At 30.0% G+C, this 57,671-nt stretch carries 50 protein-coding genes and 11 pseudogenes (2 of these 61 cut by a window edge); 31 read left to right on the top strand and 30 right to left on the bottom strand.

Features of this window, described 5'->3' with window-relative positions:
• The 5 genes and pseudogenes from OTBS_RS13095 to OTBS_RS18535 all read right to left on the bottom strand — a co-directional run.
• On the bottom strand, positions 1-248 hold the 5' portion of the coding sequence (locus tag OTBS_RS13095; protein WP_011945047.1) for an IS630 family transposase. It extends 619 nt beyond the left edge of the window; 248 of the gene's 867 nt are visible here — the first part of the coding sequence; it begins with the start codon at positions 246-248; its stop codon lies off the left edge, out of view.
• Between the two features lie 845 nt (positions 249-1,093).
• Positions 1,094-1,315, bottom strand: coding sequence for a cold-shock protein (locus OTBS_RS08180; protein WP_011945048.1), 222 nt, complete (start codon positions 1,313-1,315; stop codon positions 1,094-1,096).
• A gap of 233 nt (positions 1,316-1,548) precedes the next feature.
• Positions 1,549-1,674, bottom strand: a pseudogene (locus OTBS_RS18020) (IS630 family transposase); the annotation flags it as partial.
• A gap of 533 nt (positions 1,675-2,207) precedes the next feature.
• Positions 2,208-2,402, bottom strand: a pseudogene (locus OTBS_RS13100) (transposase); the annotation flags it as partial.
• 193 nt (positions 2,403-2,595) lie between these two features.
• A pseudogene (locus OTBS_RS18535) lies at positions 2,596-2,715 on the bottom strand (transposase); the annotation flags it as partial.
• A gap of 347 nt (positions 2,716-3,062) precedes the next feature.
• Here OTBS_RS18535 and OTBS_RS08185 point away from each other — a divergent pair.
• Entirely contained in the window at positions 3,063-3,929 is an 867-nt protein-coding gene (locus OTBS_RS08185) for a YgfZ/GcvT domain-containing protein (RefSeq protein ID WP_011945049.1), read from the top strand.
• Between the two features lie 177 nt (positions 3,930-4,106).
• Here OTBS_RS08185 and OTBS_RS18540 read toward each other — a convergent pair whose 3' ends face one another.
• Entirely contained in the window at positions 4,107-4,373 is a 267-nt protein-coding gene (locus tag OTBS_RS18540) for a transposase (RefSeq protein WP_080571897.1), read from the bottom strand.
• A gap of 215 nt (positions 4,374-4,588) precedes the next feature.
• Between OTBS_RS18540 and OTBS_RS08195 the strand changes: the two genes are divergently transcribed.
• The 4 genes from OTBS_RS08195 to OTBS_RS08215 all read left to right on the top strand — a co-directional run bounded on the left by OTBS_RS08195 (position 4,589) and on the right by OTBS_RS08215 (position 8,185).
• Positions 4,589-4,840, top strand: a complete 252-nt coding sequence (locus OTBS_RS08195; RefSeq protein ID WP_041621340.1) for a hypothetical protein — start codon at positions 4,589-4,591, stop codon at positions 4,838-4,840.
• A gap of 30 nt (positions 4,841-4,870) precedes the next feature.
• A complete protein-coding gene (locus tag OTBS_RS10585; RefSeq protein WP_050897562.1) occupies positions 4,871-6,481 on the top strand; it encodes a hypothetical protein in 1,611 nt (536 codons plus the stop codon).
• 235 nt (positions 6,482-6,716) lie between these two features.
• Positions 6,717-7,088 (top strand): HIT domain-containing protein, encoded by a 372-nt coding sequence (locus OTBS_RS08210; RefSeq protein WP_011945050.1) that lies wholly within the window; start codon positions 6,717-6,719, stop codon positions 7,086-7,088.
• Positions 7,089-7,135: 47 nt separating this feature from the next.
• Complete coding sequence (locus OTBS_RS08215; RefSeq protein WP_011945051.1) at positions 7,136-8,185, top strand: aspartate-semialdehyde dehydrogenase; 1,050 nt, start codon at positions 7,136-7,138, stop codon at positions 8,183-8,185.
• A gap of 128 nt (positions 8,186-8,313) precedes the next feature.
• On the opposite strand, the gene cyoE is transcribed toward OTBS_RS08215, so the two are convergent.
• The 3 genes from cyoE to terL all read right to left on the bottom strand — a co-directional run bounded on the left by cyoE (position 8,314) and on the right by terL (position 12,484).
• Entirely contained in the window at positions 8,314-9,255 is a 942-nt protein-coding gene (gene cyoE, locus OTBS_RS08220) for a heme o synthase (protein ID WP_011945052.1), read from the bottom strand.
• Positions 9,256-9,266: 11 nt separating this feature from the next.
• On the bottom strand, positions 9,267-10,853 hold the full coding sequence (gene ctaD / locus OTBS_RS08225) for a cytochrome c oxidase subunit I (protein WP_011945053.1): 1,587 nt from the start codon (positions 10,851-10,853) through the stop codon (positions 9,267-9,269).
• A gap of 191 nt (positions 10,854-11,044) precedes the next feature.
• Positions 11,045-12,484 carry a phage terminase large subunit gene (gene terL / locus OTBS_RS08230; RefSeq protein WP_232488985.1) on the bottom strand — a complete coding sequence of 480 codons (1,440 nt, stop codon included), beginning with the start codon at positions 12,482-12,484 and terminating at the stop codon, positions 11,045-11,047.
• A 307-nt stretch (positions 12,485-12,791) separates the two neighbouring features.
• Between terL and OTBS_RS08235 the strand changes: the two genes are divergently transcribed.
• From OTBS_RS08235 to ychF, 3 genes are read left to right on the top strand one after another with little or no spacing between them, the layout of a single operon-like run.
• Entirely contained in the window at positions 12,792-13,415 is a 624-nt protein-coding gene (locus tag OTBS_RS08235) for a 50S ribosomal protein L25/general stress protein Ctc (protein ID WP_011945055.1), read from the top strand.
• Positions 13,415-13,975: an aminoacyl-tRNA hydrolase gene (pth, locus tag OTBS_RS08240; RefSeq protein ID WP_011945056.1), complete on the top strand. Its 561-nt coding sequence runs from the start codon at positions 13,415-13,417 to the stop codon at positions 13,973-13,975. The genes OTBS_RS08235 and pth overlap by 1 nt, the downstream gene beginning before the upstream one ends.
• Positions 13,976-13,984: 9 nt before the next feature.
• Entirely contained in the window at positions 13,985-15,085 is a 1,101-nt protein-coding gene (ychF, locus tag OTBS_RS08245; protein ID WP_011945057.1) for a redox-regulated ATPase YchF, read from the top strand.
• A gap of 311 nt (positions 15,086-15,396) precedes the next feature.
• On the opposite strand, the pseudogene OTBS_RS14640 reads toward ychF, so the two are convergent.
• A pseudogene (locus OTBS_RS14640) lies at positions 15,397-15,492 on the bottom strand (IS5/IS1182 family transposase); the annotation flags it as partial.
• 729 nt (positions 15,493-16,221) lie between these two features.
• Here OTBS_RS14640 and xth point away from each other — a divergent pair.
• The 5 genes and pseudogenes from xth to OTBS_RS08260 all read left to right on the top strand — a co-directional run bounded on the left by xth (position 16,222) and on the right by OTBS_RS08260 (position 20,346).
• The gene (xth, locus tag OTBS_RS08250; RefSeq protein WP_041621342.1) at positions 16,222-17,016 is read left to right on the top strand and encodes an exodeoxyribonuclease III; all 795 of its coding nucleotides are present in this window, start codon (positions 16,222-16,224) and stop codon (positions 17,014-17,016) included.
• Between the two features lie 893 nt (positions 17,017-17,909).
• Positions 17,910-18,150, top strand: a pseudogene (locus OTBS_RS14645) (IS110 family transposase); the annotation flags it as partial.
• A gap of 361 nt (positions 18,151-18,511) precedes the next feature.
• A complete protein-coding gene (locus tag OTBS_RS18025; RefSeq protein WP_162097312.1) occupies positions 18,512-18,715 on the top strand; it encodes a hypothetical protein in 204 nt (67 codons plus the stop codon).
• Entirely contained in the window at positions 18,681-18,815 is a 135-nt protein-coding gene (locus OTBS_RS18545) for a hypothetical protein (protein WP_410517954.1), read from the top strand. Before OTBS_RS18025 ends, OTBS_RS18545 begins: the two co-directional genes overlap by 35 nt.
• Before the next feature lie 364 nt (positions 18,816-19,179).
• The gene (locus OTBS_RS08260; protein WP_080571898.1) at positions 19,180-20,346 is read left to right on the top strand and encodes a reverse transcriptase domain-containing protein; all 1,167 of its coding nucleotides are present in this window, start codon (positions 19,180-19,182) and stop codon (positions 20,344-20,346) included.
• A 306-nt stretch (positions 20,347-20,652) separates the two neighbouring features.
• Here the strand turns inward: OTBS_RS08260 and OTBS_RS08265 are convergent, their stop codons facing one another.
• Positions 20,653-21,138, bottom strand: a complete 486-nt coding sequence (locus OTBS_RS08265; protein WP_157866445.1) for a hypothetical protein — start codon at positions 21,136-21,138, stop codon at positions 20,653-20,655.
• Positions 21,139-21,990: 852 nt separating this feature from the next.
• Positions 21,991-22,479 (bottom strand): c-type cytochrome, encoded by a 489-nt coding sequence (locus tag OTBS_RS08270; protein ID WP_232488986.1) that lies wholly within the window; start codon positions 22,477-22,479, stop codon positions 21,991-21,993.
• A gap of 308 nt (positions 22,480-22,787) precedes the next feature.
• Between OTBS_RS08270 and OTBS_RS08275 the strand changes: the two genes are divergently transcribed.
• Positions 22,788-23,738 carry an SPFH domain-containing protein gene (locus OTBS_RS08275; RefSeq protein ID WP_011945063.1) on the top strand — a complete coding sequence of 317 codons (951 nt, stop codon included), beginning with the start codon at positions 22,788-22,790 and terminating at the stop codon, positions 23,736-23,738.
• A 175-nt stretch (positions 23,739-23,913) separates the two neighbouring features.
• Here the strand turns inward: OTBS_RS08275 and OTBS_RS08280 are convergent.
• The 3 genes and pseudogenes from OTBS_RS08280 to OTBS_RS18035 form a co-directional block, all read right to left on the bottom strand.
• Positions 23,914-24,369 (bottom strand): annotated as a pseudogene (locus tag OTBS_RS08280) (DnaB-like helicase N-terminal domain-containing protein); the annotation flags it as partial.
• A 331-nt stretch (positions 24,370-24,700) separates the two neighbouring features.
• Complete coding sequence (locus tag OTBS_RS18030) at positions 24,701-25,102, bottom strand: hypothetical protein (protein ID WP_332370166.1); 402 nt, start codon at positions 25,100-25,102, stop codon at positions 24,701-24,703.
• Positions 25,103-25,458: 356 nt separating this feature from the next.
• Positions 25,459-25,983 carry a hypothetical protein gene (locus OTBS_RS18035; RefSeq protein WP_041621267.1) on the bottom strand — a complete coding sequence of 175 codons (525 nt, stop codon included), beginning with the start codon at positions 25,981-25,983 and terminating at the stop codon, positions 25,459-25,461.
• Between the two features lie 172 nt (positions 25,984-26,155).
• On the opposite strand from OTBS_RS18035, the pseudogene OTBS_RS08290 reads away from it, so the two are divergent.
• The 3 genes and pseudogenes from OTBS_RS08290 to OTBS_RS17050 all read left to right on the top strand — a co-directional run.
• Positions 26,156-26,628: pseudogene (locus tag OTBS_RS08290) on the top strand (HD domain-containing protein); the annotation flags it as partial.
• A 487-nt stretch (positions 26,629-27,115) separates the two neighbouring features.
• Positions 27,116-27,541, top strand: coding sequence for a hypothetical protein (locus tag OTBS_RS17045; protein WP_232488987.1), 426 nt, complete (start codon positions 27,116-27,118; stop codon positions 27,539-27,541).
• A complete protein-coding gene (locus OTBS_RS17050; protein ID WP_232489064.1) occupies positions 27,532-28,284 on the top strand; it encodes a reverse transcriptase domain-containing protein in 753 nt (250 codons plus the stop codon). Before OTBS_RS17045 ends, OTBS_RS17050 begins: the two co-directional genes overlap by 10 nt.
• Before the next feature lie 270 nt (positions 28,285-28,554).
• Here OTBS_RS17050 and OTBS_RS17055 read toward each other — a convergent pair whose 3' ends face one another.
• Both OTBS_RS17055 and trpS read right to left on the bottom strand, forming a co-directional pair.
• Entirely contained in the window at positions 28,555-28,689 is a 135-nt protein-coding gene (locus OTBS_RS17055; protein ID WP_011945064.1) for an ankyrin repeat-containing protein, read from the bottom strand.
• Positions 28,690-28,824: 135 nt separating this feature from the next.
• On the bottom strand, positions 28,825-29,832 hold the full coding sequence (gene trpS / locus OTBS_RS08300; protein ID WP_011944639.1) for a tryptophan--tRNA ligase: 1,008 nt from the start codon (positions 29,830-29,832) through the stop codon (positions 28,825-28,827).
• Positions 29,833-30,308: 476 nt separating this feature from the next.
• On the opposite strand from trpS, the pseudogene OTBS_RS13135 reads away from it, so the two are divergent.
• Positions 30,309-31,133 (top strand): annotated as a pseudogene (locus OTBS_RS13135) (IS5 family transposase).
• Between the two features lie 325 nt (positions 31,134-31,458).
• On the opposite strand, the gene OTBS_RS17060 reads toward OTBS_RS13135, so the two are convergent.
• The 6 genes and pseudogenes from OTBS_RS17060 to OTBS_RS08330 all read right to left on the bottom strand — a co-directional run bounded on the left by OTBS_RS17060 (position 31,459) and on the right by OTBS_RS08330 (position 32,990).
• Complete coding sequence (locus OTBS_RS17060; protein ID WP_232488898.1) at positions 31,459-31,737, bottom strand: transposase; 279 nt, start codon at positions 31,735-31,737, stop codon at positions 31,459-31,461.
• 406 nt (positions 31,738-32,143) lie between these two features.
• Positions 32,144-32,338 carry a helix-turn-helix domain-containing protein gene (locus tag OTBS_RS17065; protein ID WP_041621180.1) on the bottom strand — a complete coding sequence of 65 codons (195 nt, stop codon included), beginning with the start codon at positions 32,336-32,338 and terminating at the stop codon, positions 32,144-32,146.
• A 54-nt stretch (positions 32,339-32,392) separates the two neighbouring features.
• Positions 32,393-32,488 (bottom strand): annotated as a pseudogene (locus OTBS_RS14650) (IS5/IS1182 family transposase); the annotation flags it as partial.
• Positions 32,489-32,719, bottom strand: a complete 231-nt coding sequence (locus tag OTBS_RS08325) for a hypothetical protein (RefSeq protein WP_041621181.1) — start codon at positions 32,717-32,719, stop codon at positions 32,489-32,491. It lies immediately after the preceding pseudogene.
• A 15-nt stretch (positions 32,720-32,734) separates the two neighbouring features.
• Positions 32,735-32,791: pseudogene (locus tag OTBS_RS18550) on the bottom strand (hypothetical protein); the annotation flags it as partial.
• A gap of 16 nt (positions 32,792-32,807) precedes the next feature.
• Positions 32,808-32,990, bottom strand: coding sequence for a hypothetical protein (locus OTBS_RS08330; RefSeq protein WP_041621182.1), 183 nt, complete (start codon positions 32,988-32,990; stop codon positions 32,808-32,810).
• A 438-nt stretch (positions 32,991-33,428) separates the two neighbouring features.
• On the opposite strand from OTBS_RS08330, the gene OTBS_RS17075 reads away from it, so the two are divergent.
• The 4 genes and pseudogenes from OTBS_RS17075 to OTBS_RS18555 all read left to right on the top strand — a co-directional run.
• Positions 33,429-33,641, top strand: a complete 213-nt coding sequence (locus OTBS_RS17075) for a hypothetical protein (protein WP_041621183.1) — start codon at positions 33,429-33,431, stop codon at positions 33,639-33,641.
• Positions 33,604-33,855, top strand: coding sequence for a reverse transcriptase domain-containing protein (locus OTBS_RS17080; protein WP_232488899.1), 252 nt, complete (start codon positions 33,604-33,606; stop codon positions 33,853-33,855). Before OTBS_RS17075 ends, OTBS_RS17080 begins: the two co-directional genes overlap by 38 nt.
• 15 nt (positions 33,856-33,870) lie before the next feature.
• A complete protein-coding gene (locus tag OTBS_RS17085) occupies positions 33,871-34,419 on the top strand; it encodes a reverse transcriptase domain-containing protein (protein ID WP_050897563.1) in 549 nt (182 codons plus the stop codon).
• Positions 34,420-35,979: 1,560 nt separating this feature from the next.
• Positions 35,980-36,108, top strand: a pseudogene (locus OTBS_RS18555) (DNA helicase); the annotation flags it as partial.
• Between the two features lie 350 nt (positions 36,109-36,458).
• On the opposite strand, the gene OTBS_RS08340 reads toward OTBS_RS18555, so the two are convergent.
• Positions 36,459-37,472: a P-loop NTPase gene (locus tag OTBS_RS08340; RefSeq protein ID WP_011945066.1), complete on the bottom strand. Its 1,014-nt coding sequence runs from the start codon at positions 37,470-37,472 to the stop codon at positions 36,459-36,461.
• 183 nt (positions 37,473-37,655) lie between these two features.
• Between OTBS_RS08340 and hflK the strand changes: the two genes are divergently transcribed.
• The 4 genes from hflK (at position 37,656) to pal (ending at position 41,829) form a co-directional block, all read left to right on the top strand.
• Positions 37,656-38,705, top strand: coding sequence for an FtsH protease activity modulator HflK (gene hflK / locus OTBS_RS08345; RefSeq protein WP_011945067.1), 1,050 nt, complete (start codon positions 37,656-37,658; stop codon positions 38,703-38,705).
• 23 nt (positions 38,706-38,728) lie between these two features.
• Positions 38,729-39,595 (top strand): protease modulator HflC, encoded by an 867-nt coding sequence (hflC, locus tag OTBS_RS08350; protein ID WP_011945068.1) that lies wholly within the window; start codon positions 38,729-38,731, stop codon positions 39,593-39,595.
• A 17-nt stretch (positions 39,596-39,612) separates the two neighbouring features.
• Entirely contained in the window at positions 39,613-41,013 is a 1,401-nt protein-coding gene (locus tag OTBS_RS08355) for a DegP-like serine protease TSA47 (protein ID WP_011945069.1), read from the top strand.
• 207 nt (positions 41,014-41,220) lie between these two features.
• The gene (gene pal / locus OTBS_RS08365) at positions 41,221-41,829 is read left to right on the top strand and encodes a peptidoglycan-associated lipoprotein Pal (protein ID WP_011945071.1); all 609 of its coding nucleotides are present in this window, start codon (positions 41,221-41,223) and stop codon (positions 41,827-41,829) included.
• A 254-nt stretch (positions 41,830-42,083) separates the two neighbouring features.
• Here the strand turns inward: pal and OTBS_RS08370 are convergent, their stop codons facing one another.
• Positions 42,084-44,876: a glycoside hydrolase TIM-barrel-like domain-containing protein gene (locus tag OTBS_RS08370; RefSeq protein ID WP_011945072.1), complete on the bottom strand. Its 2,793-nt coding sequence runs from the start codon at positions 44,874-44,876 to the stop codon at positions 42,084-42,086.
• A 198-nt stretch (positions 44,877-45,074) separates the two neighbouring features.
• On the opposite strand from OTBS_RS08370, the gene OTBS_RS08375 reads away from it, so the two are divergent.
• The 3 genes from OTBS_RS08375 to OTBS_RS15220 all read left to right on the top strand — a co-directional run bounded on the left by OTBS_RS08375 (position 45,075) and on the right by OTBS_RS15220 (position 47,975).
• The gene (locus OTBS_RS08375; protein ID WP_011945073.1) at positions 45,075-46,091 is read left to right on the top strand and encodes an NAD(P)/FAD-dependent oxidoreductase; all 1,017 of its coding nucleotides are present in this window, start codon (positions 45,075-45,077) and stop codon (positions 46,089-46,091) included.
• Positions 46,088-46,993: a bifunctional 5,10-methylenetetrahydrofolate dehydrogenase/5,10-methenyltetrahydrofolate cyclohydrolase gene (locus OTBS_RS08380; RefSeq protein ID WP_011945074.1), complete on the top strand. Its 906-nt coding sequence runs from the start codon at positions 46,088-46,090 to the stop codon at positions 46,991-46,993. The genes OTBS_RS08375 and OTBS_RS08380 overlap by 4 nt, the downstream gene beginning before the upstream one ends.
• 838 nt (positions 46,994-47,831) lie before the next feature.
• Positions 47,832-47,975 carry a hypothetical protein gene (locus OTBS_RS15220; RefSeq protein WP_173361681.1) on the top strand — a complete coding sequence of 48 codons (144 nt, stop codon included), beginning with the start codon at positions 47,832-47,834 and terminating at the stop codon, positions 47,973-47,975.
• Positions 47,976-48,312: 337 nt separating this feature from the next.
• On the opposite strand, the gene topA is transcribed toward OTBS_RS15220, so the two are convergent.
• The 3 genes from topA to rimM all read right to left on the bottom strand — a co-directional run bounded on the left by topA (position 48,313) and on the right by rimM (position 52,450).
• The gene (topA, locus tag OTBS_RS08390) at positions 48,313-50,679 is read right to left on the bottom strand and encodes a type I DNA topoisomerase (protein ID WP_011945076.1); all 2,367 of its coding nucleotides are present in this window, start codon (positions 50,677-50,679) and stop codon (positions 48,313-48,315) included.
• A gap of 92 nt (positions 50,680-50,771) precedes the next feature.
• Positions 50,772-51,728: a malate dehydrogenase gene (mdh, locus tag OTBS_RS08395; protein WP_011945077.1), complete on the bottom strand. Its 957-nt coding sequence runs from the start codon at positions 51,726-51,728 to the stop codon at positions 50,772-50,774.
• Positions 51,729-51,955: 227 nt separating this feature from the next.
• Positions 51,956-52,450 (bottom strand): ribosome maturation factor RimM, encoded by a 495-nt coding sequence (gene rimM, locus OTBS_RS08400; RefSeq protein ID WP_011945078.1) that lies wholly within the window; start codon positions 52,448-52,450, stop codon positions 51,956-51,958.
• A gap of 168 nt (positions 52,451-52,618) precedes the next feature.
• Between rimM and OTBS_RS08405 the strand changes: the two genes are divergently transcribed.
• The gene (locus OTBS_RS08405) at positions 52,619-55,150 is read left to right on the top strand and encodes an AsmA family protein (protein WP_011945079.1); all 2,532 of its coding nucleotides are present in this window, start codon (positions 52,619-52,621) and stop codon (positions 55,148-55,150) included.
• 299 nt (positions 55,151-55,449) lie between these two features.
• On the opposite strand, the gene fmt is transcribed toward OTBS_RS08405, so the two are convergent.
• A complete protein-coding gene (fmt, locus tag OTBS_RS08410) occupies positions 55,450-56,373 on the bottom strand; it encodes a methionyl-tRNA formyltransferase (RefSeq protein ID WP_011945080.1) in 924 nt (307 codons plus the stop codon).
• Entirely contained in the window at positions 56,370-56,915 is a 546-nt protein-coding gene (def, locus tag OTBS_RS08415) for a peptide deformylase (protein ID WP_011945081.1), read from the bottom strand. The genes fmt and def overlap by 4 nt, the downstream gene beginning before the upstream one ends.
• A gap of 285 nt (positions 56,916-57,200) precedes the next feature.
• On the opposite strand from def, the gene OTBS_RS14655 reads away from it, so the two are divergent.
• Positions 57,201-57,671: the 5' portion of a hypothetical protein gene (locus tag OTBS_RS14655; RefSeq protein ID WP_041621267.1), read on the top strand. Its footprint extends 54 nt past the window's final position; the window shows 471 of its 525 coding nt (coding positions 1-471); the start codon lies at positions 57,201-57,203; its stop codon lies beyond the right edge, outside the window.

A 57,671-nucleotide genomic window follows, 5' to 3' on the forward strand; every position in this document is an offset into this window, starting at 1 on the left:
TTAGCTGTTTTATCATGATGATTGATAATTAACTCCTCAAATTCTTTGAGATCTATTTTTGCATTATAACCTTTTGCTGGTCCATAAGGTTTTGCTTTAATATCTCCTGTTTCCCATTTAAGATGTTTCCATCTATATATCGTATTACGACTTATATTGAATATTTTACATGCTTTAACAATTGATAGTCCATCATCTACCGCTTTGAATATCTTCATTCTTAAATCATAACTGTATCTTCTTGCCATTATTTATCTATTATTTTTTATACTCTTTTCATATTAGCATATTATGTACCTATTTCCTACGTTCGTGCTATATTACAAGAGAATTTGATGAAACTTTGAAATGAGATAAGCAAATGATGGTTGCAAATACAGCTAGTGCATCTTACTGATAACAAAATACAGCATAGTCAACAAGTGATGTAAGTACGAATGATAAAGATATCTATAGAATTACAAGGCCTAAAAATGGAGCTCAAAATGATATGAAGTTATCTGGAAAGCATAATACTGGAAATGGCGCGCGTTATGTTTGATGTCGTTAGTGATGGAAAAACGTGGATAACTAAACTACCATAACTTCACTAGATCTTCCATTAGGGAACGAGATAATAGCAATATTACTTTGTTACCAACTATATTAATAAAAAAATATAGCTCCTCTAATCCTTCACAGCATTTGTGATACTGAATTATTCAACGAATTATATAGAAAGATTTTTTTAATTTAAGAAATTAAAAACTGAACAAGTCGTAATATTAATAACAACACTACCAACAAGTCAAAAAAACTAAAGCTTTGATAGAATTTGATGATGTATACAAAAGTAATTCTTCTGTTCTTTTTACTTGTTTTTAATCTTGGTATATACTTTAACTATGCCTTGAGCTAAACTCTAATAAACAGACCTTTAAACAAAACCTTTAATATAGTTAAGACAGTTAAACTACTTTGTAATCAACTGCTTTAACTATATCGCATATTAATTTATCTATCTTGATTATTAGTTATAACACATACAACTTTATAACATGTAGAAACAACATTTATAAACTACATAAATAAATATCTAAAAAGATGATAACTTTTAGTCTAGCACTAAATTTGTAGCATAAATTCTACCTTTTTGAGATCCTATCTGAAAACTTACTCTTTGCCCTTCCTTAAGATCAGCTACTCCAGCTGCTACTACTGCAGTAGCATGCACAAAAACATCTTCCATTTTTCCGCCATCTTTAACCTTTTCTGAAGGCTGAATGAATCCATACCCCTTGACAGAATTATACCACTTTACTATACCTGTTGCCATAAAAAACCTTTAATTAATTTAGTACTTGCGAGCTACTAGAGATATTTAGTGATTAATGTAACTAGAGACTTAAAATACTAAATTACTATACATTCTATGACTTAACACTTCTAGGCGTCACGAGAGGATTATATATTATATTGTACTTTAACGCAACATTTATTATCATATTTTTTGTTATAGTGAAAGCTTAAGCATTATGAAAACGGTGAAATGTGAGGATATGTATAATCTTATAATGAAGTTTTAGCATAGAAAGAAGCAATAATAGATTCATAAGATTTAGCAAATTGAGTAATTTGATTTCTAATCCACATCTTCATATTAGCCCAAAACTTTTCTATCAGATTTAAATCTGGAGAATAAGGTAGCTAAAAAATAACTTTATAACCAACAGATTCTATTAATTTTTATCGCTTCTTTCTATCTCAAACCTCATTGTAAATGACTATATATAAATATTTGGCTATGAGAAAGTGCGACATGAGGTTTTACTCAAACAAAAACTAGAGAGATGTATCAAGGTAGCATTTAGACCTAAGTTACCGCTATTGAGATACAAGATTAGCAACGATTTTGTACTAAGAGGAATAAAATCCTACTAAAGAGTTACTGATCTAGATAGGAAATAGGGGCAGGATAAAGTTAAAATTGGTTAAACGAAAGTAAATTTTCATGTAGACAATATTGTAAAGGCAAAAGCAGATACTCCAGATAAAAGCTATTATATGGATAAAGCTGAAAAGCCTAGCTGTAAGAATAGATTTATCGCTTTCTTAAAAAAATGCAAGTTTCCTGGTATATAGAAGGTCATATCTCTGATGAATGAAATATGGCAAGCCTATTATTTGTGATATAGCTAAACTATTATAACTGTTTTATAGTAGCTTAGCTATATATGCCTATCTTTTTTTATCATGGTTTTTAAATGCTGACTTTTATGAAAACTTGCATTGTCTATTACAACTACAGAATTATTAGGTAATTTCAAAATTAAATCATGCTCTATCCAACAGTTAAAAATAGCAGTATTAACATTACAGTCAAAAACGGTTAGCAGAAAATTATCTACTAATGCTCCTATAAAGTTAGTTCTCTTTAATGTATGAAAATCATAAACTTAATAACATCTCATGTCTTTTGCTAAATATCCGTAAGTTCTAGGTGTACTATGAACAAACCTACTTTCATCCGTAAAGACAATAATTTTTCCTTTTCTTTGTACCTTTTTATCTTATCATAAAATTTTAACCTCTCTTATTTTTTTGCCTTAGGATGTTTTATAGTTTTTTTATACCTGACTTACTTACTCCTAGTCGTTTAGCTCTTTCATGTTTATACACATCACTATATTGTGACACATATTCTGTTAGTTTATCAATAGAGATTTTTATTGGGTTTCTGTTTCTGTTTTTTTACACGATATCTCTTTCAAACTGTAGACATTGCCATGATAGCTTCATACATAGGATCACTCCATTGTATGTACAACTTAGACTTCTGTTCGTAGAACAACAGGTTTGTCCTATTCTCATAGTCAAACAATCATATATATAACTTCACATCACATGTTAAATATAGTATTTCATGGCTAACATATTTCTTAATATTAACCTTTGGCTTTAAAAGTAATTATTTTGATGTTTTTTTGTCAGTTCTGACTATAATAGTTAATGTACTTTTTAGTATAAAAAAATTTATAGCATAATTGATTCTTAATATTTGAAATATCAAATCACTTAAACTTATGCATAGTTATCATTTATTAAATAACAGAGCAATTTTAGAATTATCTGGTTGCGATGCATCTAATTTTTTATTAAGAATTACCACAAATGTTATACCTGCAGCAAATGGGGAAGCTAAGTATTCTATGATTTTAAGTCCTCAAGGTAGATTTTTATTTGATTTTTTCCTTATCAATAATCATAACACTTTTTTTATTGATTGTTTAGCGAGTATCAAAAATGCTCTTCTATCAAAATTGCATATGTTCAAGCTTAGATCAAAAGTGCAAATCAATGATGTAAGTGACTTCTATGATGTAATATATAGCCAATTTTATATAAATGATAGTAACTTACATCATCTTAATCTTAATACTGCAAAATTAGTAACTCAATATCGAGATCCTAGATTTAATCAAATGGGATTTAGATTGTTAACTGAAAAACTACATTCTTGTAACTTAGTTAATTCAAATACTGATGTATATTTAGTTGATAAATATAAGTTTGCAATACCTGATGGAGAAATTGATATACCATCTAACAAAGCCATTCCTCCTGAGTATGGTGCTGATAGATTAAATGCTATAAGTTATTCTAAAGGATGTTATATAGGACAAGAATTAATATCTAGAATTAAATCTCAAGGAGTAGTACGAAAAAAAATATATCATGCTACTAGCGATGAAAATTTACTTAATGTTGCACCTCAAACTCCAATTATGCATAATAGCAATATTATAGGTTACTGGTGCTCTAGTTACTATACACAAGGTATAGCATTAATTAGAGAAAGTAGCGATCAAAATAATATTTTTACTAAACAAGAAATTACAGTAGATAGCGCTAAAATAAAACTTAGCATTCCTCAATGGCAAATAACATAAAATTAATTTTATATAGGGTGATACAAGTTATTTATGACCTAAGTTCGATATAAGATATATCTGAAGAATAAGAATTTCCATAATAGTTTAACAACAGTTTGATATAAGCAATAGAAAAAAAGATATCTGCAAAAAAGACAATGTGAGCGCAAAAATCTCAAGAATAATAAAAGAGAACTAAATATGATGCCTAAGATGTAAGTTATATATAGCTCTATTCGAAAATGTAATTACACATTGTAAAGTGTAAAAAACAGCATCAAAAAAGTTGTTAAATAAGTAAGATACTTTGTGTATGTCATCTTTAACTTTAAACTGATAATACTCAATTAGATCCAAATCTAGAGAATAAGTTGGAAGATATAATAATTTACACCATACTGATTCTATCATAGACTTAACGACAACTGTTTTATGAAAACTTATATTACCTAATATTACTATTTGTCTAAATGAGCAATAACTTTATCATTATAAAGATCAGCTATCATACTTACTCTTCGCATGTGCTAATAAGTTTCATTATAAATGACTATAATATACTACATACATACTTTCATCTTATTTTATTTTTTCTTTACTGTATTTTATTTCTAATGCAACTATCTTTTTAATTTATGCTGCATTGTAGTACAACTAATGATTGTATTTAAGGAGAATTGAATTTAATATACGTTACTGTAGATTTAAAAGAGGAAAATATGTGTATTAAAGATAGGGCAGAAGAAATATATAAAAGCTTTAGAGACTATTGTTATGAAATAAATAAAGTGCAACACTATGAATCTGTTGACCGTTCAGGTAATAAAGATCATGCAGATACACCTGGAAGCGTTTTTTGGAGTACACTATGCGGATATAAATGTCTTATTGATTGCTATCAAGTTGTATATAATAAAGATTGTGCATAACTTAAAGAATTTAGCGCTCATCTTGGTGAAATGTTTAAACAGCAACTTTTAATATCTTATACTGAATCAAAACTTGAGCGCAAATGCAGAATTAAGTTAGCAGAAAAAATAATAAATGATTTAGAAGCTAAGGGAATAGTATATGTAGCTTGCAATTGGTTTTACGGTGTTCAACATGTAGCAATTTTAAAATGCATTAAGAATAATGCAGGCAATTATTGTGGAATTATTTATAATGCTGGATTTGGATCTAATACTGATAATATGGAGATTAAAAATTTAGATGAGCTATTGAAAATGAATGGTGTTACTGATTATAACAGACAATTATATTCTGGAATCAAATATACTATAGACGATTCGTATCGGTCTAAAAAGTTAATAGAATCTATGATATTGCATCAGATGGGTACAGGTGAGCCATATCAGTCTGAAAAGCCAATAAAATCTATGATGTTAAATCAGATGGCCATTGTAGATATGGATACTATGAGTAATGATGTTAATCTATCAGTGGCCCCTGTAAATGCGAAAAAGGTAGTATCTTCACAGCAGAACTATGGTAATTGTACTACTAGATCTATTCGAGAGGCATTAAGGGATAATGTTTCTGAGGATATATTTAGAGAGTTATATGATTTTATTACTATGATTCCATACTCAAGTAAGCTAGAAATGTTAGAAAAAGTTGTAGGTAAATTGCAAAATGTAGATAATTTTGTTTTAAAAAAATATGACGCATCGCTTTCTACGAAAGAAAATTTTCTTAGCATGTTTCAATGCAATGTAAACCATATTTTAGGAGTTGACAATAGCACAGCTATTCAAAATTTACAGAATATTGAATTTTTGCCCGTAAACAATAGTAGGCTTTTATACGATGAAGAAGGTCTAAGCTTTTTAGCAGAATCACATGCTAGAAATTGTGTTAATGCTGGTTTAATAAAATTAAACTCAGAGAGGTCTAAAGCAATAATAGATTTTGAAGCTGCTATTGGTAGTAATGGGAGTGAGGAAGTAAAATTTTATCTAAGTGATGTGCAACATGGCGAAGGATACAATACTGTTACTAAAAGAGCGTTACTTGGAGATGTATTTTTAGATGGATGTAACGATACATTCTTCGAATCCAAACTTAGAGATATATCTAGGAAGGTACTGCCATTAAATTGGCAAAGTATGAATTGGCAAGATATAAGCATAGATGATAAAATATCTATAGTATATGAAGTCTTTTTTGAATCAATCAATAATTGTGATGCATATTTAACTAAACCGTTACTTTTGCCTGTTAAAGAAAAACTACTTCAGTGTGTTAAACAATATCATAAATCTGATTTCATAGAAAATTCTTCACTACCATCAAATCTACAAAATCAAATTGTTAAATCTTGGCGTGAATCTTGCTTACAAGATCCTAAAATTGATCCAGTTATTAAAGCTCATATTGCTGCTAGTGGGATCAGTTCTAGTATATCAGCTAATAATAAGTATTACTGGTGGCTAGATGATAAATCTAAAGTTCAGGATTGGAAAAAGAGCGAAAAGCTAAAACTTGATACTAAGATAATACCTAAAGGACATGTAGCAAAAATAAAGCGTGAGTTAGAATCAAGTGTGCAAATGATAAAAGGTAGGTAGCAAGTAAGATAGTTTAAGTTCTTGGTTATGTTTGGAACATTTATTGCTAGTAAAATTAAAGTATAAATAAACTACATTCTTGCTTATTCTTTATTATATTTAACTAAGGATTTTGTTAGATATTACAGTATTAAAAATAATAGCTATAGCATGTATTCTTGATTTGCTTGTATCTAATAAGTTATTTTGCTAAAATTTAAAGTACCGCTAATTAAATACAATAAGAATATAGTTTATGAGTATAGTAAATCAATTTTTTTCATACGATAGAAATAATGTTTTTGCTAAAATTCTTCGTAATGAACTAAGTGCTAATATAGTATATAAAGATAATAAGATTTTAGCTTTTCATGATATTAATCCAATTTCCTCAACCCATATACTGGTTATTCCTAATGGAGAATATATAGATTATTGCGATTTTCTTTCTAAAGCATCGCCTGATGATATTTGCCATTATTTTTCTACTATTAACTCTATGGTTAAACAATTTAAACTTGATCAAAGTGGATTTAAGTTAGTAACTCATAATGGTAAGGGAGGTGGGCAAGAAATTCCACATTTTCATACTCATATCATTTCAAATCAGAAAATTGAATTAAATTAATATATTTTAAACGTATTATTCAAAATACGCTCTAGTATGTTTGGTATATGATAAATGTGATGAATAATAAAATTAACATAGCAGTTATAGGTGCTACAGGTAATGTAGGTAGGTTATTAATTGATATTTTATATGAAAGGCAACTGCCAATAAGACATCTTTATTGTATATCTAATAATTTAATTGGACATAACATAAGTTTTGGACAACAAAATATTGTTACTCAGTCTATAAAAAATTTTGATTTTAGAGGTATTAATATAGTATTTTCTTGCGTTAATGCTCAAGTTGCAAAATCTATTGTTCCAAAGATAGTATCAGCAGGGGCAAAAGTAATTGATAAGTCATCTTATTTTAGACTGAAGAGTGATATTCCTTTAGTTATACCAGAAATAAATATTGATACTATTACAACTGATTCGCGTATTATATCTAGCCCGAATTGTTGTGTAGTCCCATTAATATTAGTTCTAAAGCCATTAGATGATGTTGCTAAAATTAAAAAATTAGTTATTGCAACATATCAATCTACTTCAGGGGCAGGGAAAGATGCAATAGAAGAATTAGATATGCAAACTAGAAATAGATATTTAGAACAATCGGAAACATTAACTCCGCAAATTTTTCCTAAGCAGATTGCTTTTAATATTATACCTCAGATAGGAATGATCATGGAGAATGGTAGGTGTGATGAAGAAGATAAAATAATTCGCGAAATACAAAAAATTATTGGTCGTCAAATTGCTATATCAATTACCTGTGTAAGAGTGCCAACATTTGTTAGCCATGCTTTTGCAGTTAATGTTGAATTTGAGTATAATTTAAGCGTGAAAGATGCAGAATCATTGCTTGTAAAACTTAATGGTATTAAATTAATCAGTAATGTCAAGAATAGTATGAGTAATATAAGCTCAGATATTGTTACTCCAGTTGATGTTACTGGGAAAAATGATGTTTTTGTTAGCAGAATAAGAAAAGAGAAAAATATAAAGAATAGTTTGAGCTTATGGATAAGTACTGATAATTTGCGAAAAGGATCAGCACTGAATGCAGTACAAATTGCTGAAAATATTCTTTTGCAGCAAAAATTAATATGATTATAAAAGTTAAGATAGTTATAAACTTTGCTATTTAAAATCATAGCAAAACAACTATAAGAGATTTATAATTAAAAATATATGAATATTAGATCAAATCTTAACTAATATATGATGCAGCTCAGTGATTAGTTAAGAAATATAAAACGCTTTATACAATATTCTATAATTAGATATAGAAAGATATTAAATAAGTAAATTATTGAATATTTAAACATTTTTCGAGCTAGTATGTTGTTTCTATCATTAAATAACATACTAGCATAACATAAAAATATAATTCCAGAGATAGTAGAGCATATTAAATATAGCAAGCCTGCTATATCAGTAAAGTATGGTAGTGAAGCAGAAATAACAGTTAAAAAAGTATATGCTAATATACTGTATTTGGTATAATTAATGCCTTTAACTAATGGTAAGATTGGTACATTAGCTAGTTTATAATCATTTGTATAATATAATGATAATGTCCAGAAGTGTGCTGGTGTCCACAAAAATATTATTAAAAATAGCATTAAACATGTAGTATCTATACTATTAGTAACAGCGCTATAACCTATTACTGGAGGCAATGCTCCTGCGGCTCCACCAATAACAATATTTTGGGCAGTCCTTCTTTTTAACCACATAGTATACACTATAATGTAAAAGCTAATAGAAATTAATAATAAAATGCTAGATATGTAATTTACGCATATAGCCATTACTAATACAGAAAAAAATGCTAAAATTATACCAAATGTAAGGGCGGTACTGGGGGAAATTTTGCCTGTAACAGTAGGGCGGTTACGTGTTCGTTTCATGATACGATCGATATCAGCATCATACCACATGTTGATAGCACCTGCTGCTCCTGCTCCTGTGCTAATGCACAAAATTGCAATTAATGATAATAAAGGACGAATTTTATTAGGTGCGATAAATAATCCAGTGATTGCAGTGAAGATAGCTAAAAGCATTACACTAGGTTTCATTAACAATAAAAAATCTTTTGGAGTAGAAGTTAATACTAGAAATTTATTTTGAAAATTTTTAACAGGAGTACTTTGTGTACTGTGTGAGTTTAGCATATTACTCTGTCTTAGTGATCGACATTCTCCATTTTTGGTGGTTCTTGAAAGCAATGATAAGGTGGAGGGGATTCTAAGCTCCATTCTAGAGTTGTAGCTCCTTGTCCCCATGGATTAGCTGGGCATTTTTTACCATAGAATATTGTGTAGATTGCTATGTAGATAAAAAAGAATGCAGCGATTATTGAAATTGTAGAACCTATGGATGATACCATATTCCAGCCAGCAAAAGCATCAGGATAATCTGGAATTCTTCTTGGCATACCAGCAAGTCCTAAAAAATGTTGAGGAAAAAAAGTAAGATTAACTCCGATAAAAGTTATCCAAAAGTGAATTTTTCCGAGTATTTCTGGATATTGTCGACCTGATATTTTTCCGATCCAGTAATAAAATCCAGCAAATGCTGAAAACAATGCTCCCAAGGACATTGTATAATGAAAGTGAGCAACTACATAATATGTATCATGTAATACTCTATCAATTGATGAGTTAGCTAATACTACTCCAGTTACTCCACCAATAGTAAATAATATAATAAATCCTATGCTAAATAGCATTGGAGTCTTAAATTCAATTGATCCGCCCCACATAGTTGCTAGCCAGCTGAAGATTTTGATTCCAGTTGGCAAAGCTATAATCATTGACCCGGCAGTAAAAAATATTAAGGCTTGCGGTGATAATCCAACCGTAAACATGTGGTGAGCCCATACTAATGTTCCGATTACTCCAATGGCAATCATTGCTCCTACCATACCTAAATAGCCAAATATTGGCTTTTTAGAAAAAGTTGATATAACATGGCTAATAACTCCAAATCCTGGCAAAATAACTATATATACTTCAGGGTGACCAAAAAACCAAAATAAGTGCTGAAATAAGACTGGATCTCCACCACCTGACGGAACAAAAAATGAAGTACTGAAGTTACGATCCATTAATAGCATGGTAATAGCTCCTCCTAGAACTGGAATTACTATAATTAATAGAAATGCAGTAATTAGTATTGACCATACAAACAATGGGATTTGTAATAATCCCATGCCTGGGGCTCTCATATTAAAAATTGTTACTATAAGGTTCATTGATCCAAGGATAGAAGATAGGCCAACTAAATGTAAGCTAAAAATTACCATGTCAACAGCAGCTCCTGGATGGCTTAAACTACTACTTAAAGGAGGATATAGAGTCCAGCCAGTACCAGCTCCTTCATCAACAAAAACTGATGCAATAAGCAAAATAAAAGCAGGTACTAATAGCCAAAAGCTAATATTATTTAATCTTGGAAAAGCAACATCTGGAGCTCCAATCATTAATGGTACGAACCAATTTCCAAAACCACCAAATAGAGCTGGCATAATCATAAAGAATACCATTATTATAGCATGAGCTGTAATTAATACATTAAAAAGCTGAAAATTACCTCCTAAAAAATTGCTTCCAGGTACTGCTAATTGCAATCTAAAAACAAATGAGAACAATCCTCCAATTAGTCCTGCTAAAATGGCAAATATTAAATACATACTGCCTATATCTTTATGGTTAGTTGATAATAACCATCTGCGCCATCCGTGAGGAGTATCACTATGTTTGCTGCTCATAGTATTTGATTTAATTATTTTAAATTAGTTACTTAGTTAATAATAAGCATATTATCTAAAATGTTATAGGATAACTATATCAAAAAAATATTTAATGTACACTCAAAATTATTAATCACCTTGAAAGCAAGTAGTATAGTTAAAGTGAAAGTGTATAAAAAATTGGTATAGCTATAAAAAAGGGCAAAATTTTAGCATATTGTTCTAATATATACTTTAGTTTTGGTATTAGTTTGTTTAATAAAATTAATGAATTGGCTAATTGAATCCACTATATCATCATGGTTTCCATATGGAAAGCTAGTAATCTCACTAAGTAATAAAGTTAGCCATGACGCACTTCCTGGTATTAATATAATACCAGATTCAAAATATGGTATTGTAACTGTAAATCTAGTTACCTTATCCAATTTAGGCTTTTGTGGCAAGATATTAGTGATCCCTTGTGATTTTAAGTCTTGTATTAGAGATTGACCGCTAGCCTTATCTTCAATAAGAATATATCTGTGATGCTTTTTAGTAATATTATCTGTTACTACAATTTTTAGTTTTGGATAACTTATACGTTCTCTAAATAGATTTAATAAGTAGTAATATTGTCCACTTATTCCCCATGTTGTACAAACTGTATAATCATTGGTATCATTGATTTTAATAGCTGTATCCCAGCTTTGTACGGTAAAATCAATGTGCGTAGGATATTGATCATAGTATTGAATCATATTTGGTTCGAGTAGCCCTGCATTTTTTTGTATAGGGGATTGAAGATATTGTGCCGCAAAGTTGTATGTTCCTAATTCATTTTGAATTATTTGTAAATTTTTAAACTTGTCTCTGTTTTTATGTAATATATCTCCTGGCTTAATAGTTATACAGCTATGAAATAGGTCATATCTATATTCTTTATCAGCTATAGCTGGTATTTTAAGTATTTCCCATACATTAGCTGTATTTTTTAATAAATATCCACTTAAATCTTCAGTATGTAATCTTTGCATTACTAATACTATTTTGCCATTGTTGTTATCGTTTAATCTAGTTAAGAAAGTTTGTTCAAACCATTCTACAGCCTTACTTCTCATTTTAGTTGAATTAATATAAGTTGGGTTATGTGGATCATCAATAATTAAAACTTCTCCTCCTTCTCCAGTTATGCTGCCTCCGACTGATGTTGCTAGACGAAATCCATGCTTAGTAGTCATGAATTTCGATTGCAAGTTTTGTTTTGTGTTTAAGAGAGTATTTGGATATAATTCTTGATACCATTTAGATGCCATCACTGCTCTAGTATCAAGCGAATGTTTTGTGCTTAGAGTTTGAGCATAGCATGCTACTATAATTCTTTTTGTTGGATCTTGGCCTAGAATCCAAGCTGGCCATGCTACACTTACACATATTGATTTTAAAGATCTAGGTGGTATATTAATAATTAATCTTTTAATTTTGCCATGGGTTACACGTTCTAAGTAACTTGCAATTAGGTCAATGTGCCAGTTTGGTTGAAAAGTTGTTCCTGGATTAATAGTATTAAAAGTTTTATTAATAAAACTTGATAAGTCTGCTCTTAATAATGAGCTCAATATTCTTGAATCAGTATATTCTGGATTAGTCATTGTTTTCTTTTTGTTCAATAGTTACATTAATGGTTATGCATGAAAATGTAAGTTGTGAAATTTTTGTTATAATTTATATCTTTTAATAATGTATATGATAGCAAGTTGAAGCTGAAGACTAAGTGATGCAGCAAAATTTTATGGAATTAAATTAGTAAAATTAATTATTTTGAAAATTAGAGAATTAGATATTCTCAAGTTGTTCAATAATGTAAGTAATATTTTAACATAAAATGAAATAAATACTGTAATAATCAAGAATTATCACTTGAATTTATTAAGTCTTAACTATATCATAATAATTTAAAAATTCTGGAGAATTATAATGAATGAAATGCTTACACTAGTGGGGCAGTTGCGCTCAGATTTTGGCACTTCTTCAGCACGAGCTTTACGGCGCCAAGGTAAGGTTCCAGGAGTAATATATAAAAAAGGAATTACTCCAATCCATGTTTGTACTTTAGAAAAAGAGGTTGCAAAATTATATCGCAAGCCTTTTTTTAGTTCGACTGTAATACAGTTACAGGTTGATGATCAAAGATTTAAAGTATTGCCTAAAGCAGTACAGTTGCATCCTGTAACTGAATTCATGAATCATATTGATTTTATATTGGTTGAGCAGAATGGCAGTATGCAAAAAGTTAAAGTTCCAATTTCTTTTGAAGGAAAGGAAAAGTCGTTAGGTATTAAGCGTGGTGGTTATTTGAACATTGTTAAGCGATATGTTGATTTATTATGCCCAGTAGATAAAATTCCTCAGTGTATTAAATGTGATATTGCTAATGTTTCAGTCGGGGCTTCTATCAAAATATCACGACTAGAATTGCCTGAAGGTTGTAATTTAGTAAAGAGTACTACAGACTATGTCATTGCATCTGTTATTGGTAAATCTAGTAAGCAGGATAAAGAGGAAGAAGGAACAGCAGAAGATGGCGCTGATAGTAAGTAGTGTTGGTAGTAGGTCTTGGTAATCCTGGCAAAGAATACGCAAACTCAAGGCATAACGCTGGCTATATTGTTCTAGAACAAATTGCATTTTATAATAATTTAAGCTTTAGTAAAAGCACTAAATATAAATCTGACATTGCCAAAATATTGCTTTTAGGGCAAAAAATTATTTTTATAAAACCATTAACCTATATGAATCTTTCTGGTACAGCAGTTTGCTTAATAAAGGATTTTTATAAGTTGCAGAATTACGACATAATTGTTATTCATGATGATATTGACCTACCTTTAGGTATTGTAAAGTTAAAGGTAGGTGGTGGTAGTGGAGGGCATAACGGGCTAAAATCTATTAGTAGTGCAATTGGTGACAGTTATTTAAGAATTAAGATCGGTATTGGCAGACCTATCTCTGAGCATTTATCAGTTGCAAGTTATGTTTTATCTGATTTTTTAGTTGAGGAATTAACAGTGTTATATTCTATAGCAAGAAAAATTGCTGAAAATGTTGAGCTAGCAGTTCAAAAACAATTCAGTGAATTTATGTTTAAGATAAAAAATTGATTGATAAAAATGGAACTTAGATATGGAATAGTTGGATTGCCTAACGTAGGAAAATCAACCTTATTTAATGCTTTAACTGCTACTCAAGCTGCTAATGTTGGAAATTATTCATTTTGTACAATTGAGTCTAATATTGGTATTGCAGCTGTTCCAGATCCCAGGCTGCCAAAATTAGCTGATATTGCTGGTTCGCAAAGCATTATTCCAACCTATGTTAAATTTGTTGATATTGCGGGCTTAGTAAAAGGTGCTAGCTCTGGAGAAGGACTAGGTAATAAATTTTTGTCTCACATTAGGGATGTAGATGCAATTATTCATGTTTTAAGATGTTTTGATATTTCAGATATTACTCATATATATAGTAGTATTGATCCAGTTCGTGATGCTGAGATAATAGAGCTAGAGCTTATTTTAGCAGATCTTGAGTCTATAGAGAAAAGATTGCCTGCCTTGGGAAAAAAATCTAGGGGTGGCGATCAAAAAGCTAAAGAAGAAATAGAACTGTTATATCATGCACAACAAATTTTGCGTAATGGTCAGCCAGTAAAAAATCTGCAATTATATCGCGAAAAAAGGCACAAATTTGATCGGTTGCATTTGCTTACTACTAAGCCAGTAATATATGTTTGTAATGTGCTAGAACATGAAGCAGTATCTGGTAACGCTTTGTGTAAAGCTGTGCAAGAAAGCGATATATTAGGTCAATCAGATATGATTATTATTTCATCAAGTATTGAATCTGAAATTGCTATTTTAAGCACTTTAGAAGAAAAAAAAGATTATCTGAATATTTTGGGACTGCAAGAAACTGGGTTGAACAAGATCATTAAATCTTGCTATAGGCTATTTGATTTAAATAGTTATTTTACAGTTGGGCCTAAAGAAGCTCGAGCTTGGACTATTGTTAAAGGTACATTAGCTCCTCAAGCTGCAGGAATAATTCATACTGATTTTGAAAGAGGATTCATTAAGGCAGAGGTTATATCTTATGAAGATTATATAAAATATAATGGTGAATCTAAAGCTAAAGAGCACGGACGTTTGCGAATTGAAGGCAAAGACTATGTGGTGCAAGATGGTGATATTATTCACTTTAGATTTAATGTTTAATCATTAATCTCTTTGCTTATAGTAAATTTTAGGTTGAATTAAGCCTTTTATATTTTACCTTTATTATATGATCTGGCGTTATTAATCTTAAGCCGTAATTTATTTTTTATGCAATTTGTTACTACCGCTTTCTTTTCAGAAAGTTCTTCGTAACATTTAGTTAACGCTTCTTTATTGCATAAATGCATCAGATTGTTATATATAGTCATTTACAATGAAGTTTGCGTATAAAATATTCTGTTGGTAAATCTTATGATGCTATTATCGCTTTTTTCTATGCTCAAACCTCATTAGACCTCTTTCGAAACTGGTTAAGGTAGTTCAAAATTATAAATGCCAAAGATCAAAATAAATCTAAGAACGAATCTTTTACGTCTATTTCGATATTTGTAAGCAATAATTTTGAACTACCTTAACCAGTTTCGAAAGAGGTCTATTGTAAATGACTATATAGCTAAGCTACTATAAAACAGTTATGTTATATACTTTTCGAAAATGGTGTATACGTCACAGTGATTCTTCATTCTGCTTAATTTAGCTTGAACCAATTTTTTCTCAATAGAATTTAAATCAGGAGAATAAGTAGGTAAATAATCTAAGTATAGCTAAACTGCTATAAAACAGTTATAATAGTTTAGCTATTACTATGACTTAGATAGGTTTTCGAAAAGTATATAACATAACTGTTTTATAGTAGCTTATAGTTATATATACCTATCTTTTTCTATAAAGATAATAACTTTTACTTTGTCTTTATACCTTTTTATCTTATTCGGAAATTCTAATCTCTCTTCTTTTTTTGCCTTCAGATGTTTTAAAGCTTTTTTTATATGTAATATTTAGTTTCTATATTTAACATTTGCTTTTTAGCAAATATGCTTTTGTAATATCTATTCTTAATAACTGATTATTCTTTGTATACCTCTTCTGTATTATACTTTTCATACTTTCACTTATCCTATTCTAGCATTTTAATATATTTTTCTTGTTCCATATAATCTACCCTTGCATTGATAAAAAGTATAAATTGCAAACGAGATAATAACCCTTTATGCAGAAATACATTATTTGTTTTACAGATGATACTAACTTACATCTTGTAAAAAGTTTTGGTTACAAATATACTAAATATTATTATGAGCCGTAAACTAAAAATTTTAACTTGGAATATTAATTCTATTAGGGCAAGAGCATATCAACTAAACCAACTTATTTATGATATACAGCCAGATATTATTTTATTACAGGAAATCAAATGCGAAAGCCATAACTTTCCTTTTCAAGAAATTAATGAGTCACATAAATATAATTTCAGTATTAATGGCCAGAAGTCATACAATGGTGTTGCAATACTATCAAAATTCCCTCTAGAAGATATAAAATTTACTTTTTTGGGCAACCCTTGCCCAGATCAAGCAAGATTCATTGAAGCAAATTGTTTAACTGAAGTAGGATATGTTAAAGTTATTTCAATTTATGTTCCAAATGGAGGAGAAGTCAATAGTGATAAATTTCAAATTAAGCTACTTTTCATTGATAAATTTATTAAGTACTTACATAGTAGTAAAAATTTAGGTGAATCAATAATATTGGGTGGAGATTTTAATGTTGCACCATACGATAATGATGTTTATTCTGCTATAGAGTTACAAAATACAACTTGTTTTACCTTGCCTGAAAAGCAATATATACGTAAGTTAATAAATCATAATTTTATAGATATTTATCGATTATTTCACCAGCGACAAAAAAAATTTACGTGGTGGGATTATCGAGCTGGAGCATTTGAGCGTAACTTAGGAATGCGTATAGATTATATACTTTGTACGATCTCTATTGCTCTAAAAGCTACAGATTGCTATATTGATTATCATACTAGAAACAATCATAGAGCTTCAGATCATGCTCCTGTCATTGCTAGTTTTGAGTGATTTCAAATTCTTGTTAGTTCTATGAAAGTTGATATTGAATCAATTATATTATTACTGCAGTTAAAAATAATAGATCTCAATTAAGCATGCTCAATACTTAAGAAGTGATAAAAATAAGGACAAGATGCTTAAGGTTTAGAACTATCAGCTAAACTTTGAGCAAATTGTTTAATAATTTCAGATTAGGACAAGAAAAAAGATGAAACGCATAAGTGGCTCCGAAAATGCGAAGACTCAAAGTCTGAGTTAGAGCGACCGTATAACGAAAGCAGAATGTTCACTGAAAACTAACTGATACACAATTGAACACTATAGCTGAGTAGTAGTGGCAGCATGATAATAAGGACATTAAGTAACTGTAGAAATCCTACTAATTCCAGAAAGAAAGATTCTAGAACAATGTAGATTCTATAACTAATAAACTATGAAATGAATTAAAAATAAGAGGATGACGGAGTGGCATGTATTAGCAATGAAGCAGAGTAACGCCTGTGGAACAAAGGCACAATACTGATAACATTATTTTAACAACAAGTAAGGTAATGACGAATGATAAAATAGAATTACAAGACCTGAAAAGGAAAATATATATCAAAGCTAAAGCTGAAAAGTAATGGCGATTTTTTGGGGATTATATGTGCATGTATGTAAGATAGAAACACTTAGGGAAGCCTTGTATGATGAAAATAAGTGAAATTGTAATAAAATAAAAATTATAGCAATAGCAAAAAGAAAGCTAGTGTACAGTAGTGAGACCAAGGCTAATAGCCTGTGTTGCAGATAAGTAACTAGCTTTTTTGAATAACTAAAAAAAATCGTACGGTATTCTTAGGCAAAAAAAACCTGTATTTACAATGTTGGTTTTGAGATATTAACATAAAATTTGGTGATATAGATTAGAAGAAGCTTCTAAAGCAATTGCAATAATATTCAAATGCATATTGAATTCCTTAAAAAACAAATTAGAAAAATTGAACAACTAATCAACGGTCATATTAAAAATAACAAAGATCTTCTCAATAAAACTGCCTTGCTTACATCAATACCATGTGTATAAGCAAAAACACAAGCTATAGTTCTTGCTTGTGTTTAGCAAAAATTGAGAAATTTAGTTTTGCTAAACAAGTTGTAGCTGTTTTGAAATCACTTTTACAACTGTGTTATGCTGTTATGTTAGCATTCGTTGTATTATCTTCACCATCGATATGTACAGCGCATAATAATGTAAACTTCAATGCTTCTAAAGTTAGTATTGATACTTCGCCATTTTATCTAAAATCTTCAGCTGGTATTGCTACTAACTACGATATATTAGACTTCTTTCGAAACTGGTTAAAGAGTTCAAAATTATAAATGCAAGAGATCAAATTAAATCTAAGACCGAATCTTTTACGTCTATTTCGATATTTGTCAGCGATAATTTTGAACTACCTTAACCAGTTTCGAAAGAAGTCTATTAGAAGCTAGCATTGGTTATAGATTAGATCGGCACAGAATGGATGTAAGATTAGGATTTATGCGTCATCGCAACAGAGGTAACTTTGTTCAAGGCAGTTATTATTATAATAGACCTCTTTCGAAACTGGTTAAGGTAGTGCAAAATATTATAAACGCCAGAGATCAAATTCAATCTAAGACCGAATCTTTAACGTCTATTTCGATATTTGTCAGCAATAATCTGTGCGTCAAGAAAAGGTGAATTAATCTTACTGGTGAAAGTCCAGTTATGGAAGGAGAAGCTAGATCCACCATATAGCGAGTCTTGTGCTGCTGAAGGTAACGACAGTAGTAAAGCGTAGACAGTGAAACATTCGAGCCGAAACCAAATGGTGAACGTGATAGCCCTGAAAGTGAGATGTAGTGGAAGCCGATATGTTCTAGCACATAGTAGGCAAAAGAAGATTGGAGGTCAAACTAGTAAAAATCCAAAAATTTTCAACCACCGGGGTCGCAGGCGTCAGCGAGTTTGTAAAGATTAATGACACAACTTGAGAAGTCCTTATAACTCTTACGTAATTAAGTAAGTATTCAAAGTACAAGTGATGAAACATAAGGCTTTGGAGATGGTGTAAGGATGACTGAGTTAGCCATAGTAGTGATGAAACCTAGTAATGTGGGTGGAGCAAAGGGTTAGCAGAAAAGTAAGAATGCAAGAGGGAAACAATGGCTGTACACAGCATAGACAGAAATACATGGTTAACGAAACTTGAGCGTATAAAGTTGCTATCATCGAAAAATCAAGACATAAAGTTTAATAATCTAAATCAAGACATAAAGTTTAATAATCTTGGACATATCATTGATTTAAAGATATTAGAAGAACAATATAAGGAACTCGATAGCAAGAAAGCGATAGGAATAGATGGTATAACCAAAGAGGATTATGGTAAGAAGTTGAAAGCAAATCTGCTCTCGCTTCTTACTAGAATTCGCAAATGGCAATATCAAGCTAAACCTGCACGAATAACAGAAATTCCAAAAGAAGATGGAGGCAAAAGACCTTTGGTAATATCATGTTTTGAAGATAAGATAATCGAGTCTACAGTAAGCAAGATACTAAACTCTGTGTTTGAGCAAATATTCTTAAAGTATTCATATGGATTTCGACCTAAATTAAATGCACACGACGCTTTAAGGGAGTTAAATAGACTTACGTATAACTTCAATAAAGGGGCTATAGTAGAGATTGATATAACAAAGTGTTTCAATACAATCAAGCATTGTGAGTTGATGGAATTTCTAAGAAAGAGAATATCTGACAAGAAATTTCTAAGACTAGTTATGAAACTGATTGAAACACCAATCATAGAAAATGGTACTATAGTTACTAACAAAGAAGGTTGTCGTCAAGGATCAATAGTTTCACCAATTCTGGCAAATGTCTTTCTGCATTATGTTATAGATAGCTGGTTTGCAAAAATCAGCAAAGAAAACTTAATGGGACAAACAGGAATGGTGAGGTACTGCGACGATATGGTATTTGTCTTTGAAAAGGAAACAGATGCGAAAAGGTTTTATGATGTTTTGCCTAAAAGGTTAAATAAGTATGGGCTAAATATCAATGAAGCTAAATCACAAATGATAAAATCTGGTAGAGACCATGCTGCAAATTTAGCCAAACAAGGCAAGAAGATCACAAGTTATAATTTTCTTGGATTTACTTGCTATTGTGGTAAATCAAGATTTGGCACAACATGGAGACTAAAATATACCTCAAGAAGAGATCGTTTTACTGAGAAACTGAAAGGACTGAGAAAATATTTGCGTGGTCAGCTAAATACGCAAGACAAAACGCAGGCATTATCACAAGTCATTAGAGTTATTAGGTGAATGGATCAACTATCATGGTATATCTGATAATAAAAGACGAGTAAGTTCATTTATCAACCAAAGTAAACGGGCAATATATAACTGGTTTAATAGAATGGGAGGAAAACGTAAGATGAATTGGAAAAGACTAACCGAGATACTTAAAAGAGTAAATTTTCCTAAAATTGGAAAGATTGTCTCAATGTTCTAGACAACAAATAAGGCATAATGCTTATCTTATTTTTGAGAGCCGGATGCGGTAATTCTGCAAGTCCGGTTCTGAGGAGGGGCCTAATTGAGCAATTGGTTAGGTCTACTCACATAGATTTAATTTGATCTCTGGCATTTATAATTTTGATCTACCTTAACCAGTTTCGAACGAGGTCTATTATAAATAGGATTTTTTTGTAACTCAAAATGTTCCTCATTTTTTTCTTTATTAGGATAATTGTGGCTGTTACTACTTCCTCCTTGATCATGCACAACATCATCATATGTATTATCGCTATCATTATCATTACTCTCAACAAAGGTAGAAAGAGCAGTAGTAGAGTTAGTACTTGCTTTGCCGTTAATACTATCTATCTGATTATCGGAAAGTTTGTTTTTCTTTTGAATTATAGCATATATAGGAGGAATCAATGATATATTAGTCTGATAAGAAGAAGTAGAAGCTAATGGTTCATCATAAATCTGATTATTAGATAAATTAGAATTCGGCAACTCATCATATTCATGATTTAGCTTAGTAGTTAGATCACGATTGAGAGCTTCTAAACCATTGTTTTTATGCTTGAGATAACATGCTATCACTGTAGGAATACTACAGCTAATATTCATAAATAATCACCTTATTATTATAAGCATAAGCTTATAATATGATTTACTGTAATTGTCAATGTATATAATAAATTCAAGAATAAACCTTCTAAGAAACGAGAGAAAATTATCCAGCATTTACAGCTTTTGCAAAAAATGTGAAAGGAGAAATTACCATAGTACAGGCTGTATATCTAAATTTGAAAACAGGATATAAGGCAGATATTTTAACTAACTGAAGATCTTTAGTAAAATCAGTAGATCGTTCATAACAATCGCAAAACAAAATGCGAACAACACTAATGTAACAATTATATCAGAAGGTGCTGAAACAGCATCAAGCCTTGTATATTACCTCTTTCTAACTTTTTCTTATCCTAAATTAGCGTTTTTAGGAAGATTTATGAAAACATCAGATTTTCAAGTAAAGACAGAAACAAAACTAAAGGTAATAGCATGGTTATCATTACAAAAATCATGTGAATTGTTTATCTCTTTAGCCAATTTCATTAATTTTTGCACTGTATGCTTCTAAATTAGAGCGTATAAAGCTAGCTCTTACTACTACACTATACTTCTTATATCGAACTCGTATTGTATTTTAATTGATTCTGATTTTTGTGCAATTTAAAGCTTCTGAAATCAGTTTCAAGGGAAGTATAATGTTTAACACTATACATATACCTTAACAATCTGCAATACTTTCGCTTCCTATATTTTGATATGTTTCTTATATCAAGCTCATGTTATTTAAACTATGTTTATGATTGATGCTATTCCTACTAAAGTATTCTATTAAGCAATAAATCTAGTACTTTTTATAATTGTTATCTTTACAAGCATTTCTTATTTATTAGTATTTTCTTTTAAAAATTTTATTACATCTGCTATATCTTTAGCATTAGGTAATCCAATAAACGACATTCTAGTACCTGGAATGTATTTAGTTGGTTTATGTAAATATAAAAACAAAGATTTCTCATCCCAGCTACCACCTTGAGAAGTCATTGCAGCAGAGTAATTATAATTTGGATAAGTAGCTTTAATTCTATTTACGACATCATATAAATTAGGTCCAACTCTGTTAACTCCATCCTTATTACTAGTATGACAAGAAGAGCATTTTTGTTTGAAAAGCTTACTACCAGATTCTAAGCTAGCATTTTTTATTAATTCAGCAATTTTTTGTTCATCAAGCTCGAATATAGCATCTTTTGCTAATGGACTAAAGTTACCCTGTTGAGCTTGATCGCTAATATCATCAACATGATAACCACGCTTAGCAGGAAGTAGAAGTGGCTTATATAAAGTATCAGTTAATATAGTTACTGACATTATTATTACACCTGTTAATAAAATAGATGCAGCTACTTTGTTTAGTTCAAAGCCGTCCATACTTAAATTTTTTACTTTTGATTAAAATTAATCATTGCTATCTAAAAATTACTTTGGTAGATACTACGATAAATCATCATTGAAACTAAGTTGATTTGCATAAAATAACTCAGTATATATTAAATATTGTACAATAACTTTTTAAGCGTATGCAATAACTATATGATATGGGACTGTATATCCTTGACAATATATCATAATTTATTAGAGTATAATAGCAAATTAATTAATTCTGGGAAATAAAAATTATGATATTAAGTATCAACATATTCGTGTTAGTTGCACTAGTTATTATACTATTTAATGTATTTAAAATTGTACCTCAGCAACAGGCTTGGATAATAGAAAGATTAGGTAAGCTACATAAAGTTTTGCCTGCAGGGTTAAATTTTATAATCCCAATGATAGATAGAGTAGCATACAAGCATACCTTAAAGGAACAAGCAATTGATGTAACTGCGCAAACAGCTATTTCTAACGATAATGTTAGCTTATCTATTGATGGAGTACTATATGTTAAAATTATAGATCCAGTAGCAGCTTCTTATGGAGTTAGTGATCCATATTATGCGATTACTCAATTAGCTCAAACTACTATGCGATCAGAGATAGGAAAGATTCCACTAGATAAAACTTTTGAGGAACGTGAAAATTTAAATATAGCTATTGTAACATCTATTAATCATGCAGCTGCAAACTGGGGAATTCAGTGTATGAGATATGAGATTAAGGATATTTACCCTCCACAATCTGTATTACGAGCTATGGAGCTTCAGGTAGCAGCAGAAAGACAAAAACGTGCTCAAATACTTGAATCAGAGGGAAAGAGGCAGTCGCAAATCAACCTAGCAGAAGCAGGAAAAGCAGAAGTGGTTTTAAATTCTGAAGCTGCAAAAACCGATCAAGTTAATAGAGCTGTAGGTGAAGCTGAAGCTATATTACTAGTTGCAAAAGCTACAGCTGAAGGAATAGAGCGACTTGCGCAAGCAATAAATAATACAGGAGGAAGTGATGCTGTCTCGCTACGTATTGCAGAACAGTATATCGATGCTTTATCCAAAATAGCTAAAGAAACTAATACAGTAATTATACCATCAAACATTAATGACAGTAGTTCAGTAGTTACTCAGGCTTTATCAATTTTTGATGCAATAAAACTTTCAAAGTCTAAAAAATCTACAAACTCAGAGAATGCATAGCATAAGTACAATATGCAAAAAGTTTATTGATAGAACAGAAGTAAGCTATGGTAAGACTGCAACTAATCTAGTAATAATTAGACTAAGAGGTATTATAGTTATTCAATGGTATATAACATAAATCAAAAAATAGTTGCATCAGAATAGAAAGAAGATATAGTAAAGAAACTCCAAGTTCGATAGAAGTTTGTAATTTTATAAATCCTTGACTTAAAGTTCCTCTTGAAGCCAAATCATATAACTGAGATTCAGCAGTTTCTACCTGGCTTATAGCTGTATCTGCTAAAGTAGAAGAATATGCATTCGTTGCTATTTTTTCTGCAATTTCAATTAAATAACGCCGCAGTGCGAGATCATATACTATTTTGCCGTACTCATTAACATTAACTATACTTAATGCTAAAGTTGTAAGTTTAGCTAGATAATCTACTCCACCTATTTCCTCAAATGCGAGTTCATTGCCTAGCATATTTTTGAGCGAAATTACAGTAGCACTAATTCCTTTACTAATAATGAGATTAATTGACTTATATATTTTACCATGTAATGGTTCATAAAAATGTTCCGGCAGTAAAAATTCGTTAATGTTATATAGCGCACGATTGTTAATCAGAATTGCCCCAAGTATCATTTGCTCTGCTTAAATATTATTTGGAGCAATCTTTGCAAGATCTTTTTCCATATCACTCTTTAAATTTTATTAAAATTATTCGAACTTAACTAACTCAAAAGAAAACCCTTGAGCTTTAAAAGCGTGCGCAAGATTTTCCATATGGTTGATTGTGATGTAACTATCAGCAAATCCTGTTTTAGCTTTAATGAATATTTTTTTATTAACATTATCTTCATTTACAACTTTTATGGACTAAACCATGATTTATCGATAGCTTGACCATAACTTTTAATCAAAGATTCTCGTACTTTGTACCAAGTTGAGTTGGAGTCCAATTGTTTACTCAGATTCAAGAGATACTCTTCTTCATTGATTTGTTTCTGTGAAACAGTTTTGAGTTGCTCAAATGGTGTAACTTGTAATTCTTGTCGTATCCATATACATCTTGTACAGCTTGTAATATCTTTGATCTATCACATTCTGTTAGTGTAATATTTTTAAGCAACTTAACAAAAAACTTAGTTCGAACTGCTGGCCCAAAACTACAAGAAGTCAAAATTTGATAAGCCATAGCTGCTTCAAAAGAACCAGCAATTTTATGCTTCAACTGGCTTTCCTTACTAAGATTTGTCCTTGTTTCAATTTGCGCAAGATATTTTTCCTTATTAAATTTTTCTACGTTATCAAATCCACAGTTGTCACTATTTGCCTGATCAGTAGTTCGTAATTCATTTGCTAACGCTTTTGCCATATAGTTTAGAACTGATGCCTTACCGCCAAAATGATAATTCGAATATTGATCTGCTAGCTTTAATAGTAATTTGTTGATAAAGTATATGTTAAAACCTCTATCAGACTTATGTTGCAGTGTAACTACATCTTCTGGTGTTAGTTGGGTAAAAGTCTTCTAGCCTGTACCTTTTGAACCATTCTTTTTTACCATTCGAAGACTTGAGAATCTTTGTTATTAGTGATTCAATGTCTTTATTGCGATTTTTAGTTGAAGTCCGTATATCATTTTCAAAATCATCAACATTTTGAAAATTTTGTTCTTCATTTTCATTTTTGTTATTCTCTACTAACTCACCTTCAGTAGATCTAGATATTTTAGATTTTTTTTATATATCTATATATGTCCCTGAAAAAAGTTTCAGGTTGACCTGAAATTTCTTTCATGTTGGGACGAAATTTTTTTTCTGGTAAGGCTATATTTTCTTCTTTTCCTTTTTCACTATAGTGCTGAAAATTTTTCAGAATTTTTATGCAAGGAACATTACGTAACTTAACATTGTCTTTAATTATTGTCCTATTTTCAACTTCAATAAAACCTGCATCTCTTAATTCTACTAAGCATTGCCTAACTCTTCTTTGACCAACATTCAGCTTATCTTCATAAAGTTGATAACTTTCCTGTAATTCATCTATATCTTTGTTGTAATAGATATGTAGTCTAAATACTATGAATGATAAAAGCTGTTTAGATGTTTTACTTAATGCTTTTCCATTATCTCCACTTAGCTTTCTCCATTCTGGTGGAATGATATTTCCAATAAAGTTATAAAATATTGTGTCATTATTGTTACTATTATTTTTAATAATATTACAACTATTACTACAGGGCGCATTTTTCATCTCCAAAAATACAGCTATAGTAGGTGTTTTAGAAAATAATTTTTTTATAAAATTACAGTCAAATTTTTGTTCAAAAGGTTGAAAATAGGTTGAAAAAAATTTTTATGCCAAACATATATAAATCTTCATACTTATACTATCTGCCTTAGAAGACCAATTTTGCTTATAGGTAATGTTCTATACTAAAAAATATCATGACAAACAACTTCGAGATACAGGAGAGCCATATTATATGCATCCATTAGAAGTAGCTTATATGATAGCAGACTACAGCTTTGAAACAGATACGATTATTACAGCAATACTACATGATACCATCGAAGACACAACACTAACTAAAGAAAAGATTGTTAAGGTATTTGGTAAAAAAATTGCAGAACAGGTTTCAGAACTCACCAGGATTAAGGATAATAAAAAAATCAGTTCTAGAGAAATGATTCAAACATTTTATAGGCAAAATAAAACAGAACTATTATTAATTAAGCTTTTCGAGCGATTCCATAATATTCAGACTGTATCAATAAAACCTTATGAAAAAGACAAAAAATCGTCATTAGAACTCAGCAAGAATTTATACCTCTTGCTAAGTACCTTAAATTACGAGAAATTGCCATAGAGCTAAATAAATACTGTGAGCTGTATGCTAGGTGCGTCAAGAGAAAAGGTGAATTAATCTCACTGGTGAAAGTCCAGTTATGGAAGGAGAAGCTAGATCCACCATATAGCGAGTCTTGTGCTGCTGAAGGTAACGACAGTAGTAAAGCGTAGACAGTGAAACATTCGAGCCGAAACCAAATGGTGAACGTGATAGCCCTGAAAGTGAGATGTAGTGGAAGCCGATATGTTCTAGCACATAGTAGGCAAAAGAAGATTGGAGGTCAAACTAGTAAAAATCCAAAAATTTTCAACCACCGGGGTCGCAGGCGTCAGCGAGTTTGTAAAGATTAATGACACAACTTGAGAAGTCCTTATAACTCTTACGTAATTAAGTAAGTATTCAAAGTACAAGTGATGAAACATAAGGCTTTGGAGATGGTGTAAGGATGGCTGAGTTAGCCATAGTAGTGATGAAACCTAGTAATGTGGGTGGAGCAAAGGGTTAGCAGAAAAGTAAGAATGCAAGAGGGAAACAATGGCTGTACACAGCATAGACAGAAATACATGGTTAACGAAACTTGAGCGTATAAAGTTGCTATCATCGAAAAATCAAGACATAAAGTTTAATAATCTAAATCAAGACATAAAGTTTAATAATCTTGGACATATCATTGATTTAAAGATATTAGAAGAACAATATAAGGAACTCGATAGCAAGAAAGCGATAGGAATAGATGGTATAACCAAAGAGGATTATGGTAAGAAGTTGAAAGCAAATCTGCTCTCGCTTCTTACTAGAATTTGCAATGGGAAATATCAGGCTAAACCTGCACGAATAACAGAAATTCCAAAAGAAGATGGAGGCAAAAGACCTTTGGTAATATCATGTTTTGAAGATAAGATAATCGAGTCTACAGTAAGCAAGATACTAAACTCTGTGTTTGAGCAAATATTCTTTTAAAGTATTCATATGGATTTCGACCTAAATTAAATGCACACGACGCTTTAAGGGAGTTAAATAGACTTACGTATAACTTCAATAAAGGGGCTATAGTAGAGATTGATATAACAAAGTGTTTCAATACAATCAAGCATTGTGAGTTGATGGAATTTCTAAGAAAGAGAATATCTGACAAGAAATTTCTAAGACTAGTTATGAAACTGATTGAAACACCAATCATAGAAAATGGTACTATAGTTACTAACAAAGAAGGTTGTCGTCAAGGATCAATAGTTTCACCAATCCTGGCAAATGTCTTTCTGCATTATGTTATAGATAGCTGGTTTGCAAAAATCAGCAAAGAAAACTTAATGGGACAAACAGGAATGGTGAGGTACTGCGACGATATGGTATTTGTCTTTGAAAGGGAAGCAGATGCGAAAAGGTTTTATGATGTTTTGCCTAAAAGGTTAAATAAGTATGGGCTAAATATCAATGAAGCTAAATCACAAATGATAAAATCTGGTAGAGACCATGCTGCAAATTTAGCCCAACAATGCAGGAAGATCGCAAGTTATAATTTTCTTGGATTTACTTGCTATTGGAGAAAATCAAGATTTGGCATAACATGGAGACTAAAATATACCTCAAGGAGAGATCGTTTTACTGAGAAACTGAAAGGACTGAGAAAATATTTGCGTAGTCAGCTAAACAAGCAAGATAAAACACAAACATTATCACAAGTCATTAGAGTTATTAGGTGAATGGATCAACTATCATGGTATATCTGATAATAAAAGACGAGTAAGTTCATTTATCAACCAAAGTAAACGGGCAATATATAACTGGTTTAATAGAATGGGAGGAAAACGTAAGATGAATTGGAAAAGACTAACCGAGATACTTAAAAGAGTAAATTTTCCTAAAATTGGAAAGATTGTCTCAATGTTCTAGACAACAAATAAGGCATAATGCTTATCTTATTTTTGAGAGCCGGATGCGGTAATTCTGCAAGTCCGGTTCTGAGGAGGGGCCTAATTGAGCAATTGGTTAGGTCTACTCACACAACAACAAGATGGTAAAGCAGTGTGCCCATCATTATTTTTTGCGTTTACGTTAGCTCCATTGTTCAGCAAAATCTTAGCAATATGTAGATTCTTATATTTCAAAGATACATGTAAAGCGGTGATACCATCTTTATATTTTGAATTTACAAAGTGTGCTATTCTTGCTGTACTTTTTCAATATCGCCTCTTTAATAGCTCGATGTAAAGCATATTTAGTTTTAGATTTAGATATCATATTTATGTTGACAAAATTTGTAGTCCAAATTTTTGTTTTACTTTTGTTATGGTTTTTTCAGCTATTATTTTAGCCTGATTAGCCCCTGTAATCAATACTTGATTAACATAATCTAAATTATTCATATAATTATTATATTCTTTCAAAATAGGGTTAAGACAATCAATAATTAACATTGCTAAGTCTTTTTTAAATTTAGTTAATTCTGCATATTCATATTCTTTTACTATATCATTAGTGGTTTTATTAGATAGTGCAGCAAATATATTAATTAGATTAGAAATCTCTGGTCTGCTTGTAGGGTCATATGTGATTTGAGTATAGCAATCAGTTTTTGCTTTTTGCAACTTTCTAAAAATAACGTCTTGTGAATCAGTTAGATTAATTCTACTAAAATCAGAGATATCTGACTTACTCATTTTTTTTCTGCCATCTTTTAGACTCATGATTTTTCCTGCTGTATGATCTATAAATAGTTCCGGTAACTTGAAAATGGTATCATCATTAAACTTATGATGGATTATTTTAACTATATCTCTTACTAGTTCTAAATGTTGCTTTTGATCAGCCCCAACTGGTACTAAATCTGCTTGATATAACAGAACATCTGCAGCCATCAGTACAGGATATGCTAGCAATCCTAAGTTGATATTATTTGAGCTGCATTTGATAGTTTTATCTTTAAATTGAGTCATTCGTTTTAATTGTCCAAGTGGAGTAACGCAATTTAGTATCCATGCAAGCTCTGAATGTTCTTTAACATCAGATTGAAGAAAAATTATTGATTGTTTGGGATTTATTCCGCATGCTAGAAGCATGCAAGCTGAACTAAATATCGACTCACTTAGTTTCAATGATTCTTGTGAAGTAGTAATTGAATGTAGATTAGCAAGAAAAAATATGGACTGAAATTTTGATTGCATTTGAACCCATTTCTGTATAGATCCTAAATAATTGCCAAGATGCTGCTTTCCTGTAACCTGTATACCAGATAATATACGTTTGGACATTAATATACCTGACTTTAAATGTTTTAAATGGTGTTTATTATAAACATATTTGAAGTTTTTAGCATTAATAATTTTTTAAATTCTAATTTTGAAGTATTAAAATAAAAAAGTAATTAGTATGACATATTCGATATATTTTGGAAAAAAGTACTGGACATAAAGGGAAGAGAGAAAATTACTTTTGAAAAAGTATCAAAATATTTTGTGATAGGAAAGAATACAGTATTTGTATTTAGTAAAAACATATTGTAGTTAAAAAACAGAAACAGAGCTCCAATAAAAGCCTTTATTGATAAACTAAAATGAAGATGTGAGCCAATATAGTGACACATATTAATACGAAAGAGCTAAAGGACTATGAGTAAGTAAGTCTGGTGTACAAAAAGCATTAAAGAGATTAAATTATTACATAAGACTTCTTTCGAAACTATACAATGATGTAAAATGGTGTTATAAAAATCTGATTTGAAGTAACAATGAAATTAGATCAGATTAAAGAGTTAAAGGATGAAAAATTTCGTCGATTAACAGTAGTAAGGAAGGGAACATTCTCAAAGATGGTGGATATTTTGAGGAAAGCTGATGGTGTTAAGAAATCAAAAGGAGGGCGTAAAAATAAGCTCAATTTGGAGGAACAGTTATTGATGGCCTTAGAATACCTTAGAGAATACCGTACTTATTTTCATATAGGTCAGAACTATGGGATTAGTGAAAGTTCAGCATATAAAGCTGTAAAATGGGTAGAAGACACCTTAGTTAAACACCCAAACTTTGCTCTTCCAGGTCGTAAAGCTCTAATGAATAGCGATATGAATTATGAAGTAGTCTTGATTGGTGCTACTGAGAGTCCTATAGAAGGACCTAAAAAAAAATAAAAATTCTATTATTCGGGAAAGAAGAAAAAGCATACACTAAAAACTCAAATAGTGGTAGACAAGAAAACGCACCAAGTAATATGTACAGATTTTTCTAACGGTAAAAAACATGACTTTAGATTATTTAAGGAATCCAAAATTCTTATCCATCCTAAGATTAAAGCGATTACTGATACAGGATATCAAGGTATACAAAAAATTCGCAATAATTCTGCATTACCAAAGAAAAAAAGCAAGAAAAATCCTTTAACTAAAAATGATAAAAAGAATAATCGTAGGTTAGCAGGAAAAAGAGTTGTCAATGAAAACGTTATTGCTATGCTAAAACGGTTCAAAATTATTGCTGACAAATATCGAAATAGACGTAAAAGATTCGGTCTTAGATTTAATTTGATCTCTGGCATTTATAATTTTGAACTACCTTAACCAGTTTCGAAAGAGGTCTATTGTCTTTAATTATTATCCTATTTTCAACTTCAATAGTTAGCTTTCTCCATTCTGTTGGAATGATATTTCCAATAAAGTTATAAAATATTATGTGATTATTGTGTGAGTAGACCTAACCAATCGCTCAATTAGAACCATCTTCAGAGCCTGATTTGCAGAATTACCGCATTCTTATTCCCGAAAAATAAGATAAGCTTTATGCCTGATTTGTTGGAAAATTTACTCTTTTAACGCCAGATTATGATAAGAAAAAATATGAAAAGCATAATGAAAAAGGTCTACAAGAGATAATGTACAATTATAATTATGCAATATATTTATAGTCATTTACAAATGAAGTTTGAGCATAGAAAAAAGAGATAATAGAATTAGCAAATTGAGTAATTTGATGTTTAATCCACAGCTTCATATTAGCCGAAAACTTTTCTATCGGATTTAAATCTGGAGAATAAGGTGGAAGAAAAATAACTTTACAACCAACAGATTCTATTAACTCTTTAGTTTTTTTAGACTTATGAAAAGCAGCATTATCCATTACTACAAACTGAGCAGGCTCTAACTCATTAATTAATACCTGCTGCACCCAAGCTTCAAATAATCTTGTATTACATATGCACCATTAAATATCATAGGTGCGATTGATTTATTATTAACATAACCAGCTATAATATTTGTACGCTCGTAATATTTACCACTCTTTTTGCTGCTTACATGAGTTCCTTTTTTCTCCACCCTCTATTCTTGCATATAGACATTTCAATGCCACTTTCATCTATGTATACCAAGTTTTCCTTAGGTATAGCACACTTATTCACTTGTTGATATTTTTCTCTTATTTCTGGTTTTGCTTCCATGTAGGTAAACGTTTTTTTTATAACTATAGCCGAATTTTTTCATATAATAACTCGCTACCCTTATTGAAATTCCAAAATGTTTCCCTGCTTGTGCCAGAGTTAGATTTTGATTTAGCGAAATGTATTTTTCAAATTCTATCTTATATATTTTCCTTTTTTACCAAGACGATCTCTTTCTTTATAATGACCTTCTGATTTATATCTTTTATACCAATTTCTTACTGTGTTTGCTGCTATATCAAATTTTACTGAAGCAGCATTACAACTTTTTCCTTGATTAACACATTTTATTACTTTCTCCCAAAAGTCTTGGCTATATGATTTTGGCATTTTCTTTTCAGAATACTATGCTTAAACTTCATTAGACTTCTTTCGAAAACTGGGTTAACGTAGTTCAAAATTATAAATACCAGAGATCAAATTAAATCTAAGACCGAATCTTTCACGTCTATTTCGATATTTATCAGCAATAATTTTGAACTACGTTAACCAGTTTCGAAAGAGGTCTAATGCTTGTGCATAAGTATGTACTCTGTCAGCATTCTCTTTCCAGTTTATAGTATATATTTTGGCATACTCTTCAATATACTTATAACACAGCTCTTTGAATGTAATATCGTTAGCTTTTCTTTCTCTTTCTTTTATACGTTTCTCATTTTCTTCTATCTGTTGTTGACGTTTTACTGCTCTTGGATCTATTCCTTTCGCCATTAATGTCTTTAATTCTCTTGCTATTTTTCTAGCTTCTTTAATAGATAAATCTGGAAATACCCCTATCGTTATTTTTAAACTCTGGTTTTTAAATTTTTGTTCTAAAAACCCATGTTTTTCTTACTCTTACTCCACGGACTACCCATGAGATTTTCAGTTTAAGTCCTATTGTATCTGGATCGTGGATAATTAATAATTTTTCTCCCTCAGGGATATTAATTTTATTTAATAACCGCTTTCTAAACTTTGATGATAATGATATTGAAGGCATAATTACCCCACATAATATTAATGTTGATATTATTAATATATATTACGCTTTATTAAACATCTGATATAAATTATGCTTTTTTTGATATCAAATTTTTTATACTAAATTTGTTCATTATACGTATAACTTGAAAATCATTTATCAATCCTAGGTTGTATATATTTTTCGATCATTAGATTAACCCCTAGATTGAAAACTGGATCCAAATTCCCTAAATTTTTTTTCAACCTTTTGCTTTAATTTTTTTGTTATATTGACAAATATTGTAATTATATTTATAGTTAAAGTTGAAGATTGATTATAAATATTAATAAAAGTTAACATAAGTTAATAGTAGGTTCTATAAAGTGTAGAAGTTAATAAAAATTAACCTTTCTTCTCCCTTATACTTGATCTACCTTTGCACATTTTCCTATAGAACATCTTATTGATTTAAAGATGTTAGAAGAACAATATAAGGAACTCGATAGCAAGAAAGCGATAGGAATAGATGGTATAACCAAAGAGGATTATGGTAAGAAGTTGAAAGCAAATCTGCTCTCGCTTCTTACTAGAATTTGCAATGGGAAATATCAGGCTAAACCTGCACGAATAACGGAAATTCCAAAAGAAGATGGAGGGCAAAAGACCTTTGATAATATCATGTTTTGAAGATAAGATAATCGAGTCTACAGTAAGCAAGATATTAAACTCTGTGTTTGAGCCAATATTCTTAAAGTATTCCTATGGATTTCGACCTAAATTAAATGCACACGACGCTTTAAGGGAGTTAAATAGACTTACGTATAACTTCAATAAAGGGGCTATAGTAGAGATTGATATAACAAAGTGTTTCAATACAATCAAGCATTGTGAGTTGATGTAATTTCTAAGACTAGTTATGAAACTGATTGAAACACCAATCATAGAAAATGGTACTATAGTTACTAACAAAGAAGGTTGTCGTCAAGGATCAATAGTTTCACCAATCCTGGCAAATGTCTTTCTGCATTATGTTATAGATAGCTGGTTTGCAAAAATCAGCAAAGAAAACTTAATGGGACAAACAGGAATGGTGAGGTACTGCGACGATATGGTATTTGTCTTTGAAAGGGAAGCAGATGCGAAAAGGTTTTATGATGTTTTGCCTAAAAGGTTAAATAAGTATGGGCTAAATATCAATGAAGCTAAATCACAAATGATAAAATCTGGTAGAGACCATGCTGCAAATTTAGCCCAACAATGCAGGAAGATCGCAAGTTATAATTTTCTTGGATTTACTTGCTATTGGAGAAAATCAAGATTTGGCATAACATGGAGACTAAAATATACCTCAAGGAGAGATCGTTTTACTGAGAAACTGAAAGGACTGAGAAAATATTTGCGTGCTCAGCTAAACAAGCAAGATAAAACACAAACATTATCACAAGTCATTAGAGTTATTAGGTGAATGGATCAACTATCATGGTATATCTGATAATAAAAGACGAGTAAGTTCATTTATCAACCAAAGTAAACGGGCAATATATAACTGGTTTAATAGAATGGGAGGAAAACGTAAGATGAATTGGAAAAGACTAACCGAGATACTTAAAAAAGTAAATTTTCCTAAAATTGGAAAGATTGTCTCAATGTTCTAGACAACAAATAAGGCATAATGCTTATCTTATTTTTGAGAGCCGGATGCGGTAATTCTGCAAGTACGGTTCTGAGGAGGGGCCTAATTGAGCAATTGGTTAGGTCTACTCACATAGATTTAATTTGATCTCTGGCATTTATAATTTTGAACTACATTAACCAGTTTCGAACGAGGTCTAATACAAAAGGTCTACAAGAGATATTATGTAATATCTTTAAATATAGTTTCAATTAATAACAGTTTATTTATTGCTCACATGTCTGTAAATGCAATTTTAGATAAGAAACAATTAAAAATATGTAATACAAGTGTTATAATGGTGAATGTTCAGGTTATTAAGTATAGTATTATGAAAGAATATTTGTAGAAATATGAGCAATAAATAAACGGTTATTAATTGAAACTACAGATAATATATAATTATACATTATCTCTTGTATACCTTTTACTCACTACCTTTCATATTTTCTCTTATCCTAAACTGACGTTATAATAACACAGTAGTCTTAAACATTGAATGGTGCCAATATCACTATTTGGTTTAGGCTCGAATATTTCACTGTATACGCTATACTCTTTACTACTGTCGTTACCTACAGCTGCATAAGACTAGCTACATGGTGGATTTAGCTTCTCATTCCATAACTGGACTTTCAACAGCGCGCCTTATCTTGACTTACCTACTACTAATGTTTACTACTACAGAGATGTAGCAAGTTTGCATTTGAATATTAGTTACAGCTATTGCGGTATGAGATTGGTAACTGTTGTGTACTAAGCGTGATAAAAAGCCTAACTAAAGTACTAATCTGGATGGAAAATATGAGCAAAGTAAAGTTAAAATTAGTTAAACTACAGTGAATCTTTGTATGAAAAATATCGTAAATGTAGAAGTAGATACTCCAGATAAATTTTGTTATATGGATAAAGCTGAAAAGCTTAGCTGTAAGAAGGAATACACAGTCTTCTTTAAAAATACCAGCTCCTCGGTGTAAAGAAGATAGCCAACTTAACGTATCTCTGATGAATAAAAGTAAGCCTATTATTAGGCAACTGATAGTAGGTAAGAGAGGTCTTAAAAAGCTAATGATACTGAGTCGAAAGACTACTGGAATTAATAACTTAGAGTATAAGCATTTATAGTCATCTACAATGAGGTTTGAGCATAGAAAGAAGCGATAAAATAGTTAATAGAATCTATGGTTGTAAAGTTATTTTTCTGCTACCTTATTTTCTAGATTTAAATCTGGTAGAAAAGTTTTGGGATAATATGAAGATGTGGAGTGGATTAGAAATCAAATTACTCAATTTGCTAAATCTTATGAATCTATTATCGCTTCTTTCTATGCTCAAACCTCATTGTAAATAACTATATATAACATTAACAAATTTTGCTACCTGTATTTTTACGAGCCATTACATGGTAAAATATATAAGTTAATTGATCTCATTATTAGTAAAGGAATTAGTGCTACTGTAGTTTCACTTAAAACGCTAATTTAGGATAAGAGAAAATATGAAAGGTAGTGAGTAAAATGTATACAAAAGATAATGTATAATTATATATTATCTGTCGTTTTAATTAATAACCGTTTATTTATTGCTCATATTTCTACAAATATTCTTTCATAAACATTCACCATTATAACACTTGTATATTACATATTTCTAATTGTTTCTTATCCTAAAATTGCATTTACAGACATGTGAGCAATAAATAAACTGTTATTAATTGAAACTATATTTAAAGATATTACATAATATCTCTTGTAGACCTTTTGTATTATATCTTTCATACTTTTTCTTGTCCTAAACTGACGTTTAAAAATATGCTAGTCAATGAACTCGCATTATATATATTGCAGCCATTCTACTTTAATTAAGTGATTGATACTTTGTCCTTGATCACATTTGGTGGAAATTTCTGAATTAATTGGTATTTGAGTTAAAAGTGGAATTTGAAATTCATGGGCTATCTTTTGAGCTCCATTTTTTCCAAATGGGAAAATAACATCGTTTGTACTACTAACTAAATAGCTCATATTTTCTACAATACCTATTATATTAATTCCTAGCTTTCTGTATAAAATTAATGATTTTTTTACTTCAGATGTGGAAATTAATTGAGGAGTAGTAACTGCTATAATACCAAATATTTCATAGTTTGTTGTTAATGTGATATGAATATCACCTGTGCCAGGAGGCATATCGACAACTAAGTAATCAATGTTATTCCACTGCGCCATTAATAATTGATGTAATGCTTTAGAAGTCATAGCTCCACGCCAAGCTAATGGAGAGTCATTATTTGTTAATAAACTTAATGATAAAATATCTATACCATTCTTATTAATTGGTAATATTTTATTTTGAATGAATTTAGCATTTTTGTTAATAGCAAACATTGTTGGAATAGATGGGCCATGAAAGTCTGCATCTAATAATCCTACTCTAAATCCTTTATCCCTAAGATCTTGTGCTAGCGCGGCACTAATAGTTGATTTTCCTACACCGCCTTTACCTGAAATGACAGGAATAATATGTTTTACTCCGGTTATTTTTATTTTATTTTTGTTTATATTATTATTGTTGTTGCTTTTATAGTTGAAAAGTTCTTGATCTTTATTACTAATAACTATATGAACATTTGTAATGTTAGGTATTTCTTGTTGCAGTATTATTGTGGCTTTTTTTTGTAATAGTAAAGCTTCGGAATATTGATCTCTATTAATAAACATTACAAAGCTTATTTGTTGATTATTTACTTTAGGATTAGAAATTACATCTATAAGTTTAGTACCATCAGAAAAGGTTAAAGTTGTTAATTTACTGGTTATTTCATTGATAACACAATTAATATTCATATCAGTATTGAATTTCGAGTAAATAAATATATATTTTGCTTATTGTATACTGTTATAACGATTATTTTCATTTACGTAAGATTAAAATATTTTGTTAACTTGCTATATTAAGTAATATATGAATTTATAACAGTAACAAGTGTTAAGTAAAACGTTTATTAGAATATATTTAAATAGGTTTTTATGAAATCACCCTGGGATAACATGGATGATGTAAAAAATACATTTTTTAAAAAAAATAATTTTTTTCTGCCTGTGAATTTTAGTTTTAGCATTAAAACTATGCTAATTTTAATATTTACCATAGCTGTAATTTGGTTATTATCAGGTGTTTATAAGGTTAATGAAGGGGAGGAAGCTATAGTTATTAGATTTGGTGAATATGTTCGCAAAGCCTATCCTGGATTAAATTATCATCTTCCTCATCCTTTAGAAAAGGTAATAATCGAAAGAGTAAAGATGTCAAGACAAACAGAAGTTGGATATAGTTCAGGGCAATCTAGAAGAGAGGCTAATACTAATAATGGTAGCTATATGGTTTATTCTTATAGACTCAATAATAGAACTATAAATAATCAACATTTAGGAGAAAGCAGCACTATGTTGACTGGAGATGAGAATATTGTAGAGTTGAATTGTAATGTTAGGTGGCATATTAAGGATTTGTATTCATTTGTTTTTAATGTTGCTTTTCCAGAGGAAACTGTCAAAATAGTAGCAGAAAGTGCTATTAGAGAGGTAATTAGTGAAACGCCAATTGCTTCAATTTTATCAAATCAAAAACAGGAAATAGCAGATAAAATTGAAAAATTAATTCAGCAAATTTTGAATCAATATTCAATTGGTATAGAAATAGAAAAGGTTCAATTATTAAAGGCTGAGCCACCATCAGAAGTTATTGATGCTTATCGTGATGTACAAACTTCAAGAGCTGATAAAGAGCGAGAAATAAATCAAGCTCAAGCTTATAGAAACGATAAGATACCGGAGGCTAGAGGAAAGGCTGCTAAGTTGATTGAAGAAGCTAAAGGATATAAACAAGCAACTGTTTCTAAGGCATTAGGAGAGGCTCAGAAATTTAATGCAATATTAGTAGAATATAAGTTAAACAAAGAAATTACTAAAGAACGGTTATATCTTAATACTATTGAAACAATATTACAAGGTAGTAAAAAAATTATTATAAGCGATGAGAGTAAATTATTGCCTCATATGGGTATATCGCTTAAATAAATATAAGTAGTAAGGTTTAAATCATGACGATAAAAAAAGTGTACTTAACAATTGTTATAGCTACTGTAGTAGTACTAGCGATATTTAATTCTGTGTTTCAGGTTATGCAGCATCAGTATGCAGTAGTTTTTCAATTTGGAGAAGCAATAAAAATTATTTCGGAGCCAGGGTTAAGGTTTAAGATACCATTTGTTCAAAATGTATTGTATTTTGATAAAAGGTTAGTTTCTGTTGAAGTATCAGCTAAAGAATTAACAGCGGCAGATGGTAAGAGAGTAATTGTTAATGCATTTGCTAAATTTAAGATTATTGACCCTATTACTTTTTTTAAAACAGTGTATAATCATAATGGAGTAAAAGTTAGATTAAATAAAACTATTGAGTCTGCAATGCGAAAAGTTATTGGGCGAGCTACTTTTATTACTTTGTTGTCTAAGCAAAGATCAGAAATCATGTCTGATATTTATGATTTAGTAAATAAAGAGGGTAAATCATTTGGAGTAGATGTAATTGACGTAAGGATTTCAAGAACTGATCTACCAAAGGAGAATAGTGCTGCAATTTATCAGAGAATGCAAACAGAGAGAGAAAAAGAAGCTAAGCAGATTAGAGCTGAAGGAAAGGAGGAGGCTGTGAGAATAATATCAAGGGCTGATAAAGAATGCGATATTATTTTAGCAGAAGCATATAAGCAGGCCAAGATATTGGAAGGGGAGGGAGATGCTGAGGCTTCTCATATATACAATAGTGTATATAGTCAAGATCCAGAGTTTTATCGGTTTTACCAATCATTATTAACTTATTCTAAAGTGCTAAGAAAGGATGATACTTCTTTTGTATTATCTCCTAATAGTGGCTTGTTTAAGTTTTTGAATTTAAGTAATAATTAATATTAAAGGTTAAGTTTATGAAAAAGGCATTTTGTTTACATTTAATAGTATTTGCATTACAAGGTATAAGTAATGTTCATTCTAAATCGCTACTAAATCAAAAAGCTGTATTACCTCAACAAAAATCTGATATGCATATTAGTGTAAATAGTTTATCCGATATAGTTGAGCCATTACTATCTACAGTAGTAAGTATTTATGCTGTAGATACTAACATTGGGATTATTTTAAATAATAAGGTATCTAAGTATCAACAAGAAGTGTTCTTAGGTTCTGGAGTTATCATTGATAGTTCTGGATATATTGTTACTAATGAAAATGTTATAGCAGGAGCTGAAAATATAAAAGTAAAGTTGCATGATGGTTCAGAACTGATAGCAGAATTAGTTGGCAGTGACAAAAAAATTAATATAGCCTTGTTAAAAATTAATTCTCCAGCAGAATTATCTTATGCTGATTTTGGTGACTCAAATCAGTCGAGAGTAGGAGATCAGGTTATTGCAATAGGAAGTCCTTTTGGTTTAAGAGGAACAGTAACAAATGGCATTATTTCTTCTAAAGGACGAGATATGGGTAACGGCATAGTAACTGATTTTATTCAAACTAATGCTGCTGTTCATATGGGTAGCTTTGGTGGACCGATGTTTAATCTTGAAGGAAAAATTATTGGAATTAATTCCATTCATGTATCTTACTCAGGCATAAGTTTTGCTATTCCATCTAATACTGTACTTGAAGCAGTTGAATGCTTAAAAAAAGGAGAAAAAATTCGTCGTGGTATGTTAAATGTTATGCTTAATGAATTAACTCCAGAATTAAATGAGAATTTAGGACTTAAAAAAGATCAAAATGGAGTTCTAATAACTGAAGTTATAAAAGAAGGATCTGCAGCACAATGTGGAATTGCTCCTGGAGATGTAATTACTAAATTTCATGATAAAGAGATCAAAACAGGAAGAGATTTACAGGTAGCTGTATCTTCAACTATGCTTAATTCTGAAAGAGAAGTTGGACTTTTACGTAATGGTAAGTTGATGACTCTAAAATGTAAAATTATTGCCAACAAAGGTGAGGATAGTGAGCAACAAAGTAATGATCAAAGTCTTGTAGTTAATGGTGTAAAATTTGTTGATCTTACACCTGATTTAGTGAAGAAATATAATATTACTTCAGCTAATAATAATGGATTATTTGTTCTTGAAGTTTCGCCTAACTCTTCTTGGGGAAGATATGGTTTGAAAATGGGGCTAAAACCTAGAGATATAATTTTATCAGTTAAACGTGATGATAATAAAAAAGATATTTCTGTTAAAACACTAAGAGAAATAGTGACAAATATAAAGCATAATGAAATTTTCTTTACAGTTCAAAGGGGAGATAGAATGCTTTACATTGCTTTACCTAATATTAATAAGTAAATCTAATTTAAAGGCGATTTTAATTGCCTTTAAATATCAATTGTTAATTTAAGTTAAGTATTAAATTTAGAAGTAATTAGCTTAGTATTTAGCAAAATTAACCACATATAATAAAATTTTATTAATTTTGAGTTAATAGTAACTAAGTGTAAGATAGTTGTAGTACTACAATTACTACATTTTAAATATTTTGATGGATAAGCAAGTATGATTAAAAAGTCAATTATTAGCATATGTGTATTAGTGCTACTTTCTGGTTATAAGTGGAAATGTTTATGGCCAAGGTATAAACAGCGTAACTTTATTTCTCAAGTACTAGGAACTAAAGATTTCAAAGAAGATAACGATGATATAGCGGAAATTGTCTCAAGTATTAATGCTGAAAGTAGCGATCAAGTAACAAGTAATAATGCACAACAAGAAGGATATGTTGATGTAAAGCATGAACAGTTTTTACAAGCTATACATAGAAAACATAAAGTATATTTTGCAACTGAAAAATTTGATCTCTCTGAAGAGAGCAAGAGAGTTTTAAGAGCTCAAAGCGATTGGTTAAAAAATAATCCAGATGTCAAAATAATTATTGAAGGGCATTGTGATGAGCGTGGAACTAGAGAATATAATCTTGCTCTTGGAAAAAAGAGGGCTGATTCTGTTAAGCAATTCTTAGTGACATTAGGTGTAAGCAGAGACAAAATAGAAACTACTTCTTACGGAAAAGACAAGCCTGAAGTTGAAGTTACTAAAGATAATAAAGACGAAGCATATAGACTCAATCGTAGATCCGTCACAATTATTAAAAGTAATATAGCATAGAAGTAACTAAGAATAATCTTCTCACAGAAGAAGATTATTCTTCTTGAAGAGATATTCTTATATGTGTCATACATATTAAATATCTTGAAATAGGTGATATAATAAGATGTTAAGATTATAAGTTTTAAAAAAATTACAGCTTTCTCGTATTATCTATATTTTATTAACTCCAGAAGTTATAGTATTTACTATAACTTCTATTTTTTAGTATTTAATTGCTTGAATGCAGCATATGCAAAGCCTATGGTATGTTTTTAAAATAATTCTTTTGATGTTTTTGTAGCAGTACTGACTATATTAGTGGTTACTGCTGCAATTATTATTATTAATTGAGAATATTTAATATTCATGATTCTAATAATAAATTTCATATCTTCAATGATTAGAGTGATGATATCAGAGACTTCAAGATATGCATAGCTAATAGGTAGTATAAAGCTAAATACTATATTTTCAGCATTCGCATTTTTAAGTATAGTTTGGCAGATATTTTGTACATTCTGTAGAGAAGTTACTATTGGTAAGTTTAGATTATATTGTTGACTATAATTTTCTTGTTCTAAAGTGTAATTGAAGCTTGCAAGGCAATAATTATTATTAGCGTCGATAAATTTAAGGTTGATATTATTTAAGATTTGATTTTTAGCTATAATTGTATGATTTACTGAAGCTTGATTTGATTCTATAATACATTGTCTAGCTGATAGCTGTAAATTAGTTTTGTGATTACGTTTCATAAAACTAATTTTATTTATTGCGCTAGTTTTTATATCAAAAAAATAACAACACCGCAGCATATTTATCACATCAATCGTTTTATGATTTTTTGTAATAAGTAATCCAGCTACTTCATCATCAATTGAAGTAACATCAACTTTACTAGAGTCAATCCCGCTCTTAATACATAACTCTAGTATCATTGCTGCTAGGTTTATACTGGTAAGTTTTCCATTAATCCAATGACCAGTTGGCCATAGTTCTCTATCTTTCCAATATGGATTTGTTGGCCAAGTTGGATAAGGTCTAGCATCCCAAGCCCATAAAAATATGTTTTCTACCATATTAGAATATTGTTGCCAATATTCTAAACTAGCTTTAATTGCTTTACTTTGAATTAAGAAGTCTACTGCTCCAGTAGAGTATTTAGGGTATTGCTGATCTTTTGAATCTGGAGCAAAAAAAATGTTAGGTTGATTTGTTGCTTTATCTACGGAAGGAACTCCAAATTCCGTGAACCAGATTGGTTTCATTTTAGGAATCCACATCGTTTGTTTTCCATCAGAATTAGTGTGGTATTTACTCCACCAATGTTTTATGTTTTTCCATGCTAAATCCATGTTATTAAATTGTTTAAGCTGATTATTGTCAAAGTAATAATCGTATCCTTCTCCTGATTCCCATCCATGTTTAATTTTTTCAATAGTAATGTTAGAGTCTTGAATATGAGTTAGAGGGAAATAGGCATCAATGCCAACAAAATCTATTGTATCACATGCCCACAAAGGGTCTAGATGATAATAATAACCATCATTGGTATCAATATGGTGATATTCGCTCCAATCTGCTGCATAACTTACTAATACTTGCTTGCCTAATATTGATTTAACTGCTTTGGCTAGCTCAATTAGTTCTGATACAGCTGGAAATTTTTCTACTGCGTTGTTGCTAAATCTATTATACGTAGAGGTTAGTTTTTTTAATTCAGAACCAATGATAAAAGCATCTACTTTTCCTGTAACTAGCTTGGCATAATGTAAAATAAAATAGTTATATGATCCTTTTTTAGGATTAATTGCTGTATATTCTTTACCACCTCGAAAGAAAGTAGCAATGATATTATCTAAATTCAAAGCAGAGGCACTATATTGTGGAACATGAATATTACCTCGCCATGGTTTACCATTGGTGTCCATCATAATAATAGGGTAGAGCATTATCTTTAGCTTTTTATTTTTAAGTAATGCTAAATATCGTAGTAAGCTTTGGTCATCAATTGAACCACCATATTTTAAGTTTCCTGTAAGATCTCTGCTTACTAGTTGAGCATTGTCACGTATATAATCTGCAACTTGCCAGTTTGGGCCATAATTATGATATTCTACTTTTGGTATAATTTTGCATTTGTTAGCATCTAAATTTGTTCCGAACCAGCAAACTACCGGTGCTGTCCATTTAATGTTATTACAAGTATTTAGTAATTGATTAAGGCTAACGACACTGTTTGCTAAGTTAAAGTTATTGTGATAATTAACTGCTACCGAAGGAGATTTGCTATTAGAATTATACTTGTATTGTATTTGAGGATCCAAGGTAAACTCTCCACTACCAGGTATTATTACAATTGATTGAATCATATCTGCAGTATTATAGCTATTTGCATTTTGTAACGTAGTATGACAATCTAAGGTAATATCAGGATTTCTTGTAACTTCAAACGAAAAGATTGGTATTTTATTGTTGAAATCATTAAGGTTAATATTCTTAAATACTATATATGCTAATCCTCGAAAAGCAGGAGTACAATTACTATTGTTTTGTGCAGCTGTAATTAATGGATCAGGTTCTTGAGTTTCTGTGCCATAATACAGAGTGTATTCATAGTCTAAATCGTTAATTACTTGGTTGTTATGCCAAATTTTGCCAATTTTAGTAATTGGTCCTTCACATAATGCAAAACCTATCGAAACATAATTTATGTTATGCTCATAATTGTGAGTTGAACTTTGCTTAGTAATACTAGTAGCTTCTTTTTTGATGTTAAAATTTCCTATCCAGATAATGGTGCCGTGAAGTTTTACAGTACCAAAAATTAATGGAATATAGTCTCCGTATGCTTCTGGCGCTGTTTTTAGTGAATGGATTTGTTTGCCAGTGTGATAATATTCAAAAACCTTTTTGTTGTGTTCTTCATGATTTTGATGTACTTTTTCCGATTCCAAGTAATTGCCAATGGTTCTTCCAGTAAAACGCCCAATAGTTGATAACATACCTCCACCTAAAGATTTACCAATATATCCTCCAAGATTACCTAATGATTTTATTAACATTTATTTCTTTTCTATTTAATTGAACATTATTACATATTGAGGATATACTAAAAACATGCTAGGCTAATGGTCGAATAAATTTGTATTAATAGGCAATAAAACTCTATAATGTAAAAATACTAAGAGAATTATTATTACAAAGTTTATTGTTTTACCTTAAAATATTTTTTAAACATATAATTTAAAATCAAATACAGAATGTTATCTAAGAATGTACACACTGCTGATGTAGTTATTGTAGGTGCTGGTCCAGTTGGTTTATTTGCTGTTTTTCAAGCTGGGATGTTAGAAATGAAATGCCATGTTGTTGATGCATTAGATTGTATTGGAGGGCAGTGTGTTACTCTTTATCCAGATAAGCCAATTTATGATATTCCAGCTTATCCTGTTATTACAGCTGCTAAATTAATAGAACAATTAAAACAACAGGTAGCTCCATTTGATACTGTTTATCATTTAGGTCAGCAAGTTATAGGATGTAAAATTGATAATGATATTATTACCATTACTACGTCGGCTGAACAAGTTATTTGCTCTAAGTCGTTGATTATTGCTGCTGGTTGTGGAGCATTTAAATATAAGAGATTAATACTTGATAATATTGAAGCATTTGAGAATAAAACTGTATTTTACTCTGTAAAGGACAAGAATAAATTTATTAATAAGAAGGTAGTTATAGCTGGAGGAGGGGATTCTGCAATTGATTGGACATTGCTTTTATCTGATGTCGCTGAAGTAATATATTTAGTTCATCGTAGAGAGAATTTCAGATGTGCTCCACATAGCCTTAATCAAATAAAGCAATTAGCTGAATATGGTAAAGTTCAAATGATTGTACCATATCAATTAGCTAAACTAACTGGAGAAAATGGATTACTTCAGGAAGTTTTAGTTACTAATTTTAATGGAGGTACACAAACATTACCAGCTGACTATTTATTAGCTTTTTTTGGATTAGCAGCTGACTTAGGGCCAATTCATAAGTGGGGATTAAAAACTGATTTACGAAGAATTGAGGTAAACTCAATAACATATGAAACTACTATACCAGGTATTTATGCTATTGGGGACGTAGCATCATATCCTGGTAAATTAAAGCTGATATTGACTGGCTTTGCTGAAGCTGCAACTGCAATGAGTCATTGTTATCAAAGAGTTTTTGGAAAAAAAATGCATTTTCAATACTCTACTGTAAAGGGAGTATTACGTTCATGACAGTAATTATGGATGGTAAAAAGCTTGCTGAGTTGAGGTTGATAGAAACAAAAAATGACTTACTAGCTCTTAAAGATAAATATCAAATAACAGTTAAGTTGGTAATAATTTTAGTTGGTAACAATGATGCAAGCTTGATTTATGTTAATAATAAGGTAGCTAAAGCTAAGGCTATTGGTATGGATTCAGAAATAATTAGGTTATTCGAATTCATAGAGGAAAAAAAGTTATTTTCTGTTATTGATGACTTAAATTGTGATAGTACAGTACATGGTATTATTGTTCAATTGCCTCTTCCGCCTCATATCGACGCTTTAAAATTATTTGCAAGAATTGATTCTAGAAAAGATGTTGATGGGCTTAACCCGATAAATATAGGGTATCTTAATATTGGAGCTAACCAAGGATTAATTCCTTGTACAGCTTTAGGATGCATAGATTTATTACAGTATTATGTCACAGGTTTAAAGGGGAAACATGTAGTTGTAATAGGAAAATCCAATATTGTTGGTAAACCTCTATCAGCATTGCTGTTACGTAATTCTTGTACTGTTACTATATGTCATTCTGCTACTGTTGATCTAGCCTTGCATACTAGAACAGCTGATATTGTAATTTCAGCTGTTGGAAAAGCGAATTTTTTAACAGATAAGCATTTTTCAGGTAATTTAGCTTTTATTGATGTTGGAATAAGTCATATTTATGATTTGCAAACTCATAAACGAAAATTAGTTGGAGATGGAGATTTTTTAAAAATCAAAGATTTAGTAAAATTTATTACTCCAGTTCCAGGCGGAGTAGGGCCAATGACAGTAGCATATCTATTAAAAAATACATTAACTGCTGCTAAACTTATTTATGCGAGCATTATAGATAATGACAATGAAAAACGCTTGTGTTAGAATAGATATTATTTTACTATAACATGCTACATTAGTAATTATCTTTACTAAATGTAAGGTCGAATTAATATGATCAAAATCTATTAGATTTAATAAACAACTAATGCAGTACAGCCATAATTGCAGTATAGCAAGTTTATTATTAATTACGTATTTGTTATTAGCAATATAGTAGCTGATAGTCATAAAAATTAATGAAATGCTTATTGCTGAGTTATAATAAACAATAGAATTTATGCATTTCACTAATAAGCCGATTATATTAACAGTAATAAATAATATAATCGATGATAGCAGTCCATGATATATTATCTTTTGAGAAGATGGAGTGATTTGTTGCCAATATCTGTTCGGAAAAATTTGAAAATCTTTTTCTGTGTTTGTATTGGGAGTTAAGTTTATATTTTCTAAGCTAAAATTTGTCTTATTGAAATTATGGTAGTAGTTACTTTTATAAAATTTAATAGTTAATAATTGATGCAATGCTGTTAGTGCAAAAAAAATTGGGGCTATACTAACAAAATATTGAGTGTAGTTAATATAGAATTGCCGAAAGTATGGTGATTCCATATCATGTATTAAGTGTCCTAATAATCCAGAAATTGCTACTACTGTATTTAATAGTATTAAAACTGTGTATATAAAAAATATTTTGCCATTGAACTTAATATGTAATAGTGATTGTGTTAAATATACCCATGCTACCATTAATGTTTGGGTAAAAAAAACATTCATAATATTACTACCACTCCAAAATATAGCTTCGTAAAAAAATGGTAAATCAATTGGATATTTGATAATTATTGTTTGTAAGCTGTAATAAGAACAAGTAAAGCTAATGAAAACAATAAAAATAATTAATGTTAAAGTTACACTTGTTAAGTTATATATGTTAATTGTAACAAGATGCAAAAGAATTATTGCTACTCCAAAACAAGATAGCCCTAATATAAAAATTAGGTTATTTATTATGGGAATATAGTTATTTAAGATTACCTGGGTACTATATATCTGTGGAAATATAATGCAAATAATTCCTATGAGTGCTAAGTATTGTAATATCTTAATTAGGTGATAACGTTTTGGTACAGAATTGCTAATATTGATTGCTAGTATACAACTAGTAAGTAAGGATAACATTGTTGGTAAGTGATGATATTCAACAGATGCATAGTTGAATATATCTTTATTAATAAACAGAGGAGATAAAAACGGTATTTCTACACAAAATAATATTGTAGAATATATGATTTTAGCTATGATAATGACAATGCCTAATTGCTTTATATATGCTGAGTTATTGACTAATTTTATTCTCATTAAGATTTTGATTTAGCAACTTTATCAGAGTTAGTAGGTGCATCTTTTTTTGCTTTGCGTAATTGAGATGAAGGGCTTGTAATTATTTTTATGCAGTCATTAATTGATAAATTAAGATAATCATAATTTTTGGGTATTGAAATAAACTTTCCATCGTGTTTCAAGTATGGACCATATCTGCCAACAGCTACAGTGATTTCTTTGTTAGTATTGGGATTTAATCCAATTACTTTAGGTAATGCAAGCAATTTTACTGCTGTTTCTAATGTTATATCCTGTGGACTACTGCTAATTACAGATATTGGCACTCTTTTTGGCTTATCATTTTTATTAGTACTATCTTCTCCTGCTTGAATATACCAACCAAAAGGCCCTTCTTTAAGGTATATTGTTTTTTGCATATCATCTGAGTAACCAATTGCTTTATTATTTTTACCTTTAGGTAGATTATCATTATTTTCAAAAGCAGCTGCAATATTGCGAGTAAAATTACAGCTAGGGTAATTATTGCAGGCTAAAAATGCTCCATATTTGCTTAGTTTTAATGATAACTTACCTACTTTGCAGAGGGTACACAATTTATGATCAGTTTCACCATTTTGGACTGGAAATAGAAAGTTAGATAATAAGGTTTCTATCTGAGGTATTATATCTGTAATTTTATATTGCTCTATTTCTTGTACGTTATTATTAAATCCAGTCCAAAAATTTTTGAGTATTTCTTGCCATCCAATCATTCCTTTAGCAATGCTATCAAGTTGGTCCTCAAGCTTAGCTGTAAAGTCATATTCAACATACTTTTTAAAAAATGCAGTTAAGAATGCTGTAACTAACCTTCCTTTATTTTGTGGTATGAAACGTTTTTGGTCTAGAATAACATAATCTCTTTCTTGTAATACAGATATAATTGTGGCGTATGTTGATGGTCTACCAATGCCAAGATCTTCGAGGGTTTTGACTAGTGTAGCCTCAGAATAACGAGGAGGAGGTTCAGTAAAATGTTGTTTTGGCAAAATATTTTTTACTTGCATCACTTCATTTTGGCTTAGATTAGGTAGTAGTTTTTTATTTTCTTCTTCGTCATTAATTTCTTTGTAAACTTTATAGAAACCATCAAAAGCTATGGTTGAACCAGTAGCTTTAGCTACATGTAGTTGATTAAAACTAGCAAAATTAATTGATTCTAAGTTTAGAATTACATTTTCCATTTGGCAAGCTACTGTACGTTGCCAAATTAATTCATATAATTTTAGATAATCTTTTTCAATTTTGTTTAATAGCAACTCTGGTGTTAAGTTAATGTTAATAGGTCTAATAGCTTCATGAGCTTCTTGCGCATTTTTAACTTTTGATTTAAATGCTCTAATTTGTCTAGGTAAATAATTATTACCAAAGCTTGAACTAATAAAGTTTCTAGTTTCATCAATGAAATCTTTAGACAGCATTACACTATCAGTTCTCATATATGTAATCAGAGCAGTAGATTCATTATTTAGATCAATTCCTTCATAAAGCTTTTGAGCAATAGTCATAGTTTTTTTAGCTGTAAATCCTAATTTACCAGCGGCTTCTTGTTGTAAGGAAGAAGTAATAAATGGTGGAGGAGGGGATTTTTTTCTTTGTTTTCTGGTAATGTCAATAACTTTGAATTGTTGATTTTCAATATTCTTAACGATGTCTTGAGCTTGGGATTGATTAGTGATGGAGAACTTTTCTAATTTATTGCCATCAAATTCTATTAGTTTTGCTGTTACTATTTCATCTTTGTTGCTAATCATATCAATGTGAATATTCCAATATTCTTGAGATATAAATTTTGATATTTCTTCTTCGCGTTCACAAATTAGCCTGAGTCCTACAGATTGTACTCGTCCAGCTGACTTACAGCCTGGTAATTTACGCCATAGCAAAGGAGAAAGGCTAAATCCTACTAGATAGTCTAATGATCGTCTAGCTTGTTGAGCATTTACTAAGTTTAAATTAATATCGCGTGGCTGTTGTAGTGCATCACCTATAGCTTTTTTAGTAATTTCATTAAATATTATTCTTTTAAAATTAGCAAAAATCTTTTTTTCTTTTAGTACTTCTACGATATGCCAAGAAATTGATTCTCCTTCTCGATCAGGGTCAGTTGCTAAATAAATACATTCTGATTTTTTAGCAAGATCACAAATGGTTTTAATATGTCGAGTGGATTTTGGATTAATTTCGTATTTAATTAAAAAATCTTGCTCTGGCAGTACTGATCCTGCTTTTGCAAGTAGATCTCTTACGTGCCCATAAGATGCTACTACTTGAAAGTCTGAACCTAAATATTTATTTATGGTTTTAGCCTTTGCTGGAGATTCTACAATTAATAATTTCATTTTTAATTCAAAGATTTGTATTTATGAACTTTAAAGTATAAAAGTGTTTAAAGGTTATATTTATTTTAATAATTTTTCTACAGCACAATTGATTATAATTCTTGAACAGTAGTAATTAATTCTCTAACTGCATTAACTGATTGTGTAAAAGCATGCTGTTCTATCTCAGTTAATTCAAGTTTGATAATTTTTTCAACTCCATTTTTCCCTATTACTACTGGCATGCCAATATATAAACCTTCTGATTTTATACTATAATAATTTTCAACATAAACTGAACATGCTAAAATTTGTTTCTGATCCTTTAAATAGCTTTCAACCATTGTCATTGTAGCTGCTGCTGGAGCATAATATGCTGAACTTTTTTGTAGGAGACTAACTATTTCTTTTCCTCCATCTCTAGTTCTTTGTACTATTTGATCAATTCTTTCTTTGGTGCTCCATCCCATTTTTACTAGTTCCATGATTGGTATACCTGCTATTGTTGAGTATTTTACTAACGGTATCATAGTATCACCATGGCCACCTAATACCATAGCATTAACGTTATTAATTGATACGCCAAACTCTTGGCTTAAGAAGTACTTAAATCTAATTGAGTCAAGTACTCCAGCCATTCCTATTACCTTTTGATGATCAAAGCCTAAGTTTTTCTGCATAACCCAGACCATAGCATCTAGTGGGTTGGTAACGACAATAACAAAAGCATTTGAAGAGTAGTATTTAATTTGAGTTGCTATATCTATCATTATTTGAGCATTAGTATTAACTAGATCATTTCTGGACATTCCAGGTTTTCTAGCTATACCAGCAGTTACTATAATAACATTTGAATCTTGAATTTCTTGATAATTATTAGTGCCAGTTATATTAATACAAGATTTACCAATACCCATACTTTGTGATATATCTAAAGCTTTACCTTGAGCAACTGCTTTGGTTTTATCTACTATTACTATATCACCTAACTCCTTAACAGCGATTAAATGAGCTAATGTTGCTCCAACATTGCCTGCTCCTATTATGGAAATTTTTGCTTTATAGCTCATATTAACCTCTTAGTTATTTAATTTAGCAGCTATTATAGTATTGCATTTAATGCGATGTCAAAATATTTTAGTAATGTTAATACTGCTTAAGACGCATTTTAACTTTTTAACTTTTTAACTTTTTCTAATTTACAATAAACAATCGAAGTAGCCAAATATGATTTTATTGTGAATAATTTTAGTTTGAAATTTTACTGAGCGTAGTATAGTTTAGATCTAAACATATTCTATATGAATTCAGGTGGTACTATAACAACAAAGTCTTCTGTTATTTGAGGAAATATTTCATTAGTAAATGGATACATAATCTTTTTTCCGTCATTATATACTACTTCAATAATATCGCCTGCATTATAATTACAGATATTATTAATTTTACCAATTATTTCTCCTTCTAGGTTCTTGACTTTTATTCCATTAAGATTTGCAACATAATATTCTGAGTCTGGTAATTGTGGTAGTTCATGCTTATAAATATATAGTTTTGTACGTGTTAACTGCTCAGCTGCTGTACGGGTTACAATTTGATCAATATTACATATAATTTTTTTAGATAGTATTTTGGCTGAGTGAATTTTTATAATATTTTTACGATAATCTTTTAATTCATAGTTTAAAATATTACTAGCAGGATCAGTAAAAGATTTAATGGCTACCTGTCCTCTAATTCCATAAGGAGATGATATGATTCCAATAGGAATCAATTTACTTTCACTTGACATATGAAAATGTATTAATATGTGTAATTTTATAGTATACTCACAATAAAATTATGAATATTATGAAAACCTATGATTTTCTTAATAAGAACTGAAAAAATATGCTATAAAAACTTAATTATTAAGCATATTACAAGAATTATACAGAAATAATTATTTAAAGTAAATTGTATGAGGAAAAAAATTTATTTTTTTACCATTGCCTTACTGCTATTTATAGGCTCAATACTATCAATATATTTATTTAACTATAATAGACTTTCGAAACAGGTACAACAATTTGTGCTATCAAATAAAAAATTGTCGTTTAATACTAATCTAGAGTTTAAAAATTTTCCAGTACCTCAAGTTTGTGTTGATAATTTATCTGTAGATAATAAGCATTTTCTTATAAAGAAAGTAAAGATATATTTTTCACCATTATCATTACTTATTTTTCAGCCTGTAATTTCGCATTTAGTAATTGAAGATGCTAATATTATGATTGATAGGCCAAGATTTGATTATATGATAAACCTAATTGATAGTATTTATGAATTTTTGCCTGGAAGCTATGATATACAAATGAAAAATGTTAACTGTATTAATAGTAATGGCAATATAATACGTACAGTTAATGAGTTATCAGCTAATTTAATGAATGGCCATTATCAGATTCAAGGTGTTTTTGATGGTATTCATAAAGTAAAAGGTGTACTTCCTTGTGAAAATCAACAAGAAATTAATCTAGATTTTTCTTCTGTAAATTATGCTTTTACATTTAAAGGGGTGTTAAATAAGCATCAATTACCAGTAGGTAATTGTAAATTGTTAGTTAAAGATCTATCCAGTTTTATTAATAGTTATTATTACGATATTGATTCTATATTAACTAAATTTAATACTAATGAGCATGTTGAAATAATTTTTGATACAGAGATTACAGACCAGATGATGTCAATTAAAAATCTAAAAATTAATTCAGATTCCATAGAAGCCGTAGGAACTCTCACTTTTTTTAATGATACACATACTGCTGATGTAATCAGTATAGCATTTAATAAGTTAATAATGAATCAATTATTTTCTGGTAACGGTAGTAGTAATATTGCTAGCTTTCAAAGCAAAAAAACAATGAGTATTCCTACTACTGATAGTAATATCGCAATTACTGCTAAGGAAGTTATTATATGTGATGAGAAGCTTACAAATATATCTTTTATTAGTGAAGTTAGAGACCAAATTATGAATATTAGTAATTTTTCTGGTGTAATTAATTCTGGTGGTAACTTTCAAATGGTTGGAACAGTAAAACAAAATCAATATAGGTCATTATTTGAAGGGCAAGTAAAATTAGAACATAGAAATATTAATGACTTGCTATCGCTATTGAATTTAAAAAATATAGCAGTAAATGAAGTACAACCTATGCTATTTGAAAGCAACGTTAGATCTACGATTATCGATCATCAGTTATACGATATAAATATGCAGATAGGAAAGGCTAGAGTTCAAGGTAGTATGTATAATAAGTCAATAGGTAACAATTTATCAAGGATTTATACTCGATTAACATTATTTGATTTTAACTTTGATAAATCAAATTACCCTCTAATTTCTTCACTATTAGAGTATTATCAAAGCTTGGGTACTGGCATTGAGGAACATAATTATTTGATGAAATTTGTTCCTTTAAATACTATTAATTATAATGCATGTTTTTTTTTAAATTTTAAGTCAGTTACTTTTAAAGGGCGGAAAACCCCTAACAAGCTTGCTGTACTAGTGTATTTATCTCCTGGGCAAATAAATATTGATAATTTCTATTATGGAGATGAAAAAAATCATCTTATAGGCAAAGCTAGTTTATATACTAAGGATATAAAGCCTAGAATTGATATTGCAATTGATAAAGGAGAGTTGTATCTCAATACTGATAACAGTCAGCTATTTGATAATATGAAAAAGATAATTAACAAGCTAAAATACAATAAGGTTGTTGTTAATTTAAATACTAATTTACAAAAATTTTCATATAATGATAAACTGATACAGGATTTCATATCAAAATTTTCGGTTCAAGACTCAATTATTCAGGTAAAGGATATTAATTGCCGTATTGATAATGGAGAGTTTCAAGCTAAAGGTAGTATATTAATGTCTCCGTTAGCCATGACATTAGTATATGCTTATAACTCGTTTTATATACCTACTTTTTCTTTTATTTTACAAGATAAAGAATCTTTCTTGCCAAAAGGGTTTGCCAGTATGCAAGGCACAATTACTACTAATGGAGAAAATTTAGCTGATATAATGAATAATTTCAATGTTACAGCTAAGTTTGTTGCCAAAGATGTTGAAATAACTGATATCTCACTTGATTATCTAATTGATAGGGTTACACAAAATAATTATGTGTATGATAACTTAAAGAAAGATATTAATATAGCTGCAAATCATGGTAAGACGATCTTTCAAACAGTAGAGGGGGATTTTCAGCTCCATAAGAATGCTTTACAGTTTAGTAACTATAAACTTAATACAAAACAGTTAAACGGGGAAGGGACAGGGCTAGTTAGGTTAGATCAGAGTAAATTAGAATTTAATTCTTACTTAAATATTAATAGTACTAAGAATAGAAATAATGTATCAAATCAAAAATTATATTTGAAGGTTAATGGTAGTTATGATAAACCTATTAAAACCATTCAATTTTATCACTAACTTAAGAATTATATATGCTTAAGTAAATAAATAGCTAATGAAATTCTAATAAGACAGTTTGTGGTAATATAGAAGAGATGCTTACAATCTAAGAGAATCTTACGTGAGACTTTAGTAGCATACGCTAAAGCTTCTTTAAGTTCAATTTACATTAGAATATGTGTTGCACTTTAACCTTGGAAGGTCTTAGTTGCTTATTAGTAATAGAGCTATAGCTATTGATACAAAAAGTTTAACTAATTTTAATGCATCGCGCGTTTGCTGTATCAACAAACACTGCATATCTAAACATCGTTAATTTATTGTAAAACAGTATCTGGTAAGATATGGTAACCACATAAAAATTGATCAGAGCTCAGTTCTTTTCTTCCAGGAAGCTGTAATGATAATAGTTCTAAGAAATGTTCTTGACATGCTACCAATAATTTATCATTATTAGCTATTTTCACGGTTCCTGGTTGTAAATTATGGCTATTATTTACAATTTTGGCTTTTAAAACTTTAATGTTGCAATTATTATGAGTAAAAAAAGTACCTGGCCATGGGTTCATACCTCTAATTTTACAATCTATGGTATAAGCACTTTCATACCAATTAATTTTGCTTTCTGATTTAGAAAGTTTATGTGCATAAGAAGCTCTATCTTGCGATTGCGGAATACGTGGTAATGTATGAATATAGTTTATTGCTTTTACTACCAACTTAGCTCCAACTTTAGCGCATTGATCATGCAGTTCACTGAAACAAATATTTTTAGCTAAATGGAATTTTTGACACAGTATTATATCTCCAGTATCTACTCCTTGATCCATCTGAATAATACAAACAGCAGTTTCTTTTTCGCCATTAATAATAGTGCGTTGTATTGGTGCTGCACCGCGATATTTTGGCAGCATTGACGGATGAATATTAATACATCCATATTTTTTCATTTTTAGAATTGCTTTAGGAATAATCAATCCATAAGCTGCAACTACAATTACATCCGCATCAAAAGTTGCTATCAAGTTTTGTACATCATTGGTTTTTAAACTATCTGGTGTATAAACAGGAATAGATAAAGCGCTAGCTAGCTTATGTATGGGAGATCTTTGAATATTTAAATAGCGATCACGCTTTTTAGGCTTGCTGGTAAAGACAGCTATTACATTATGCTTCGATAAAACAAGCTCCTTTAATGCTGGTATAGCGAATTCTGGACTTCCCATAAAAATTATTTTCATTTATCATAAGCCGCATCTTTAATTTTGGATAGTGTGTTTAAGGTAGCCTCTTTTTTTAGATTAGATAAATAGTCAACTAATAAAATACCATCTAAATGATCTACCTCATGCTGAATAGCCCTAGCTAACCATCCTGCAGCATTAAGTGTTTTCAACTTGTTATAATAATCAAGATAAGTTACTTGAATTTCATGATAACGAGATACTTCAATAGCCTGTTTTGGTAATGATAAACATCCTTCTTTTGCTGTTACTGTTTGATTAGATATGGCTTTAACAATAGGATTAACCATAAACAATGGATACTTATATTCGCTGTTGGTTATATTGTCTTCTTCAATATCAACTTTACTTAGATCAAGAACTATAATTCTTTTTGAGACTGCTACTTGTGGTGCAGCTAACCCTACTCCATGATTGTGATACATAGTTTCTAACATATCATCTATAAGCTGTCTAATGCTGTCATTAACAGTATCAACTGGAGATGATACTTTCTTTAAAATAGGATCAGGAGCAGTTACCAGAGATAATATTGACATAATTAAATACAAAAAACTATTTTTTCATTGATTATAAAATAAAAAGTAATAAAAACAATATTTTTCAGGTTGATCAATAATTTATATAAATTGTAACTCATATGTAATAACATGATCTATAGGAAAAATTGGTCTTCTAAGGCAGATAGTATAAGTATGAAGATTTATATATGTTTGGCATAAAAATTTTTTTCAACCTATTTTCAACCTTTTGAACAAAAATTTGACTGTAATTTTATAAAAAAATTATTTTCTAAAACACCTACTATAGCTGTATTTTTGGAGATGAAAAATGCGCCCTGTAGTAATAGTTGTAATATTATTAAAAATAATAGTAACAATAATGACACAATATTTTATAACTTTATTGGAAATATCATTCCACCAGAATGGAGAAAGCTAAGTGGAGATAATGGAAAAGCATTAAGTAAAACATCTAAACAGCTTTTATCATTCATAGTATTTAGACTACATATCTATTACAACAAAGATATAGATGAATTACAGGAAAGTTATCAACTTTATGAAGATAAGCTGAATGTTGGTCAAAGAAGAGTTAGGCAATGCTTAGTAGAATTAAGAGATGCAGGTTTTATTGAAGTTGAAAATAGGACAATAATTAAAGACAATGTTAAGTTACGTAATGTTCCTTGCATAAAAATTCTGAAAAATTTTCAGCACTATAGTGAAAAAGGAAAAGAAGAAAATATAGCCTTACCAGAAAAAAAATTTCGTCCCAACATGAAAGAAATTTCA

The organism is Orientia tsutsugamushi str. Boryong, from assembly GCF_000063545.1.
In the GTDB taxonomy this organism is placed as follows: domain Bacteria; phylum Pseudomonadota; class Alphaproteobacteria; order Rickettsiales; family Rickettsiaceae; genus Orientia; species Orientia tsutsugamushi_C.

Coding starts and splice junctions, on each gene's coding strand:
- OTBS_RS08180 (WP_011945048.1), bottom strand. CDS start 1,315: ATGGCAACAGGTATAGTAAAGTGGTATAATTCTGTCAAGGGGTATGGA.
- OTBS_RS08185 (WP_011945049.1), top strand. CDS start 3,063: ATGCATAGTTATCATTTATTAAATAACAGAGCAATTTTAGAATTATCT.
- OTBS_RS10585 (WP_050897562.1), top strand. CDS start 4,871: ATGTTTAAACAGCAACTTTTAATATCTTATACTGAATCAAAACTTGAG.
- OTBS_RS08210 (WP_011945050.1), top strand. CDS start 6,717: ATGAGTATAGTAAATCAATTTTTTTCATACGATAGAAATAATGTTTTT.
- OTBS_RS08215 (WP_011945051.1), top strand. CDS start 7,136: ATGATAAATGTGATGAATAATAAAATTAACATAGCAGTTATAGGTGCT.
- cyoE (WP_011945052.1), bottom strand. CDS start 9,255: ATGCTAAACTCACACAGTACACAAAGTACTCCTGTTAAAAATTTTCAA.
- ctaD (WP_011945053.1), bottom strand. CDS start 10,853: ATGAGCAGCAAACATAGTGATACTCCTCACGGATGGCGCAGATGGTTA.
- OTBS_RS08235 (WP_011945055.1), top strand. CDS start 12,792: ATGAATGAAATGCTTACACTAGTGGGGCAGTTGCGCTCAGATTTTGGC.
- ychF (WP_011945057.1), top strand. CDS start 13,985: ATGGAACTTAGATATGGAATAGTTGGATTGCCTAACGTAGGAAAATCA.
- xth (WP_041621342.1), top strand. CDS start 16,222: ATGAGCCGTAAACTAAAAATTTTAACTTGGAATATTAATTCTATTAGG.
- OTBS_RS18025 (WP_162097312.1), top strand. CDS start 18,512: ATGGATGTAAGATTAGGATTTATGCGTCATCGCAACAGAGGTAACTTT.
- OTBS_RS08260 (WP_080571898.1), top strand. CDS start 19,180: ATGGCTGTACACAGCATAGACAGAAATACATGGTTAACGAAACTTGAG.
- OTBS_RS08270 (WP_232488986.1), bottom strand. CDS start 22,479: ATGTCAGTAACTATATTAACTGATACTTTATATAAGCCACTTCTACTT.
- OTBS_RS08275 (WP_011945063.1), top strand. CDS start 22,788: ATGATATTAAGTATCAACATATTCGTGTTAGTTGCACTAGTTATTATA.
- OTBS_RS18030 (WP_332370166.1), bottom strand. CDS start 25,102: ATGGCAAAAGCGTTAGCAAATGAATTACGAACTACTGATCAGGCAAAT.
- OTBS_RS18035 (WP_041621267.1), bottom strand. CDS start 25,983: ATGAAAAATGCGCCCTGTAGTAATAGTTGTAATATTATTAAAAATAAT.
- OTBS_RS17045 (WP_232488987.1), top strand. CDS start 27,116: ATGGCTGTACACAGCATAGACAGAAATACATGGTTAACGAAACTTGAG.
- trpS (WP_011944639.1), bottom strand. CDS start 29,832: ATGTCCAAACGTATATTATCTGGTATACAGGTTACAGGAAAGCAGCAT.
- OTBS_RS17065 (WP_041621180.1), bottom strand. CDS start 32,338: ATGCCAAAATCATATAGCCAAGACTTTTGGGAGAAAGTAATAAAATGT.
- OTBS_RS08325 (WP_041621181.1), bottom strand. CDS start 32,719: ATGGCGAAAGGAATAGATCCAAGAGCAGTAAAACGTCAACAACAGATA.
- OTBS_RS08330 (WP_041621182.1), bottom strand. CDS start 32,990: ATGCCTTCAATATCATTATCATCAAAGTTTAGAAAGCGGTTATTAAAT.
- OTBS_RS17075 (WP_041621183.1), top strand. CDS start 33,429: ATGTTAGAAGAACAATATAAGGAACTCGATAGCAAGAAAGCGATAGGA.
- OTBS_RS17080 (WP_232488899.1), top strand. CDS start 33,604: ATGGAGGGCAAAAGACCTTTGATAATATCATGTTTTGAAGATAAGATA.
- OTBS_RS17085 (WP_050897563.1), top strand. CDS start 33,871: ATGAAACTGATTGAAACACCAATCATAGAAAATGGTACTATAGTTACT.
- OTBS_RS08340 (WP_011945066.1), bottom strand. CDS start 37,472: ATGAATATTAATTGTGTTATCAATGAAATAACCAGTAAATTAACAACT.
- hflK (WP_011945067.1), top strand. CDS start 37,656: ATGAAATCACCCTGGGATAACATGGATGATGTAAAAAATACATTTTTT.
- hflC (WP_011945068.1), top strand. CDS start 38,729: ATGACGATAAAAAAAGTGTACTTAACAATTGTTATAGCTACTGTAGTA.
- OTBS_RS08355 (WP_011945069.1), top strand. CDS start 39,613: ATGAAAAAGGCATTTTGTTTACATTTAATAGTATTTGCATTACAAGGT.
- pal (WP_011945071.1), top strand. CDS start 41,221: ATGATTAAAAAGTCAATTATTAGCATATGTGTATTAGTGCTACTTTCT.
- OTBS_RS08370 (WP_011945072.1), bottom strand. CDS start 44,876: ATGTTAATAAAATCATTAGGTAATCTTGGAGGATATATTGGTAAATCT.
- OTBS_RS08375 (WP_011945073.1), top strand. CDS start 45,075: ATGTTATCTAAGAATGTACACACTGCTGATGTAGTTATTGTAGGTGCT.
- OTBS_RS08380 (WP_011945074.1), top strand. CDS start 46,088: ATGACAGTAATTATGGATGGTAAAAAGCTTGCTGAGTTGAGGTTGATA.
- OTBS_RS15220 (WP_173361681.1), top strand. CDS start 47,832: ATGAAAACAATAAAAATAATTAATGTTAAAGTTACACTTGTTAAGTTA.
- topA (WP_011945076.1), bottom strand. CDS start 50,679: ATGAAATTATTAATTGTAGAATCTCCAGCAAAGGCTAAAACCATAAAT.
- mdh (WP_011945077.1), bottom strand. CDS start 51,728: ATGAGCTATAAAGCAAAAATTTCCATAATAGGAGCAGGCAATGTTGGA.
- rimM (WP_011945078.1), bottom strand. CDS start 52,450: ATGTCAAGTGAAAGTAAATTGATTCCTATTGGAATCATATCATCTCCT.
- OTBS_RS08405 (WP_011945079.1), top strand. CDS start 52,619: ATGAGGAAAAAAATTTATTTTTTTACCATTGCCTTACTGCTATTTATA.
- fmt (WP_011945080.1), bottom strand. CDS start 56,373: ATGAAAATAATTTTTATGGGAAGTCCAGAATTCGCTATACCAGCATTA.
- def (WP_011945081.1), bottom strand. CDS start 56,915: ATGTCAATATTATCTCTGGTAACTGCTCCTGATCCTATTTTAAAGAAA.